General features: G+C 67.1%; 51 protein-coding genes (1 of these 51 cut by a window edge). 27 read left to right on the plus strand and 24 right to left on the minus strand.

What is annotated here, in order from left to right; all coding sequences use genetic code 11:
* Nucleotides 1-312: 312 nt before the first annotated feature.
* Nucleotides 313-897 carry an orotate phosphoribosyltransferase gene (gene pyrE / locus BLQ10_RS12625; RefSeq protein WP_091562503.1) on the minus strand — a complete coding sequence of 195 codons (585 nt, stop codon included), beginning with the start codon at nt 895-897 and terminating at the stop codon, nt 313-315.
* Between the two features lie 113 nt (nt 898-1,010).
* Nucleotides 1,011-2,258 (minus strand): FAD-dependent oxidoreductase, encoded by a 1,248-nt coding sequence (locus BLQ10_RS12630; RefSeq protein WP_091562506.1) that lies wholly within the window; start codon nt 2,256-2,258, stop codon nt 1,011-1,013.
* Between the two features lie 293 nt (nt 2,259-2,551).
* Between BLQ10_RS12630 and nadE the strand changes: the two genes are divergently transcribed.
* Nucleotides 2,552-3,406 (plus strand): ammonia-dependent NAD(+) synthetase, encoded by an 855-nt coding sequence (nadE, locus tag BLQ10_RS12635; RefSeq protein WP_091562509.1) that lies wholly within the window; start codon nt 2,552-2,554, stop codon nt 3,404-3,406.
* Between the two features lie 137 nt (nt 3,407-3,543).
* Here nadE and BLQ10_RS12640 read toward each other — a convergent pair whose 3' ends face one another.
* Together BLQ10_RS12640 and BLQ10_RS12645 are read right to left on the minus strand one after the other, a co-directional pair.
* Nucleotides 3,544-4,449, minus strand: a complete 906-nt coding sequence (locus BLQ10_RS12640; RefSeq protein WP_091562512.1) for an NADP-dependent oxidoreductase — start codon at nt 4,447-4,449, stop codon at nt 3,544-3,546.
* Nucleotides 4,450-4,744: 295 nt separating this feature from the next.
* The gene (locus tag BLQ10_RS12645; protein WP_091562516.1) at nt 4,745-5,521 is read right to left on the minus strand and encodes an IclR family transcriptional regulator; all 777 of its coding nucleotides are present in this window, start codon (nt 5,519-5,521) and stop codon (nt 4,745-4,747) included.
* A 221-nt stretch (nt 5,522-5,742) separates the two neighbouring features.
* Between BLQ10_RS12645 and BLQ10_RS12650 the strand changes: the two genes are divergently transcribed.
* The 8 genes from BLQ10_RS12650 (at nt 5,743) to BLQ10_RS12685 (ending at nt 14,324) form a co-directional block, all read left to right on the plus strand.
* Nucleotides 5,743-6,489 carry a CoA transferase subunit A gene (locus BLQ10_RS12650; protein WP_091562518.1) on the plus strand — a complete coding sequence of 249 codons (747 nt, stop codon included), beginning with the start codon at nt 5,743-5,745 and terminating at the stop codon, nt 6,487-6,489.
* A gap of 45 nt (nt 6,490-6,534) precedes the next feature.
* Nucleotides 6,535-7,230 carry a CoA transferase subunit B gene (locus BLQ10_RS12655; protein ID WP_091562519.1) on the plus strand — a complete coding sequence of 232 codons (696 nt, stop codon included), beginning with the start codon at nt 6,535-6,537 and terminating at the stop codon, nt 7,228-7,230.
* Nucleotides 7,227-8,429, plus strand: a complete 1,203-nt coding sequence (locus BLQ10_RS12660; RefSeq protein ID WP_091562520.1) for an acetyl-CoA acetyltransferase — start codon at nt 7,227-7,229, stop codon at nt 8,427-8,429. The genes BLQ10_RS12655 and BLQ10_RS12660 overlap by 4 nt, the downstream gene beginning before the upstream one ends.
* Nucleotides 8,430-8,580: 151 nt before the next feature.
* Nucleotides 8,581-9,636 carry a zinc-dependent alcohol dehydrogenase family protein gene (locus tag BLQ10_RS12665; RefSeq protein WP_091562521.1) on the plus strand — a complete coding sequence of 352 codons (1,056 nt, stop codon included), beginning with the start codon at nt 8,581-8,583 and terminating at the stop codon, nt 9,634-9,636.
* Nucleotides 9,637-9,718: 82 nt separating this feature from the next.
* Entirely contained in the window at nt 9,719-10,075 is a 357-nt protein-coding gene (locus tag BLQ10_RS12670; protein ID WP_254785542.1) for a hypothetical protein, read from the plus strand.
* A gap of 110 nt (nt 10,076-10,185) precedes the next feature.
* Nucleotides 10,186-12,993, plus strand: a complete 2,808-nt coding sequence (locus BLQ10_RS12675) for a PEP/pyruvate-binding domain-containing protein (protein WP_175558602.1) — start codon at nt 10,186-10,188, stop codon at nt 12,991-12,993.
* A 26-nt stretch (nt 12,994-13,019) separates the two neighbouring features.
* Nucleotides 13,020-13,973, plus strand: coding sequence for an alpha/beta fold hydrolase (locus BLQ10_RS12680; protein ID WP_091562526.1), 954 nt, complete (start codon nt 13,020-13,022; stop codon nt 13,971-13,973).
* A 147-nt stretch (nt 13,974-14,120) separates the two neighbouring features.
* Entirely contained in the window at nt 14,121-14,324 is a 204-nt protein-coding gene (locus tag BLQ10_RS12685) for a cold-shock protein (protein ID WP_013599688.1), read from the plus strand.
* A gap of 143 nt (nt 14,325-14,467) precedes the next feature.
* Here BLQ10_RS12685 and BLQ10_RS12690 read toward each other — a convergent pair whose 3' ends face one another.
* Nucleotides 14,468-16,444, minus strand: a complete 1,977-nt coding sequence (locus tag BLQ10_RS12690; protein WP_091562527.1) for an APC family permease — start codon at nt 16,442-16,444, stop codon at nt 14,468-14,470.
* Between the two features lie 363 nt (nt 16,445-16,807).
* On the opposite strand from BLQ10_RS12690, the gene BLQ10_RS12695 reads away from it, so the two are divergent.
* From BLQ10_RS12695 to BLQ10_RS12735, 9 genes are all read left to right on the plus strand, one after another.
* Complete coding sequence (locus tag BLQ10_RS12695; RefSeq protein WP_091562529.1) at nt 16,808-17,428, plus strand: hypothetical protein; 621 nt, start codon at nt 16,808-16,810, stop codon at nt 17,426-17,428.
* Between the two features lie 130 nt (nt 17,429-17,558).
* Nucleotides 17,559-19,535 (plus strand): APC family permease, encoded by a 1,977-nt coding sequence (locus tag BLQ10_RS12700; protein ID WP_091562531.1) that lies wholly within the window; start codon nt 17,559-17,561, stop codon nt 19,533-19,535.
* A gap of 326 nt (nt 19,536-19,861) precedes the next feature.
* The gene (locus BLQ10_RS12705) at nt 19,862-19,960 is read left to right on the plus strand and encodes a potassium-transporting ATPase subunit F (RefSeq protein ID WP_091562535.1); all 99 of its coding nucleotides are present in this window, start codon (nt 19,862-19,864) and stop codon (nt 19,958-19,960) included.
* A gap of 7 nt (nt 19,961-19,967) precedes the next feature.
* The gene (kdpA, locus tag BLQ10_RS12710; protein ID WP_091562537.1) at nt 19,968-21,635 is read left to right on the plus strand and encodes a potassium-transporting ATPase subunit KdpA; all 1,668 of its coding nucleotides are present in this window, start codon (nt 19,968-19,970) and stop codon (nt 21,633-21,635) included.
* Nucleotides 21,632-23,758: a potassium-transporting ATPase subunit KdpB gene (gene kdpB / locus BLQ10_RS12715; protein ID WP_091562539.1), complete on the plus strand. Its 2,127-nt coding sequence runs from the start codon at nt 21,632-21,634 to the stop codon at nt 23,756-23,758. Before kdpA ends, kdpB begins: the two co-directional genes overlap by 4 nt.
* 10 nt (nt 23,759-23,768) lie before the next feature.
* Nucleotides 23,769-24,398, plus strand: a complete 630-nt coding sequence (kdpC, locus tag BLQ10_RS12720) for a K(+)-transporting ATPase subunit C (RefSeq protein ID WP_091562541.1) — start codon at nt 23,769-23,771, stop codon at nt 24,396-24,398.
* A 12-nt stretch (nt 24,399-24,410) separates the two neighbouring features.
* Complete coding sequence (locus BLQ10_RS12725) at nt 24,411-27,098, plus strand: DUF4118 domain-containing protein (RefSeq protein ID WP_091562543.1); 2,688 nt, start codon at nt 24,411-24,413, stop codon at nt 27,096-27,098.
* Entirely contained in the window at nt 27,095-27,769 is a 675-nt protein-coding gene (locus BLQ10_RS12730) for a response regulator (RefSeq protein WP_091562545.1), read from the plus strand. Before BLQ10_RS12725 ends, BLQ10_RS12730 begins: the two co-directional genes overlap by 4 nt.
* A 73-nt stretch (nt 27,770-27,842) precedes the next feature.
* Nucleotides 27,843-29,660, plus strand: a complete 1,818-nt coding sequence (locus BLQ10_RS12735) for a sensor domain-containing diguanylate cyclase (RefSeq protein ID WP_175558603.1) — start codon at nt 27,843-27,845, stop codon at nt 29,658-29,660.
* Here BLQ10_RS12735 and BLQ10_RS12740 read toward each other — a convergent pair.
* Complete coding sequence (locus BLQ10_RS12740; protein ID WP_254785555.1) at nt 29,657-30,790, minus strand: acyl-CoA dehydrogenase family protein; 1,134 nt, start codon at nt 30,788-30,790, stop codon at nt 29,657-29,659. The genes BLQ10_RS12735 and BLQ10_RS12740 overlap by 4 nt on opposite strands.
* 335 nt (nt 30,791-31,125) lie before the next feature.
* On the opposite strand from BLQ10_RS12740, the gene BLQ10_RS12745 reads away from it, so the two are divergent.
* The 3 genes from BLQ10_RS12745 to BLQ10_RS12755 all read left to right on the plus strand — a co-directional run bounded on the left by BLQ10_RS12745 (nt 31,126) and on the right by BLQ10_RS12755 (nt 34,828).
* On the plus strand, nt 31,126-32,862 hold the full coding sequence (locus BLQ10_RS12745) for an AMP-binding protein (protein ID WP_091562553.1): 1,737 nt from the start codon (nt 31,126-31,128) through the stop codon (nt 32,860-32,862).
* Nucleotides 32,863-32,864: 2 nt separating this feature from the next.
* Nucleotides 32,865-33,371 carry a MarR family winged helix-turn-helix transcriptional regulator gene (locus BLQ10_RS12750; RefSeq protein ID WP_091562555.1) on the plus strand — a complete coding sequence of 169 codons (507 nt, stop codon included), beginning with the start codon at nt 32,865-32,867 and terminating at the stop codon, nt 33,369-33,371.
* Nucleotides 33,372-33,526: 155 nt separating this feature from the next.
* A complete protein-coding gene (locus BLQ10_RS12755; RefSeq protein ID WP_091562557.1) occupies nt 33,527-34,828 on the plus strand; it encodes an MFS transporter in 1,302 nt (433 codons plus the stop codon).
* Nucleotides 34,829-34,831: 3 nt separating this feature from the next.
* Here the strand turns inward: BLQ10_RS12755 and BLQ10_RS12760 are convergent, their stop codons facing one another.
* Both BLQ10_RS12760 and BLQ10_RS12765 read right to left on the minus strand, forming a co-directional pair.
* Complete coding sequence (locus BLQ10_RS12760) at nt 34,832-35,056, minus strand: hypothetical protein (protein WP_254785543.1); 225 nt, start codon at nt 35,054-35,056, stop codon at nt 34,832-34,834.
* Nucleotides 35,053-36,492 (minus strand): glycosyltransferase family 2 protein, encoded by a 1,440-nt coding sequence (locus BLQ10_RS12765; RefSeq protein WP_091562559.1) that lies wholly within the window; start codon nt 36,490-36,492, stop codon nt 35,053-35,055. The genes BLQ10_RS12760 and BLQ10_RS12765 overlap by 4 nt, the downstream gene beginning before the upstream one ends.
* 187 nt (nt 36,493-36,679) lie before the next feature.
* On the opposite strand from BLQ10_RS12765, the gene BLQ10_RS12770 reads away from it, so the two are divergent.
* A complete protein-coding gene (locus BLQ10_RS12770; protein ID WP_091562562.1) occupies nt 36,680-39,859 on the plus strand; it encodes a bifunctional cytochrome P450/NADPH--P450 reductase in 3,180 nt (1,059 codons plus the stop codon).
* A gap of 45 nt (nt 39,860-39,904) precedes the next feature.
* Here the strand turns inward: BLQ10_RS12770 and BLQ10_RS12775 are convergent, their stop codons facing one another.
* The 4 genes from BLQ10_RS12775 to BLQ10_RS12790 all read right to left on the minus strand — a co-directional run bounded on the left by BLQ10_RS12775 (nt 39,905) and on the right by BLQ10_RS12790 (nt 44,312).
* Nucleotides 39,905-40,684: an enoyl-CoA hydratase gene (locus BLQ10_RS12775; protein WP_091562565.1), complete on the minus strand. Its 780-nt coding sequence runs from the start codon at nt 40,682-40,684 to the stop codon at nt 39,905-39,907.
* 73 nt (nt 40,685-40,757) lie between these two features.
* Entirely contained in the window at nt 40,758-41,702 is a 945-nt protein-coding gene (gene mmsB, locus BLQ10_RS12780; RefSeq protein ID WP_091562567.1) for a 3-hydroxyisobutyrate dehydrogenase, read from the minus strand.
* Nucleotides 41,695-42,813, minus strand: coding sequence for an enoyl-CoA hydratase/isomerase family protein (locus BLQ10_RS12785; RefSeq protein ID WP_254785544.1), 1,119 nt, complete (start codon nt 42,811-42,813; stop codon nt 41,695-41,697). The genes mmsB and BLQ10_RS12785 overlap by 8 nt, the downstream gene beginning before the upstream one ends.
* Nucleotides 42,813-44,312 carry a CoA-acylating methylmalonate-semialdehyde dehydrogenase gene (locus tag BLQ10_RS12790; RefSeq protein WP_091562569.1) on the minus strand — a complete coding sequence of 500 codons (1,500 nt, stop codon included), beginning with the start codon at nt 44,310-44,312 and terminating at the stop codon, nt 42,813-42,815. Before BLQ10_RS12790 ends, BLQ10_RS12785 begins: the two co-directional genes overlap by 1 nt.
* Nucleotides 44,313-44,443: 131 nt before the next feature.
* Between BLQ10_RS12790 and BLQ10_RS12795 the strand changes: the two genes are divergently transcribed.
* Both BLQ10_RS12795 and BLQ10_RS12800 read left to right on the plus strand, forming a co-directional pair.
* The gene (locus tag BLQ10_RS12795; protein WP_091562571.1) at nt 44,444-45,250 is read left to right on the plus strand and encodes an exodeoxyribonuclease III; all 807 of its coding nucleotides are present in this window, start codon (nt 44,444-44,446) and stop codon (nt 45,248-45,250) included.
* 30 nt (nt 45,251-45,280) lie between these two features.
* Nucleotides 45,281-46,195: a DUF8083 family protein gene (locus tag BLQ10_RS12800; RefSeq protein WP_091562574.1), complete on the plus strand. Its 915-nt coding sequence runs from the start codon at nt 45,281-45,283 to the stop codon at nt 46,193-46,195.
* 58 nt (nt 46,196-46,253) lie between these two features.
* On the opposite strand, the gene BLQ10_RS12805 is transcribed toward BLQ10_RS12800, so the two are convergent.
* From BLQ10_RS12805 to BLQ10_RS12855, 11 genes are all read right to left on the minus strand, one after another.
* A complete protein-coding gene (locus tag BLQ10_RS12805) occupies nt 46,254-47,321 on the minus strand; it encodes a LacI family DNA-binding transcriptional regulator (RefSeq protein ID WP_091562576.1) in 1,068 nt (355 codons plus the stop codon).
* A 102-nt stretch (nt 47,322-47,423) separates the two neighbouring features.
* A complete protein-coding gene (locus BLQ10_RS12810; protein ID WP_091562578.1) occupies nt 47,424-47,678 on the minus strand; it encodes a hypothetical protein in 255 nt (84 codons plus the stop codon).
* Between the two features lie 10 nt (nt 47,679-47,688).
* Nucleotides 47,689-48,576, minus strand: coding sequence for a carbohydrate ABC transporter permease (locus BLQ10_RS12815; RefSeq protein WP_091562580.1), 888 nt, complete (start codon nt 48,574-48,576; stop codon nt 47,689-47,691).
* A complete protein-coding gene (locus BLQ10_RS12820) occupies nt 48,573-49,607 on the minus strand; it encodes a carbohydrate ABC transporter permease (RefSeq protein ID WP_091562582.1) in 1,035 nt (344 codons plus the stop codon). The genes BLQ10_RS12815 and BLQ10_RS12820 overlap by 4 nt, the downstream gene beginning before the upstream one ends.
* Before the next feature lie 7 nt (nt 49,608-49,614).
* A complete protein-coding gene (locus BLQ10_RS12825; protein ID WP_091562585.1) occupies nt 49,615-50,898 on the minus strand; it encodes an ABC transporter substrate-binding protein in 1,284 nt (427 codons plus the stop codon).
* Between the two features lie 148 nt (nt 50,899-51,046).
* Entirely contained in the window at nt 51,047-51,658 is a 612-nt protein-coding gene (locus BLQ10_RS12830) for a hypothetical protein (RefSeq protein ID WP_091562587.1), read from the minus strand.
* Nucleotides 51,655-52,218 carry a DUF6286 domain-containing protein gene (locus BLQ10_RS12835; protein ID WP_254785556.1) on the minus strand — a complete coding sequence of 188 codons (564 nt, stop codon included), beginning with the start codon at nt 52,216-52,218 and terminating at the stop codon, nt 51,655-51,657. The genes BLQ10_RS12830 and BLQ10_RS12835 overlap by 4 nt, the downstream gene beginning before the upstream one ends.
* 92 nt (nt 52,219-52,310) lie before the next feature.
* Nucleotides 52,311-52,688 carry a hypothetical protein gene (locus tag BLQ10_RS12840; RefSeq protein ID WP_091562598.1) on the minus strand — a complete coding sequence of 126 codons (378 nt, stop codon included), beginning with the start codon at nt 52,686-52,688 and terminating at the stop codon, nt 52,311-52,313.
* Between the two features lie 2 nt (nt 52,689-52,690).
* Nucleotides 52,691-52,882 carry a hypothetical protein gene (locus BLQ10_RS12845; protein WP_091562601.1) on the minus strand — a complete coding sequence of 64 codons (192 nt, stop codon included), beginning with the start codon at nt 52,880-52,882 and terminating at the stop codon, nt 52,691-52,693.
* Entirely contained in the window at nt 52,879-53,349 is a 471-nt protein-coding gene (locus BLQ10_RS12850; RefSeq protein ID WP_091562604.1) for an Asp23/Gls24 family envelope stress response protein, read from the minus strand. Before BLQ10_RS12850 ends, BLQ10_RS12845 begins: the two co-directional genes overlap by 4 nt.
* Nucleotides 53,350-53,552: 203 nt before the next feature.
* Complete coding sequence (locus BLQ10_RS12855) at nt 53,553-54,011, minus strand: hypothetical protein (protein WP_091562606.1); 459 nt, start codon at nt 54,009-54,011, stop codon at nt 53,553-53,555.
* A 442-nt stretch (nt 54,012-54,453) separates the two neighbouring features.
* Between BLQ10_RS12855 and BLQ10_RS12860 the strand changes: the two genes are divergently transcribed.
* The 3 genes from BLQ10_RS12860 to BLQ10_RS12870 all read left to right on the plus strand — a co-directional run bounded on the left by BLQ10_RS12860 (nt 54,454) and on the right by BLQ10_RS12870 (nt 55,675).
* On the plus strand, nt 54,454-54,870 hold the full coding sequence (locus tag BLQ10_RS12860; RefSeq protein ID WP_091562609.1) for an SRPBCC family protein: 417 nt from the start codon (nt 54,454-54,456) through the stop codon (nt 54,868-54,870).
* A complete protein-coding gene (locus BLQ10_RS12865) occupies nt 54,870-55,298 on the plus strand; it encodes a MarR family winged helix-turn-helix transcriptional regulator (protein WP_091562611.1) in 429 nt (142 codons plus the stop codon). Before BLQ10_RS12860 ends, BLQ10_RS12865 begins: the two co-directional genes overlap by 1 nt.
* A 98-nt stretch (nt 55,299-55,396) precedes the next feature.
* Nucleotides 55,397-55,675: a YciI family protein gene (locus tag BLQ10_RS12870; RefSeq protein WP_091562613.1), complete on the plus strand. Its 279-nt coding sequence runs from the start codon at nt 55,397-55,399 to the stop codon at nt 55,673-55,675.
* 375 nt (nt 55,676-56,050) lie between these two features.
* On the opposite strand, the gene BLQ10_RS12875 is transcribed toward BLQ10_RS12870, so the two are convergent.
* A protein-coding gene (locus BLQ10_RS12875; protein ID WP_175558604.1) for a site-specific integrase crosses the window boundary here: on the minus strand, nt 56,051-56,761 show its 3' portion. Its footprint extends 471 nt past the window's final position; 711 of the gene's 1,182 nt are visible here — the last part of the coding sequence; the start codon falls outside the window, past its right edge; it ends in the stop codon at nt 56,051-56,053.

Below are 56,761 nucleotides of genomic sequence, written 5' to 3' on the forward strand. Positions count from 1 at the left end.
GCCCCCGACCGGGCCACGGAAAACCGCCGGGACGCAACTGGTGAGTGGTTTCTTGCAGCGCGTGGAGTAAACCCGCGATTGATCTATGGGCAACCCGCAACGGCCACGCCCGACATTCCTAGACCAGCGGTAATCTCCAGCCGAACACCTCGTCCTGCGGTAACCAACCCGCGCATATCAGTCTGACCGCGCCGTCGCCAACGACACGCTGACCACGAACCGAACGCCTCCCGGCCACCCAAAAAGGAAGCGGTCCCGGACAACCCAGCCCGGGACCGCTTCCCCACGCCCTTGACAGACGCGAACTACATATCAGTTGAGGCCCAGTTCGTCCTTGCCGAAGGCGAAGAGGTACGGAACACCGGCTTCGGCCTCGATCTTTTCCTTAGCTCCCGTGTCGCGGTCCACGATCACGGCGACGGCCACCACGTTGCCGCCGGCTTTGCGGACGCCTTCGACGGCGGTAAGCGCGGAACCTCCGGTGGTTGAGGTGTCCTCCAGTACCAGGACCTTGCGTCCCTCGACTGAGGGACCTTCGACCTGGCGGCCCATGCCGTAGGACTTCTGAGCCTTGCGGACCACGAACGCGTCCACCGGGCGGCCGGCGTCGACGGCGGCATGCATGACGGCGGTGCCCACCGGGTCTGCCCCCATGGTGAGCCCGCCGGCGCACTCGAAATCGATCCCGGCGTCCGCCATCAGGGAGAGCATCACCTGTCCCACCAGCTTGGACGCCTCGTGGTGCAAGGTGATGCGGCGCAGGTCGATGTAGTAGTCGGCTTCCGCGCCGCTGGAGAGGATGACCTTGCCGCGGACGACGGCCAGTTCCTTGATCAGTTCCAGGAGTCGGGCACGGGCAGCGGCAGCGTCGGCTGCGAAGTCACGGGTGGCAGTCATGGGTCCCAGTTTAGTGGCTGGTCCGCCGCGGATTCCCAGCCGGCGTCCTGTATCTCGGCGCACCAGAGGGCGTACCGGACGGCGGGCGCTGAGGGCCGGACGCCAGGGCCGGGCTAGGGCTGCGGCTGGGATTCGGCGCGCCGCGCGAAGGCCGGCGCGTGCTCGGGGCGCGGACCAAAGGCGATGAAGCGGGGCATGATGGTGCGGAACGCCGGAACATGCCGGGCGAAGAAGAGTGCCGCGGCCGGAAATCTTGTCCGCCTCCCGGTCATGATCGGGACGAAGATCGCGCGTTGCATGATCCGCTGGACGGTCTGCACAATGACAGTGGGCAGCCGCCGTCGTCGTTCCACTTTCTCCAGGTCTGCCGTGGTCACCCGGCCCCGGAGCAGTGCGGGGGCCAGGTACTCGGCGGCAGCCGCAGCGTCCTGGATGGCGAGGTTGATTCCGACGCCGCCGGCCGGGGACATCGCATGCGCCGCGTCCCCGATGCACAGCAGCCCGTTGATGTGCCATGTGTGCAGCCGGTTCAGGCGCACGTCCAGCCAGTGGAGGTCATCGAGGGAAGCGATGGCATCAACGCGGTCAGCAAGGTCCGGGCGGAGCGCCGCGACTCGACGCCGGAAACCCTCGACGCCTTCCGCACGGATCCGGACGTCGGTGCCCTTGGCGGCGAGGTAGCCCATTTGGTAGTAGTCGTTGCGGAACAGTGCCAGCAGCGCCTCGCCGGGGCCGAACACCGGCACGAGGCCCGCCACCTCACCCGTTTCGGAGGGATAGCGGGGCAACCGGAACCACCATGTGTCGAAGGGTACCGGGAACTCTTTTGGCGCCAGCCCGGCCGCGGTGCGCAGCGCGGAATGGCGGCCGTCTGTGGCAACCACGAGGTCCGCCAGGAGTTCGTCCTGCGTGCCGTCGGGGGTCCGGAAGCGGACTCCGCGGACGCGGCCTCCGTTGCGGACCAGACCGGTGGCGGTGTGGCTCATGAGCAGCGTGAACCCCGGTTCCTGGGCTGCGGCGCCGGCGAGGAAGCTCAGGAAATCCCATTGCGGCATCATGGCGATGTAGTTGTACGGCGGCGGCAGGGCGTCAAAATCGCCCATCGTTACCGGCGGGCCGCCCGGGACGGGGAAAGCGACATTCTTCAGGCGGCTCTGCGGCAGCCGGCGGAATTCCTGGCCGAGTCCGAGTTCGTCAATGAGCCGGATGGTGGACGGGTGCACGGTGTCGCCGCGGAAGTCGCGCAGGAAATCCGCGTGCTTCTCCAACACCGTCACCTGCACCCCGGCCCGTGCCAGCAGCAAGCCGAGCATCATCCCCGCAGGTCCACCGCCCACCACCGCGCATCCGGTCTTCTCCATGGCCCCACGCTACGCCTGCGCGCGGTGGTGCGGGAGGGGGTATTCGCGCACGAACGCGGCATCCGTATCCCGAAAGACATGAGCCCGTGGGTTGCGACGACATCTTTGGCGCGGCGGTTCCCGCCCTGCGCGTCGGTTCCGGCCCTGCGCGGCGGGAATCCGCGTAGCGACGGCCCGAATGTGGAGCGCCAGTCTGGAACCGCCGCGCAATTCCGACGGCGGAGCTTCCCCTCACCGCCCGGGCCGGCCGCAACAGTTGAGCGTTGTTGACAGCGCTGGCTAGGCTGTGAGGCATGCGTGAACTCCAGGCGAAGATCATCGAAGAAATGGGCGTGCAGCCCCGGATCGACCCCGCCGGGGAGGTGCGCAAACGCGTGACGTTCCTCAAGGAATACCTGACGGCCACCCAGACCAAGGGGTTTGTCCTGGGCATCTCGGGCGGCCTGGACTCCTCCCTGGCGGGGCGGCTGGCCCAGCTGGCGGTCGAGGAGCTCGAGGCCGACGGCATCGAGGCGAATTTCGTGGCCGTGCGGCTCCCCTACGGAGTCCAGCACGACGAGGACGACGCGCAGGCTGCCCTGGACTTCGTGCGCGCCAAGACCGAATGGACGTTCAATATCTCGGCCGCAGTGGACGGCTTCGAGGACGAGTTCGAGAAGACCGTGGGCACGGAGATCTCCGATTTCCACAAGGGCAACACCAAGGCCCGGACCCGGATGATTGCCCAGTACGCCCTGGCCGGCGAGCACAACTACCTGGTGATCGGCACGGATCACGGTGCTGAATCCGTCACCGGATTCTTCACTAAGTTCGGCGACGGCGGCACGGACATCCTGCCGCTGTTCGGCCTCAACAAGCGCCAGAACCGCGCGCTGCTGGCCGAACTCGGGGCGCCGGCCCGGATCTGGGAAAAGATCCCGACGGCGGATCTCCTGGACGGCAAGCCCGGCCGCACCGACGAGGACGAACTCGGACTGGGCTACGACCTGATCGATGACTACCTCGAGGGCCGCGATGTGCCCGATGCCGCGGCGGAACGGATCGAGGCCATGTACCTGCGGACCCGCCACAAGCGCACGGTCCCGGTGACGATTTTTGATACGTGGTGGAAGGACCAGGGCACCGAGGGGTCTACGGCCGGTCTCTGATCGGAACCGGGCGCTCCGTCCGGGGGCACGTTGAACCCGGAAAGGACGGTTCCAGTGCCTGACGCCGACGTGTCCGTGTCAAAGTGCCCCGCGACGGTTCGCTGGGCATCAGGGCCAGGCCCTCGATGAGGTTCCACCTACGGGATCAGCACAACCTTGCCCCGGACATGGCCTGCACGGCTGATGCCCAGCGCCCGGGCAGCCCCGGTGAGCGGCAGGCGTTCGTAGATGCTGAAGCGGAGCTTTCCGTCGGCAGCCAACTGGGCCGCATCCCCCACCCGCCCGTCCAGCAGCCGGACCGGGGCGATTCCCGCGGCGGCGGACTCCTTGCCGGGCACAGTGGTCACTGCGGTTCCGTGGCCGCCGAGCAGCTGAACGGTTGCCGCCGTCGCCTCATCCCCGCCGAAGGTGTCCACCACTGCGGTGATGCTGCCCAGGGAGCGGACACGCTCGGCGAGCCCTTCGCCATAGGCCACGGGTTCAGCGCCAAGCCCGCGCAGATACTCGTGGTTCTGCCCTGACGCGGTGCCGATGACCCGGGCGCCGAGGTCCCGCGCGATCTGGACGGCGGCCGAGCCGACACCCCCCGCCGCGCCGTGGACCAGGACGGTGTCCCCAACACCCACCTGCAGCTGGACCAGGGCCGAATACGCTGTGCCGCCCGCGATCGCCATGCAGGTCGCCTGCTCAAAATCGATGCCTGCCGGTTTGGGCGTCAGCTGCCCGGCCGGAAAGTTGGAAACGGAGCGGTAGCCTCCGGCAATGCCGTTCCAGATGACTTCGTCGCCAACGTGGAACCCGGTAACGCCGGGGCCGACGGCGGTCACCGCACCGGCAGCTTCACACCCGGGGACGCCAGGGAGCTGTAGCGGGAAGAAGCGCTCCAAATAGCCTGCGACGAGCTTCCAGTCCATCGGGTTCACGGCGACGGCGCGGATGCCTACCTGGACCTCGCCCTCCGCAGGCGGCTGCGGGTCCTCCTCGACTACGGTGACGACGTCCGGGCTGCCATAGTGATCGAAGGAAATCCTGATGTTTTTAATGAGCCCGCGCTCCCTTCGGCTCGATGTGGTTGCGGCCTATGCTGCCAGCTTCCGGCACAACCGGCGCGTGCGCAAGCGCCTCATGTTGGTCGCCATTGTCGACTCTTCAGCGGGACGTAGCCTCGTCCCAAACGGGGCACTCCCAAACGGGGCACGTTGAAGCTCTGTGGGGCCGTTTCGCCGCCAACTGCCGGCGTATCCGTGTCAAAGCGCCCCCGGACGGCGCGTTATGGCACGCCCGTGCCATCACTGCTACTCCGGCGCCGGCGCCGGAGCCGCGGCGCCATCCGGAGCGCTATCCAGCGCCCTGCAGCAGCGTCGAGATGCGGTGGGCCTCATCCATGAGCAGCCGCCCCAGCTGCGGGCGCCGGTCTTCCCGGAAGCGTGGCTCGATGCCGGTCAGGGACAATGCCCAGGCGGGGCGGTCGCGCTGGTCGAAGACCGCCGCGCCCATCCCCCAGCTGCCTTCCAGGACCAGCCCGGGGTTGACCGAATAGCCTGCCCGCCGCGTCGCCCCCAGGTTCTCCCGCACGAGCGCTTCCGTATGGGCGGCCGCAAAGGCGCCGGCGTGCGCTGCCCAATTTGCGAGCAGCTCTTCCTGCTCTTCCGCCGGCAGGAAGGCCATGATGGCGGTGCCGGCGGAGGCCACGCCGAGCGGGAACCTGACGCCCTCATGCAGCACGAAGGAACGGACCGGGAAACTGCCTTCCTCCCGGAGTAGGCACACCGTTTCGTTGCCGCGGCGGATGGAGAAGAACGCGCTCTCGCCGGTTTCTTCGGCGAGGCGGCGGAGGCTCGGCCGCGCGATGTCCTCTAGGGGGAAACGCGCCGAGGCCACGGACCCCAGCAGCAGGATCTCCGGGCCCAGGACCCAGTTGCCGCTGCCCGGATCCTGATCCAGCAGCCCCTCGGCCGCCAGGGAGCTGAGCAGACGGTGCACCGTGGGGCGCGTCAGTCCCGATTCGCGTACCAGCTCCACCAGCGCAGAGCCCTCCGGCTTCTGGCCCACGATCCTGAGCAGGGCCGCGACCCGGCTCACCACCTGGGCGCCTTGCACAGGGACGGAGTTCATCATTTTCCTCGCGATTCTTCAGATATATCCACATTATGGACTCAAATCAGCGTACCGTCCACACTGTAAAAACGCGTTAGCCTCGGCGGAAATTCGGCGTTGACAGTGCTTCATGCCACACCATAGGCTCCTACTTCAGGCGAATAGTCCACAAAGTGGATCACGGCGGCGGACTTCGAGACCCGGCCGCCGGTGACTCAAAAGCTCAATGAGGAGATGCAATGTCAAAGGTGAAATCCGGGGCGGCGGCCGCCCTGCAGGACGTACTGCGGGACGGCATGACGCTCGCCGTCGGCGGTTTTGGCCTCAGCGGGATCCCCGCTGACCTGATCGAGGCAGTGCGGGACTCCGGGGTGAAGAACCTGACGGTCGTCTCCAACAACATGGGTGTGGACGGCAAGGGTCTCGGCATACTGATCGAGGGCGGCCAGGTCCGCAAAGTCATCGCCTCCTACGTCGGGGAAAACAAGCTCTTCGCCGAGCAGTACCTCGCCGGCCAGCTCGAGGTGGAGTTCACCCCGCAGGGCACCCTTGCCGAGCGGCTGCGCGCCGGCGGCGCCGGCATCCCGGCCTTCTACACCAAGACCGGTGTGGGCACCCTCGTCGCCGAAGGCAAGCCGCTGGCGGAGTTCGACGGCGAGACTTTCGTCCTGGAACGAGCCATCAAGGCCGACGTCGCGCTGGTCCACGCCCACACCGCCGACACCGACGGCAACCTGATCTACCGGTACACCGCCCAGAACTTCAATCCGGTGGTGGCTACGGCCGGCGCCGTGACGGTCGCCGAAGCCGAGGTGATCGTCGAGCCCGGCCAGCTGGACCCGAACCACATCATCACCCCCGGCGTGTTCGTCCAGCGCCTGGTCCTGGCCAGCGGCCGCGTCAAGGACATCGAACAGCGCACCGTCCGCCCCCGGCTCGAAGTGGAAGTTGAAGCGGCGCACGCCGCGTCCGCCGTCACCGTCTAATCCGGCCTGAGCGCCGCCCACCCACACGTTTTCAGGAGAATCACTATGGCTTGGACCCGAGATGAAATGGCCGCAATCGCGGCCGAAGAACTGAACGACGGCGACTACGTCAACCTTGGCATCGGCATCCCCACGCTGGTGGCCAACAACCTGCCCGACGGCGTCCGCGTTGTCCTGCAGAGCGAGAACGGCCTGCTCGGCATGGGCCCGTTCCCCTACGAGGGCGAGGAAGACGCCGACCTCATCAACGCCGGCAAGCAGACCGTCACGGTCCTGCCCGGCGGCAGCATTTTTGACTCCGCGACCTCCTTCGGCATGATCCGCGGCGGCCACGTCAAGGTCGCGATCCTCGGCGCCATGCAGGTCTCCGGCGCCGGCGACCTCGCCAACTGGACCATCCCCGGCAAGATGGTCAAGGGCATGGGAGGCGCCATGGACCTCGTGGCCGGCACCCCGCGCGTCGTGGTCCTGACGGAGCACAACGCCAAGGACGGCACCGCCAAGATCGTCAAGGGATGCACGCTGCCGCTCACCGGGCTCAGCTGCGTGGACCGCATCATCAGCGACCTCGCGGTCTTCGACCTCGTGAAGCAGGAACAAGAAACAGGCGCCGGCCGGCAGCTGACGCTGACCCGCCTGGCCCCCGGCGTCACCGTGGAGGAGATCCGCGAAAAGACCGAGGCAGAGTTCGACGTCGCCCTTGAGCTCGAAGGAACCAAAGTGGAGGTGGCGGGAGCATGAGCCTCAAAGACCAGTTCGGCAAGGATGTCCTGCTCACCGGCTGGGGCCACAGCCGCTTCGGCAAGCTGGCGGACGACACCCTGGAATCCCTGATCGTGCAGGTCGCCACCGAGGCGATCGGCAACGCGGGGATCGAGCCCGGCCAGATCGACGAGATCTACCTCGGCCAGTTCAACTCCGGCATGATGCCGCTGGCGTTCCCGTCCTCGCTCGCCCTGCAGGTCTCGGACCAGCTCGCCAACGTGCCGTCCACCCGGGTCGAGAACGCCTGTGCCTCCGGCTCGGCCGCGTTCCAGCAGGGCACCAAATCCCTGCTGGCCGGCACCGCGAAGACCGTCTTGGTGATCGGCGCCGAGAAGATGACGCAGGCCGGGGCTGACGTCGTGGGTGCGGCCCTGCTGGGCGCCGACTACTACATGGCCGGCAAGGCCTCCACCACGGGGTTCACCGGGCTCTTTGCCGAGGTCGCGAAGCACTACGGCAAGCGCTACGGCGCCGGCAGCCAGGACGGCCGCCTCGGCGACATCCTGGGCACCATCGCGGCGAAGAACCACCGCAACGGCGTCGACAACCCCTACGCCCAGCTCCGCAAGGACCTCGGCGAGGAGTTCTGCCGCACCGTCTCGGACAAGAATCCTATGGTCGCCGATCCGCTGCGCCGCACCGACTGCTCCCCCGTCTCCGACGGGGCCGCCGCCGTCGTGCTCAGCGTCTCCCCCACGGGCGGGGCGACGGCGCCGGTCCGGCTCGCCGGCTTCGGCCACGCGAACGACTTCTTCCCGGCCGAGCGCCGGGACCCCACCGAGTTCGCCGCGACCCGCGCGTCCTGGCAGCGCGCGCTGGGGATGGCCGGCGTCGGACTGGAGGACCTGGACTTCGCCGAAGTGCACGACTGCTTCACCATCGCTGAACTGCTCATGTACGAGGCCATGGGACTGACCGAACGCGGCCAGGGCGCCCGTGCGCTCGAGGAAGGCTGGGTCTTCAAGGACGGCAAGCTCCCGGTCAACGTCTCGGGCGGACTTAAGGCCAAGGGCCACCCCGTCGGCGCCACCGGCGTCTCGCAGCACGTCATCGCGGCCATGCAGCTTACCGGGACGGCCGGGGACATGCAGCTGGCCAACCCGCGCCGGGCGGCGGTGCAGAACATGGGCGGCGTGGGTATCGCGAACTACGTCAGCGTGCTCGAAGCCGTCTAGAAAGCAGTGCGGGCTCAGATACTGCCGCTGGTGGACATCTTGATGGACCGTATCTGAGCCCGCGTTGCTGGTCACGGCCCGAAACGGCCAACCGCGCCGGGGGGACTAAACTCGGTCCAAGCCCATCCACCACAAATGCGAGGAGCCCCCCATGCGCGCCACCATCATCCACGGTCCCGGCGACATCCGAGTCGAAGACCGCGACTACCCCACACTCCAGCTGCCCACCGACGTCGTCGTGAAGGTCACCGCCTCCTGCGTCTGCGGCTCGGATCTGTGGCCCTACCGCGGGGTCAAGCCCACCCACAAGCCCTCCGCAATCGGACACGAGTTCATCGGCACGGTCGAAAGCGTCGGCGAGGACATCAAGGACCTTGCCGTGGGCGACCTCGTGATCGCTCCCTTCGTGGTCAGCTGCGGCGAGTGCCCCCAGTGCCTCAACGGAGTCACGGTTGCCTGCGACCACCTCGCGGGCTGGGGCGGCAAGGATGACACCGGTCACGGGATCGATGGCGGCCAGGGCGAAGCTGTCCGCGTGCCGCTCGCCGAGTCCACGCTGGTCAAGGTTCCGGGCGTCACCGATCCCGACGACGCCCTCCGCGCCAGCCTGTTGACGCTCTCCGACGTCATGGCCACCGGCCACCACGCGGCCCTGGCCGCCAAGGCCGGGCCCGGCCGAACGGTCGTCGTGGTCGGCGACGGCGCCGTCGGCCTCTGCGGCGTGCTGGCCGCCAAGCGCCTCGGCGCGGAGCGGATCATCGCCATGTCACGGCACGCCGACCGGCAGGCGATCGCCCGCGAATTCGGGGCCACAGACATCGTGGCCGAGCGCGGGGACGACGGCGTCGCCAAGGTCCGCGAACTGCTCGGCGGCGTCCTGGCCGACTCCGTACTGGAGTGCGTGGGTACCAAGGAATCCATGGAGCAGGCGCTGCACAGCGTCCGCCCGGGCGGCGCCCTCGGCTTTGTGGGCGTCCCTACCGGCGGAGCCGAAGCGCCGCTGCGCTTCCTGTTCGACACCAACATCTCGATCGGCGGCGGCATGGCCCCGGCCCGGACGTACATCCCGGAACTGCTGGCGGACGTGCTGGACGGCACCATCAATCCGGGCCGGGTGTTCGACTCGGTCATGCCGCTTGAGAAGGCGCCCGAGGCCTACCGCGCCATGGACGAGCGGAGCGCCATCAAGGTCCTGCTGACCCCGTAGCCGGACTCCCCGACGGCGGGGGCGCCGGATGCCGCGCAACTGCTTGCCCCCGCCCTTGCACGGGCAAGGGCGAAGGTCTAGCGTGAAGCGCATCAGCATCCACCGCCGTCGAGGAGCCGTCATGGCCAGGTTTGTGCAGATCATCGAATTCCAGACGTCCCGCATCGAGGAGGTCGAGGAATTGGGCCGCCCGTCAAGAACCGACGGGTCCACGGCCCCGACCTTCCGCCGCATTATGGCCACCGGCGACCGCGACCGCCCCGGCACCTACCTCACGATCGTTGAATTCGACTCCTACGAGTCGGCCATGGAGAACTCCAACCGGCCCGAGACCTCCGAATTCGCCGCGAAGATGGCCGCCCTGTGCGACGGTCCGCCGGTTTTCCGCAACCTGGATCTCATGTGGGAGGACACCGGCGAGGCCGACGCCGGCCAGTAGGTCGGCAGCCGCACTCGTCAGAGGGATAACTGCGGGGGCCGCACCGCCAAGGCACAGAGCCCGCAAAGCGGCCGCAGTTGAATATGCGGACAGGACGTGGGAGCAGGGAAATGGGTTCTGCAGAGGGCAGGGCGCCGGAAAGCTTCGTCGTGGATCTCAGTGCACTGGGCCCCGCTCCCCTGCCACTCGTGGGCGGCAAGGCCGTGAACCTCGGCAAGCTCACCGCGGCCGGTTTTCCCGTGCCGCGCGGCTTCTGCCTCACCACGGCCGCCTACCGGAAGGCCGCCCCGGCGGGGCTGGAAGCCCTCGCCGCACACCTCGACGCGCTCGCGTCCAAAACGGCCTCCGACGACGTCTCGTTGCCCCACGCCACACCCGGCCAGCCCGAACCGGGGCTGGGCGAACTGGCCCGGCAGGCGCGGGAGATGATCGTCACCGCACCGATCCCCGCCGACGTCGATTCGGCCGTCCGCACCGCCTACGCGGTCATGGGCAGCGGGGCCACCGTCGCCGTCCGGTCCTCCGCGACCGCCGAGGACCTGCCCTTCGCCAGCTTCGCCGGACAGCAGGATTCCTTCCTGGACATTTCGGGAGCCGATGCCGTGGTCGAGTCGGTCCGGCGCTGCTGGGCCTCGCTCTGGACCGAACGGGCCGTGGCCTACCGTTCCGCCTACGGGATCGGCCATCGCGACGTGGGACTCGCCGTCGTCGTCCAGGACGTCGTCGCGGCCACCACCGCCGGCGTGCTGTTCACCGCGAATCCCGTCACGGGCACCCGGACTCAAACGGTCATCGACGCAAGCGCCGGCCCGGGCCAGGCGGTGGTCTCCGGGAGTGTGAACCCGGACCATTTCGTCACGGAGACGGCCACGGGACGCATCCTGCTCCACTCCCCGGATGGGACGGCGGCCGGCCGGCCGCGCAGCCTGGACGACGCCCAGGTCCGGGAACTCACGACGCTGGGCGACACGGTCCAGCGGCTGTTCGGCACACCCCAGGATGTGGAATGGGTGATCGACGCCGCGGGCAAGATCTGGCTGACCCAGTCGCGGCCCATCACCACCTTGTACCCGTTGCCGGACCCTGCCGCGGCCCAACCCCTTGGCGCGGAGTCGAGCGTCGCCGCTGAAGCCCGGGTGTATCTGTGCGGCACCCTGCTCCAGGGTCTGACCCGGCCACTCACCCCGATGGGGCTCTCCGTGCTGGGCTCAATGGGAAACCGCAGGGGGCCCTGGCAGTACGTCAACCCGGGGCTGCGCATGTTCATGGACATGACGCCCATGGTCCGCAACAAGTACGGCCGCCGCTACCTGCTGCGAATCCTCCCGCTGGCGGACGGGAGGTCGGCCGCGGTTTTCCCGGCGCTCCTGGACGATCCGCGGTTCGGCTTGCGCGAAAGGCCGTCCCGGCGGACCCGTCCCGGCGCGGCCGGGGCACCCGCTCCCCAGAGATCGGCCCCGCAGAAACCGGCCCTCCACAAACCGCGAACGGGTGGCCCGGCAGCACGGCGTGCGGACGGCACGGCAACCCTGGCTCTGATGCTCCGGGTCATTCCGTCCCTGTTGCGGGCCGTAGTGCGGCCGGCAGCAGAACTGCGCCGCGCCTTCGACTACGGAACCCGCCTCGAAGCAGAGCTTGTCCTGCCGGAGCCGGCCACGCCGTTCGGCCGGCTCGATCACGCCCAACGCATCCTGGACCGCGCCGTGACCGGGCTGATCCTGGCCACCCTGCCCGGACCGGCCGTTGGTTACCTCATGCTGGCCTTGGCCCGCAGGCTGTTGCGCGGGATCGCGGAACCGAGGGAACTCGAGGCAGTGTTGCGGGGGCTGCCCAACAACGTCACCACCGAGATGGACCTTGAGCTCTGGCATCTGGCCGTCACAATCGGCGCGAATGCAGCATCCCGTGAAGTGTTCCTGGCCCACGGCCCGAAGGAACTGGCCACCCTGTACGCGGCCGGATCGCTGCCGGCAGTAGCGCAGACCGGCCTGGGTGTGTTCCTGGACCGCTACGGCCACCGCGCCGTGGCGGAGATAGACCTTGGCATGCCGCGGTGGTCGGAGAAGCCGGACCATATCCTCGGCATGATCTCGAACTACCTTCATGTGGAGGACCCGGAGCAGGCCCCCGACCGGCAGTTCGCCCGCGCCGAGGAGCACGCCGAGGCCAGGATCCGCAGCCTGGTGGAACGGACCAGGGCCCGGAGCCGGCTCCGCGCCCGGCTGGTGGAGTTTTGCCTGCGCCGGACCCGGCAGTTGTCGGGACTGCGCGAACTGCCCAAGTTTTATGTCGTCCTCGCCCTCGCGGAAATGCACCGGCAACTCAACGCGATCAGCACCGAACTGGCACGGGCCGGTGCGATCACCGCCGCGGACGATGTGTATTTCCTGGAATTCGACGAGGTCCGCGTCGGTTTGCGAGGTGCCGGCCTCAAGGGCATCGTCGCGGCCCGGCGCCGGCTCTACGACGTCGAACTACGCCGACGCCGGATTCCCCGGGTGCTGCTCTCCGACGGCACGGACGTGGAGGCCGCCGTGATGGCCAAGTCCCCAGCCTCCGGCGCCCTCGCCGGGACACCGGCGTCGGCCGGTACCGCCACCGGAACGGTTAGGGTCATCCTGGATCCGGTGGGCGCCCACCTTGAACCCGGGGAAATCCTCGTGGCACCCTCCACCGACCCCGGCTGGACACCGCTGTTCATGACCGCCGGCGCCCTGGTCATGGAGATGGGCGGGGTGATCTCCCACGGCGCAGTGGTGGCCCGCGAATACGGCATCCCGGCCGTGGTGGGCGTGCCGGACGCGACCACCAGGCTGCGGACCGGACAGAGGGTGACCGTGGACGGATCCGCCGGAACGGTGCGGCAGGTGGATGCCCCGCTCTCCCCTGCGACGGCCGCCGGCAGCCTGGCCGGCTGAGCAGATGAAGGGGCTATGTGAGGTCTATGGTGTCTGTCGGCCGCAAGGCACAGGGCACGCCGTTTCCCGAGCCCGGGGGCTTCGGTTCGGGGCTGGTGGACGATGCCGCCCGCCGGGACGCCGCGTTGCCCGACTTCGACTGGGCCCTCCTTCCGGAAGGCGTGGTGCGCGGTGAGTTCGCGGCGCCCAGCGGCACCCTGGCGACCATCTCCACCGGAGATCCCGGGAAGCCGCGCGTCGTGCTCATCCCGGGCGCAACCGGCTCCAAGGAAGACTTCATCCTCATGCTGCCCGAGCTCGCGGCGGCCGGCTATTTCGTCCTCAGCTGCGACATCGCCGGGCAGTATGAATCCGCCCAGGCCGGGCCCGAAAACCTCGTTCCGCCCCGGTGCCGCTACGACTACGAACTCTTCCGCGATGACCTCCTCGCCATGCTGGACGCCGAAGAAGGCGCGGTGCACGTCGTGGGGTACTCCTTCGCGGCGATCGTCGCCCAACTGGCCTTCGCCCAACGGCCAGAGAAGTTCCGCAGCCTGACCTTGATCAGTTGCCCGCCCGAGCCGGGGCAGAGTTTCCGCGGTGTACGCCTGGCCGGCTGGTTCAGTCGCTGGGTCAACAACAGGGTCGGCACCGCGGTGATGATTTGGGGTATCCGCAGGAATGTTGCCCGTGTGGCGCCCAAACGACTGCGGTTCGTGAAGAGCCGGTTCGCGTTCACGCGCCGCGCCTCGGTCATCGACATCATCGGCCTCATGAAGCACACACCGGATCTGCGGCGGGCCCTGGCCACTGGGACGCTGCCGAAGCTTGTCGCCGTCGGCGAACACGACCTCTGGCCGCTGGCGCTGCACCGGCACTTCGCGCAGTCGATCGGGGCACGGATTGCGGTCTACCGCGGCGGCCACAGCCCCAGCGAGACCTCGCCGTACCAGATTACCCGGGACCTGATTGCGCTCTTCGATGCCTCCGTTTCGGCATGACTGAAGCGACCGGTCGAGACGAAGACCGTCAATAGACCCTTGCACCGCGGCCCGTGGCACCGTACGTTGGGGACAGCGGACGAATGTCTCCGCAGCCGTTGGCCCTAGGGCCGCCGGAGATCAGCAGCATTTCAGAAGGATAAAGGCATGGCTACAGGCACAGTTAAATGGTTCAACGCCGAAAAGGGTTTTGGCTTCATTGCCCCGGATGACGGGTCGGCCGACGTTTTCGCCCACTACTCGGCAATCGCCAGCAGCGGCTACCGCTCGCTGGACGAGAACCAGAAGGTTGAATTCGACGTCACGCAGGGCCCGAAGGGTCCGCAGGCTGAGAACATCCGCCCGCTCTAAGTACTCAGGAAAAGCCCCGGCCGCCCGGCCGGACACTTTCCCCGAAGACCACAACGCCCCTCCGGAGGATTCCTCCGGAGGGGCGTTTGTGTTTTTCCCCTGCCGCCGGGCGCCCTGTGTCAGCCGACGCCGGGCGTCCCGTGTCAGCCGACGTGGACCCACGGACGCCGCGTGACGTCCGGTTCGGCCTCGCGCAGCACCTCCCGCGTAACCGGGGCGATCTCGCCTTCGCCAAAGGCCAGGAACCGCAGGAGGTTGGTGAACGGATTTCCCTCCGTCCAGCGGAAGTAGATGTGCGGCATCAGCCCGGTGACATCGCGGATGTGCAGCAGCACGGAGGCGATCGTGTTCGGAACAACAGGCCCGTGGACCTCCAGGACCTGGTACCCGTGCCGGATTACCCCGCGGACCACGAGCGCGGTCTCGAAGTCCGACGAGTCGTCCACCACGACTTCAAGGAACAGCGCCTGGTAGTCCACCGGGAGGTGGCTGACCTCGATCGCGGATGTGAGCTTGTCCCGGTACGCCTCAGCGCTCAGCCGCAGCGGCTCGTGGGCAATGATCGCGATGGGGCCGGTTTCGTTGGCGGCGAGGAATTCCAGGGCCGGGGTGTCCATACGCACATGCGTGGCATGCAGCTCGAAGGAGCGCCGGAGGCGCGAGAGCAGGGAAATGACGATGATCCCGAGGATAAAGAACGAGGCGATCCGGATGCCTTCAGGCCGCTCGAAGATGTTGGCCACCGTGGTGTAGATGAACACGACGGCGATGATGCCGAAGCCGATGGTGCGTTTACGTTGATTCCCGCGCCGGGCGGAGAATGTCACGGCAACCGCGGCCGAGGTCATCAGGACGAGGACGCCGGTGGCGTAGGCGCCGCCCTGGGCGTCGACGTCGGCGTCGAAGAGCAAGGTGATCAGGAACCCCACGAGCGTGAAGACCAGAACCAGCGGGCGCACGGCCCGGGCCCATCCGGGGGCCATGCCGTAGCGGGGCAGATAACGGGGCACCAGGTTCAGCAGCCCCGCCATGGCGGAGGCGCCAGCAAACCACAGGATGGCAATCGTGCTCAGGTCGTAGACAGTACCGAAACCGTTTCCCAGATATTCGTGCGCGAGGTATGCCAAGGCACGCCCGTTCGCCTGGCCGCCCGGCTGGAACGCCTGCGCCGGGATCAGCACCACCGTGGTGAAGCTAGTGGTGACCAGGAACGCACTCATGATGAGGGCCGCCGTCGTCAGCAGCCTGCGGGCACCCTTGATCCGGCCCTCAGGGTTCTCCTCGGTATCCTTGGCGTGACCGCGGATCTGCGGCATGACGGCGACGCCCGTCTCGAAGCCCGACAGACCCAGGGCCAGCTTCGGGAAGACGAGCAGCGCGATGCCCACCACCATCAGCGGGTTCCCGTTCTGGGTGGTCAGGGCCAGCCGCCAGTTGTCGACCGCCACCGGTTGGCGCACGACCTCGATGATCGTTGTGATGACCACGATGACGTTCAGTCCGAGGTAAATACCCACAAGGACGACGGCGACGCCGATCGCCTCCTTGAAGCCGCGCAGGAACACCGCGGAGAGCATGGCCAGCAGGAACAGTGTGACGGCGACGTTCTGGCCCTGCATCCAGGCCGGCGCAAGGGGGTTTTCGATGGCGTGGGCTGTTGCGTCTGCGGCGGAGAGCGTCATGGTGATCATGAAGTCGGTGGCAGCGAACCCCAGCAGCACCAGGACCAGGAGTTTCCCGCCCCAGCGTGGGAGCAACCGCTCCAGCATGGCAATGGATCCCTCGCCGCTGTGGCTTTCCCCGGCCACCCGGCGATACACCGGCAGTGCGCCCAATAGGGTCACGGCAACCAGGACCAGGGTGGCCAGCGGCGAAATCACGCCGGCTGCGAGGGCGGCAATGGCGGGCTGGTAGCCCAGCGTGGAGAAGTAGTCCACGCCGGTCAGGCACATCACCTGCCACCACGTGTGTTTTTTCAGGTGGCTGTCGCTCACGGCCCCGGGCCCCTGATGGATTCCCTTGGCGTCTTGGAGGCCGAACAGCAGCCAGTTCTTGAAATGCTCCCCGGCGCCGGGCAGCTGTGCCGAGGGATCTGCCGGTGGCCGGCTGAGCGTGGTCATGTATCCCTTTCCAGGCGACGCATCGCGCCGCTTCCGTCCGCGAGAGTACCAGCGCACCAAGCCGTCGCGATCCTCCGGCGAACAATCCTGACGGATCCTTAACGCCCACGGCACCGAACGCCACGCCGGAGCTGAGGCTGATTCAGCTTGGACCCAACTGCGCTTTCTGAAGATCCGATACAGGATGGTGCCGACGGCGGCCATCAAAGGGCCGCCGCATTAAGAGAACGCAAATTTGTGGCCTGCCGGCATATGGAAAGCGTTAAGGCCCATTCCGCTGCGGCCCTACCGGTGCTGTCCTGAAGCAAGAGGACACCGCGGCCGCCGTGGCTGCGGTCCGATCCTCGGCAGGAGCCAAGCGAAATGAACACCATGCCCCGGCGGACGCAGGACACATCCGGTCTTCCGGCCAGTGCCGGTGCCTCGCGGGATTTCGTCGCCGTCGATGACAGCGGGGAGTTTTCGTATCACCGGTCGGAACAGGATCTGCTGACGGCGTTTGAGTACGCCGGGGAAGCCGCGTGCATCATCGACCGCAGCGGCAGCGCCTATCGTCTGGCGCTGGATTCGAACCGGCACCTGATCCTTGGACCGGCGCTCGGGCCGGTGGAATTCCATTGGCTCCGCCACGCGTGGCTGGACGCGCAGAACGCGCACCCGGAAGCCCACCGGCTCCGGCGCTTCTACCCCGTTACCAGGGACGAAGTGGTGTCGGGCCTGTTCGAAACCCTCGCCCTGGAACGCGGGACGGAACCGGCCGCGGGAGCATGGTCTCTGGACATCGACGGCCTTGCATCCCGCGCGTCCAACATTCAGGAGATCGACCGCCGGCTCGCACGCCAGGACCGGCTGCAGCAGGCCCGTGTGAAGGACCCCTTCGGACACATCTACCGACCCGCGCGGCACCCCAAACACCGGTACCTGCCGGCAGCCGGCGGATCCATCCTCTACATAGAAATCCCCGCCCAAGCCGCGGCTCACTGAAACCGATCCTCCGCGAGCAACGGCCGGTGTTAAGGATCCGTCAAGATCGCCCCGGCTCGGGAGCGGCTCCCGGCTCCGGTGTTATCGTCGTCAGTAAACACGATGGTGGGCATCGCGCGGAGAGGCATAGATGACCACGATGAGCAGGCCGCCTTCGGATCCCTCAGCAGCACGGCCGGGAGCCGGGGAAAACTTCAGAAGATGGCTGCTGTTCGGCCTGCAGGATGCCAAGGGCGTTCACCAGGGCCCCGGCGCGGTGAGCGATTCGCACCTGAAGAAACATCAGTGGTGGCAGGTCATGTGCCTGACCGGCGTCGATTACTTCTCCACCCTGGGCTATCAGCCGGCCATTGCGGCCTTGGCCGCGGGCGTGATCTCCCCGCTGGCGACCATGGTGCTGGTTGCCGTCACCCTGCTGGGCGCCCTACCGGTCTACCGCCGGGTGGCCGGGGAAAGCCACCGGGGTGAAGGCTCCATCGCCATGCTCGAGCGGCTGATGCCGCGCTGGAGCGGCAAACTCCTCGTGCTGGTCCTGCTGGGGTTCGCCGCCACGGACTTCATGATCACCATGACGCTCTCCGCCGCCGACGCCACCGCGCACGCCATCGAAAACCCCCTTTCGCCGGCCTGGATGCAGGGCCAGAACGTCGCCGTCACACTGTTCTTGCTCGCCCTGCTGGGCGCCGTGTTCCTGCGCGGCTTCAAGGAGGCCATCGGTGTTGCGGTCGTCCTGGTCGCCATCTACCTGGGCCTGAATGTCGTGGTGGTGATTACGACCCTTGTTGAAGTGTTCACCCACCCGGTTGCCGTCGACGACTGGTGGCTGGCGCTGACCACCCAGCATGGGAGCCCGCTCATGGTGGTCGGGATCGCGCTGCTGGTCTTCCCGAAGCTGGCCCTGGGCCTCTCCGGCTTCGAAACGGGGGTGGCCGTGATGCCGCAGATCAAGGGGCGCCCCGGTGACACCGAAGACAAGCCGGTAGGCCGGATCGAGGAGGCCCGCCGGCTGCTGACAACTGCCGCCGTCATCATGAGTGCCTTCCTGATCACGACCAGCTTCACCACGGTGGTCCTGATCCCGGCGCAGGACTTCGAACCCGGCGGCCCGGCGAACGGCCGCGCCCTGGCGTTCCTGGCCCATGAATATCTCGGGAACGGCTTCGGCACCGTCTATGACCTGAGCACCATCGCGATTCTGTGGTTCGCCGGTGCCTCCGCGATGGCGGGGCTGCTCAACCTAGTGCCCCGCTACCTGCCCCGCTACGGAATGGCGCCCGGCTGGGCCCGGGCCGTGCGCCCGCTGGTGCTGGTGTTCACGCTAGTCGGGTTTCTGATCACCTGGCTGTTCGACGCCAACGTCGACGCCCAGGGCGGCGCCTACGCCACCGGCGTCCTGGTCCTGATGACCTCGGCAGCCGTCGCGGTGACGCTCTCGGCGCGCCGCCGGCAGCAGCGCAAGCGCACCATCGGCTTCGGCATCATCGCCGTCGTGTTCATCTACACCACGGTCGCCAACATCTTCGAACGCCCGGAAGGCATCCGGATTGCCTCGTTCTTCATCCTCGGGATCATCGTCATTTCCCTGCTCTCCCGGCTCCGGCGTTCCTTTGAGCTGCACGCCACCCATGTCCATCTGGACCGTCGGGCGCTCGAATTCATGTCCTCCAACGTGGAGGGTCCCATCTCGCTGATCGCCCACGAGCCGCTGCGGCTCAGTGCCGAGGCCTACCGGGAGAAACTGACCTCCGCGATTGAGGTCAGCCACCTGCCGGTGGACTACCAGGCGTTGTTCCTGGAAGTGATCGTGGACGATTCCTCCGACTTCGAAACCGAGCTGGAGGTCCGGGGCGTCATGCGGCACGGGTACCAGGTCCTCGAGGTCCACGGGCCCGTGGTGCCGAACACCATTGCCTCGGTGCTGTTCCACATCCGGGACGTGACCGGGCTGATGCCGCACATCTACTTCCGCTGGACGGAGGGAAACCCGGTGGTGAACCTGCTGCGGTTCCTGTTCCTGGGCGAGGGCGAGATTGCCCCCGTCACCCGCGAGGTGCTGCGCGAAGCCGAACCCGACGTCACCCGGCGCCCCTGGGTGCACGTCGGCTGAGCGCCGCCGGAATCCATGCCCTAAACCCGCTGCCGACGGCGCCCGCCCCTTTCACCCACAGCCCCTGTTGCCGTTTCCCGTGCCTGCTAAGACGGCGTCAAGATCCGGCGTCGGGGCGTTAAGAAACCATCAGGACCCGGCTTTTTCCCTCTGCCGAGGGGTTGACTTTCAGTAGCCCCGCAAACGGGGCGCGGATGAAAGGAACCTGCAATGGCCGACCTGGCTGTTATCGGAATCCTCATGGCTGCCATGGGGTTCGTCATGTGGATCGGTCACGTTCTGGCCGGGATGGTCGGCGGCGCCGATGACCGGCCGGAGGGCGGACAATGAGCGCCGACGCCATCATGTGGCTCGTCCTGCTGATTGCCGGACTGTGCCTCTTCGGTTACCTGCTGGCCGTCCTGATCCACCCGGAAAGGTGGTGAGTGGATCATGACCTTCAACCCTGCATCCTTTGCTGCCCAGGTGGCGGCACTGCTCATTGTTCTGGGAGCCCTGCACAAGCCCCTGGGCATCTACATGGCCCGCGTATTCGAGGGCAAAACGTCATCCCGGCCCGAGCGTCTCTTCTACCGGCTCGCCGGGATTGACGCCGGCACAGACCAGACGTGGTCCGTGTACCTGCGCAGCGTCCTGGCGTTCTCGGCTGTCTCCATCCTGGCCGTGTTCGGCCTCCAACGGCTGCAGGGCGTCCTGCCGGGCAGCGGATCCCTGCCCGGCGTGGATCCGTGGATTGCCATGAACACCGCCATTTCCTTTGTGACCAACACGAACTGGCAAACCTACGTCCCGGAGGCCACGGTGGGGATTTTCGTGCAGATGTGTCTGCTGGCGGTGCAGAACTTCCTTTCGGCCGCCGTCGGCGTCGTCGTCGCCGTCGCCCTCATCCGCGGCATCGCCCGCACCAGGACGCAGCGGCTGGGCAACTTCTGGGTGGACCTGGCCCGGACCTCGTTCCGGCTCCTGCTGCCGCTCGCATTCGTTGCTGCAGTGGTCATGGTCCTCGGCGGCGTGGTGCAGAACTTCTGGCCCACCGACGTCACCAACCAGGCGTCCGGGGTCAGCCAGATCATTCCCGGCGGCCCGGTGGCGTCCCAGGAAGCTATCAAGATTCTCGGGACCAACGGCGGCGGCTACTTCAACGCCAACTCCGCCCACCCGTTCGAGAACCCCAACGCCCTCATCAGCATCTTCGAGGTGTTCCTGATCCTGCTCATCCCCTCGGCGCTGCCCTACGCCTTCGGCCGGATGGTCGGTGACCAGCGGCAGGGCTACACGGTCGCCGCCGTCATGGGCACGCTGTGGCTGGCTTCGGTTTCGCTGATGGGCTGGGCCGTGGCGGCCGGGCAGGGAACCGCGACGGCGGCGGCCGGTGGTCTCGGCGAGGGTTTTGAACAGCGCTTCGGTCCGGTGCCAAGCGCGATCTTCGCCACGTCCACCACGCTGACCTCCACCGGCGCCGTCAACGTCGCCCACGATTCCCTGCCGCCCCTGGCCGGAGGCGTGGCCATGGTGAACATGATGCTCGGCGAGGTCGCCCCCGGCGGGACCGGCTCCGGACTGTACGGGCTGCTGATCCTGTCCATCATCTCCGTCTTCATCGCCGGGCTGATGGTCGGCCGCACCCCGGAGTACCTGGGCAAGAAGATCGGCCCCACGGAGATGAAACTCGCGGCCATGTACATCCTGGTCACCCCGACCCTGGTCCTGGCCCTGGCCGGCATCACCGTCCTGCTGCCGGAAGCCATGGTCAACGCCCCGGCCACCGGTCCGCACCAGTTCAGCGAGGTGCTCTACGCCTTCACCTCCGGGGCCAACAACAACGGCTCCGCGTTCGGCGGCATCACCACCTCCGGCCCCTACCTCTCGGTCATGATGGGCCTGGCGATGCTGCTGGGCCGCTTCCTCCCGATTGTCCTGGTGCTCGCCCTGGCCGGCTCCCTGGCCCGTCAGGGCAAGGTTCCCGCCTCTGCAGGCACCGTCCCCACCCACGGCCCGCTGTTCGGCGGCCTGCTGCTCGGCGTGACAGTGATCATGACCGCCCTGAGCTACTTCCCGGCCCTTGCCTTGGGCCCCCTCGCAGAAGGACTCCTGAAATGACCCCGTCCCAGACGGACCTCGCCGCCCAAACCTACGCCGATGGCAATCCCCTCGGCACTCCCGGCGAGCACAAGCACCACACCAAGGCCCCGGCAAAGCTGACGCTCACGTCCGTCGCCGCCGCCCTGCCCCTGGCGGTCCGGAAACTTTCCCCGCGGCAGATGATCCACTCCCCTGTCATGTTCACCGTGCTGGCGGGGGCCGCCCTCTGCACGGCGATCTCCCTGTACCGGCCCTCGGTCTTCGGCATCGCCGTCACGGCCTGGCTGTGGCTCACCGTCCTCTTCGGCACCCTGTCTGAATCCATCGCCGAGGGCCGGGGCAAGGCCCAGGCCGACAGTCTCCGCGCCAGCCGCAAAGGCGTTCAGGCCAGACTCCGGCAGCCCGACGGCACCACCCGGGACATCCCCGGCACGGACCTGCGGCGGGGTGATGTGGTCATCTGCGAGGCCGGGGACGTCATCGCCTCGGACGGCGAAATCATCGAAGGCCTGGCGAGCGTCGACGAATCGACCATCACCGGCGAATCGGCCCCGGTGATCCGCGAATCCGGCGGTGACCGATCCTCAGTCACCGGCGGCACCAAGGTCCTTTCTGACCGGATCGTCGTCCGCATCACCGCCGAGCCGGGACAGACGTTCATCGACCGGATGATCAAGCTGGTCGAGGGCGCCGTGCGGCAGAAGACCCCGAATGAGATCGCCCTGCACGTGCTGCTGGTCTCCCTCACCATCGTGTTCCTGGCCGTCACCATGTCCCTGGCCCCGTTCGCCGCCCTCGCCGGCGCCACCCCGTCCCCGATCGTGCTGGTCGCCCTGCTGGTCTGCCTGATCCCCACCACCATCGGGGCCCTGGTCCCGGCGATCGGCATCGCCGGGATGGACCGCCTGGTCCAGCACAACGTGCTGGCCACTTCCGGCCGTGCCGTGGAAACCGCCGGGGACATCACCACGCTGCTGCTGGACAAGACCGGAACCATCACGTACGGCAACCGTCGTGCCGTCAATTTCTTCCCCGCCAGCCAGGTGGAAAGGACCCAATTCATCGAGGCCGCACGGGTCTGCAGCCTGGCCGACGAAACCCCCGAGGGACGCTCCATCGTGGACCTCGCCGTGGACAAGGGCGTGACCGGGTCCGATCTGGTCACCCTCGAACGCAGCTCTGGCGTCTTTGCCCTGGTCCCCTTCAGCGCCAGCACCCGCATGAGCGGCCTGGACCTTGACGGGCGTCAGATCCGGAAAGGCGCCGCCTCCGCGGTTTCCGCCTTCGTCGCCGGGTACGGCGGCCATACCCCGGCCGAGGTCGAGCACCGGGTGCAGGAAATCTCGGCCCAGGGCGGCACACCCCTGCTGGTGGCCCAGGTGGGCCAGGACGGCCGTGCGGACGTCCTGGGGACTATCCACCTGGCCGACGTCGTCAAACCCGGCATGCACGCCCGCTTCGCCGAACTGCGGCAAATGGGCATCCGGACGGTCATGATCACCGGCGACAACCCCATCACCGCCAAGGCGATCGCCGCCGAGGCCGGGGTCGATGATTTCCTGGCCGAAGCTACCCCGGAGGACAAGCTCGGGGTCATCAAAAAGGAGCAGGCCGCAGGCCGTCTGGTGGCCATGACCGGTGACGGCACCAATGACGCTCCGGCCCTGGCCGCGGCAGATGTCGGCGTCGCCATGAACTCCGGCACCCCGGCAGCCAAGGACGCCGCCAACATGGTCGACCTTGACTCCGACCCCACCAAACTCATCAACATCGTCGGCATCGGCAAACAGTTGCTCATCACCCGCGGCGCCCTGACCACCTTCTCGGTGGCCAATGACGTCGCCAAGTACTTCGCGATCGTCCCGGCCCTTTTCACCGCCACCTTCCCCGGGCTCGGACTGCTGAACATCATGGGCCTGGCCACCCCGTCCTCGGCCATCCTCTCCGCGGTGATCTTCAACGCCCTGATCATCATCGCCTTGGTCCCGCTGGCGCTCCGCGGAGTCAAATACCGCGCCGTGTCCGCCAACCAGGCACTGGCCCGGAACCTGCTGATCTACGGCCTCGGCGGCCTCATCGCACCCTTCATCGGCATCAAGATCATCGACCTGATGATCGCCCTCATCCCCGGAATCGGCTAGGAACATCCCCATGAACACCCTCACCGGCTACCTCCGCCAGGCCGGCACCGCCCTGCGCTTCCTGCTCTTTGCCACCCTGGTCCTCGGCGTCGCCTACCCCCTGGCCGTCTTCGGCATCGGACAGCTCATCGCCCCCTACCAGGCCAACGGCTCCATCCTCAAAGACAGCAGCGGCGCGCCGGCTGCGTCCGCCCTGATTGTCCAGGCCGCTGCCAACGATTCCGGCGTCCAGGACCCGCGCTGGTTCCACGCCCGGCCCTCGGCCGTGAAATGGGACCCGGCGTCATCCTCGGCGTCCAACTTGGGGCCTAACGATCAGAAACTGCTCGACGCCGTCACCACCAACCGGTCCGAAGTCGCCGCCGCTGAAGGCGTGGGTGCGGCAGCGGTGCCGCCCGACGCCGTGACCGCCAGCGGTTCCGGGCTGGATCCGGACATCTCCCCCGCGTACGCCCAACTGCAGATTGCGCGGGTGGCAGCAGCGAACGGCCTCAGCACCGACGCCGTTGCCTCCCTGGTGCAACAGCACACCAGCAGTGGACTAGCCGCGTTTCTCGGCCAGCCGTCGGTGAACGTGACTGCCCTCAACCTCGCCGTGGCGGCGGCCGCCCGGCCGTCGCAGCCGGCACAATCCAAGTGAGAGAATGACGGCATGGCACGTGGAATGCTGCGGATCTTCCTGGGGGCGGCGCCGGGTGTGGGCAAGACCTACGAGATGCTCGAAGAAGCCCACCGTCTCGGCAAGCGCGGCGAGGACGTCGTGGTGGCGTTCGCCATGGACCACGGACGCAGCGAGACGCGGGCGCTCCTGGAGGGACTCGAAGTCATTCCGCCCAAGAGGCTGCCCTACCGGGGCACGGAGTTTGAGGAGATGGACCTCGACGCCGTCCTGGCCCGGGCGCCGGGGACCGCGATTGTGGACGAATACGCCCACTCCAACATTCCCGGAAGCCGCAATTCCAAGCGCTGGCAGGACGTCGCTGTGCTCCTTGATGCCGGCATTAATGTCCTCTCCACCGTCAACGTCCAGCATTTGGCGTCCCTGGGGGACGTTGTCAGCGCCATCACCGACGTCCACCAGGCGGAGACAGTGCCAGACGACGTTGTCCGCCGGGCAGATCAGATCCACCTCGTGGACATCTCCCCCGAGCTGCTCCGCCAGCGCCTGGGCGACGGCAAGATCTACGCGGCCGACAAGATCGACGCCGCCCTCTCGAACTATTTCCGCTTGGGCAACCTCACGGCACTGCGCGAACTTGCCTTGCTATGGCTGGCCGACCGGGTGGACGAGGGCCTGGCCAAGTACCGGGCCGAACAGGGCATTGACGAAAGCTGGCCGGCCCGGGAGCGAATCGTCGTTGGGCTGACCGGCGGCCCGGAAGGGGAAGTCCTGATCCGCCGGGGGGCCCGCATCCTCAACCGTGTCAACGGCGGAGACCTGCTGGCGGTCCACGTCCGCGCCGCGGACGGTGTGGCCAGCGAATCCCCCCAGGCACTGGAAGCCCAGCGCCGCCTGATCCAGGATCTGGGCGGCAGCTACCACATCGTGACCGGGGAGGATCCGGCGGCAGCGCTCCTGGACTTCGCCCGCAGCGTCAACGCGACCCAGATCGTCGTCGGCATCTCCCGCCACAAAAAGCTCGCCGGTCTGCTGGGAAACCTGCTCGGTGGCGGGGTAGGCACCCGAGTGGTCCGCGATTCCGGGGACATCGATGTCCATATGGTCTCCCATCCCCTCGGCGGCCGGGGAACCCGCCTGTCACGGCAGCGCGACCTTGGCCGTGTGCGGGTCGCCGTCGGGTTCGGCCTCGCTGTGCTGCTCCCCATGGTCCTGCAACTCCTGCTTTCGCTCCTGAACCCAGACCGGAATGTGGCCGCCGCCATGTTGGTCCAGCTCACCGGTTCGGTGGCGGTGGCGCTGATCGGAGGATTGTGGCCGGCCATCCTGGCCGCGCTGTGGAGCAGCCTCCTAGTGAACTACTTTTCGACTCCGCCGCTAGGCAACCTGACGATCAGCGATCCGCAGAACTTCCTGGCCCTGCTGGTGTTTGTGGGCGTCTCTGCCGCCGTTGCCGTTGTGGTCGATCTATCGGCGCGCCGCTCCAAGGAGGCGGCACGGGCCCGCGCCGAAGCCACGACGCTCGGTGATCTGACGCGCAGCGCCGCCGGATTGGAGGACACGGTTCAGGCATTGCTGGAACAGGCCTTGAGCGTCTTCCAGGTGCGTGGTGCTGCTCTTTTCAGCCTTGGCTACGGCCTGGCGGACGGCAACGACGACGGCGGCGGCGCAATACCAGGCCGGCTGTGGCATCTTCAGGCCGCCGCCGGTGAAATTCCAGACCTGTCCCCCAGCGAGACAGAAACCGATGCCGCCCCGGACAACGTGGAAGACATCGACGCCACCACCCGCCTTGTGCTGTTCGGACGGATTCTGCCGGCAAGCGACCGGCGCCTCCTGGGGGCGTTCGGACTTCATCTGGGGGCACAGCTGGAACGCCAGCAGCTGGTGGCCAGCCGGCGGGAAATGCTTCGCTTGGCCGAGAGCAACACGATGCGTACCTCCATCCTCCGCGCCGTTTCGCACGACCTGCGCACCCCCTTGGCCGGGATCAAACTTGCAGTCGGCGGACTACGGCACGGCGACGTCCATTTCACCAAGGAAGAGGAGCAGGAGCTGCTGGCGACGATAGAGGAGTGTTCGGACAGGTTGGACGCGCTGGTGGGCAATCTTCTGGACATGTCCCGGATCACCGCGGATGCCGTAAATCCCCTGCTCAGGCCCGTGCGCTGGTACGAAGTAATCCCGGGTTCCCTGAGCGCCGTCCCTGCCGGGAGGGTGCGGGTGGACCTGCCTCCCAACATGCCGGAGATCGAAGCCGACCCCGGAATGCTGGAGCGGGTGATTGCGAACATCGTCGAGAATGCCGTGAAATATGCCCCCGATTCGGACATCGTCCTGGTCGGGGCGGCCGGCGGGCTGAGCCCGGCGACGCTCGAAGGGCACCCTGCCGGCGAGCTCCGGGTCATCGATCACGGCCGGGGAATCCCGGCGGAGAGTGTCGTGGAAATGTTCCGGCCTTTCCAGCGGCTCGACGACGCCCCGCAGACCACCGGGATCGGGCTCGGGCTGGCGGTGTCGAAAGGGTTCACCGATGCCATGGGCGGCAGCCTCACCGCCGAAGCGACGCCCGGCGGAGGCCTGACGATGATCATCCGGCTTCCCTTGTCCACGGGCACCCCGTATGACGGGCACCGCGCCCAGGCCCCGATGGAGCCGCAGTCACTGATGGCGCGCCGCGGCCATGTGCTGCCCCTTGCGTCCGGACCGGACACGCCGTGACGGCTGTCCTGGTGGTCGACGACGACCCGCATCTGTTGAGGGCCCTCCGGATCACGCTCCAGGCCCACGGCTACGCCGTCACCACCGCCGCGGACGGGACCTCTGCGCTGCTGGCAGCCACCCAGAAGCCGCTCTCACTCATCATCCTGGACCTCGGCCTGCCCGACATTGACGGGACCAGCGTCCTGAAGGAGCTGCGCGGCTTCAGCAGCGTTCCGGTGCTGGTACTGTCCGCCAGGCACGGCTCCGAAGACAAAGTTGAGGCTCTCGATGCCGGCGCGGATGACTACATCACCAAGCCGTTCGGTCTGGACGAGCTCCTTGCCCGGCTCCGGGCCCTGCTGCGCCGCAGCGTCGAACCGGAACACGAAGCGGTGGTTACGACCGAAGCCTTCACTGTGGACCTTGCCAAGCACCGGGTGACCAGGGACGGCGGGGACGTCCGGCTGACCCCCACAGAATGGAAAATTCTGGAGGTTCTGATCCGGAATCCGGAAAAACTCATCACACAACAGCAGTTGCTCTCCAGGGTCTGGGGCCCGGCGTACGCCAAGGAGACCAACTACCTCCGGGTATACATGGCCCAACTACGCCGCAAGCTGGAGCCTGATACCGCCAGCCCGCGCCACCTGCTCACGGAGGCCGGCATCGGCTACCGCTTCATGCCCTGAGTCCCGCCGGCGCGCAGACAGCCCGTGATACTGCCGTTTCCCTCCAGGCAACCCGGCCATGGATACTTGGGCCATGACTAATCGCAGCCCGCTCAACAGGGACGATGCCGGCCCGTCCCCGCTGCCGGAGATCCCGGCGCAGCTGCGCGCCGTCCTCAACGGGATCCCGGCCCTCGTCGGCTACTGGGACACGGGACTGCGCAACCGCCTGGCCAACGATGCCTACTGCGAATGGTTCGGGCTTGGGACCCAGCAGCTTCACGGCATGCATGTCCGGGATGTGCTCGGCGAGGCCGTCTTCGAGGCCAACAGGCCGCAGATCGAGGGGGCGCTAGCCGGAGAGCTGCAACAGTTTGACCGCACCCTGGTGGATGCCGCGGGCCAGTCTCGCTTCACCGAGGTCACCTACACTCCCGATAAACGGGACGGTGCGGTGCAGGGCTTCTTCGTCCTGGTCACGGACATCACCGAGCGGGTGCTGGCCGACCGGCGCCGGCAACGGGACATGGACCGGTACCGTGCCCTGGCGCGGAGTGTCCCCGGAGTCTTTGTGCTCCTCTTCGACGCCGAGCTGCGCTACCTGATCGCCGAAGGCCAGGAGCTGGAAACCTTCGGCTACCGCAGGGAAGAGCTCGAAGGCCAACGCATCCAGGACGTGCTCAAGGGAAATCTCGCCAGCGAGCTCGAGCCGCGCTACCGTGCGGCCCTCGCGGGCCGCGAGGTCTCCTGGAGCCGGCAGATCGGGCACCGCACCTACCGGCTGAATGCCGGACCGGTCTATTCCGACGATGAGGCCGCGGCCGGCATGGTGGTGGCGGTTGACATCACCGAGCGCCTGCAGCAACAAAAGGTTTGGCAGGCCCTGCACGAAATAGCGACCGAAGTCGCGCGCAACGCGGCCCCCGCAGACATCTCAGAGCGGGTCGCCGCGATTGTCCGCGATCTGTTCAACGTAGATTCCGCCGCCGTCGTCCGTTTCACGGGCGCGTCCTCGGCGGAAATCGTCGCCATGGCCCCGACGCTCCCGCCGACGCTGAGCCGGCGGCAGATCTTCGCCCCGACGGACGAGTCCGCCACCATCCGGGTGGCAGTGACCGGCAGGCCGGCCCTCGTTCTCTACCGGCCGGAGGGGGGACAGGCAGCACAGGAGATGCGCGCCGGCGGCTTCCAGTCCGCGGCGGCGGCGCCGATCCGGGTCCGCGGCAGCCTGTGGGGTGCTGTCAGCCTGAGCTCGAAGTCGCGGACAGGGGTCACGGAAGCGATGATGGAGCGGCTGGCCCAGTTCGCGGAGCTCGTCGAAATCGCCATCGGCAACACGGAGGCACGGACGGACCTGGAGCAGCAAGCCACCACCGATGCCCTGAGCGGCTTGCCCAACCGGCGGGCCCTGGAACGGCACCTCGCCGAACACGTTGCGCAGGCCGGGAGCCGCGGGACGAGCCTGAGTGCCGTAGTCCTGGATATCGACCACTTCAAGAGGGTCAACGACACCCATGGTCACTTGATGGGCGACGTCGTACTGGCGGAGGTCGCGGCGAGGCTCCGGACGGTCGCCCGCGCCAAGGAGATCGTGGCCCGATTCGGCGGCGAGGAGTTCGTGTGGCTGCTCCCGGAGACCGACGGCGCCGAGGCCCTGCGCGCGGCCGAACGTGCCCGCGAAGCCATCGCGTCCGAACCGTTCGGGGAAGTCGGTTTCCTGACGATCTCCGCCGGAGTCTGCGAGCAGGGCGACGCCGCGGCCGGTTCCCTCCTGGACTGCGCGGACCGGGCCCTGTACGAGGCCAAGAACGGCGGCCGCAACCGCACGTCCCGGTACGGCCACGCAAGCCCGGCGGTTCACTCTGCCCAGGCAGACCGGGCGCGGGACGGCACGGACATGCGCGGAGCCTAGACGAAGGCGGACTTCCCCGTCACGGCCCGGGCCACGATCAGCGAATTGATTTCGTAGCTGCCCTCGTAGGTATAGAGGATTTCGGCGTCGCCGAAGAGCTTGCCCATCTCATAGTCGCTGCTGATGCCGTTGCCGCCCATGAGGGACCGGCCCATCGCCACCGAGGCACGCGCCAGCCTTGTGGTGGTCGCTTTGGCCATGGCGGCCTGGACCATTTCGAGCTTGCCGTCTTCCTGGATTCGCGCCAGCTGGGCCATCAGGGCCAAGGAGGCGGTCGCGTTACCCAGGATCTCGGCGAGCTGCTGCTGGATGAGCTGAAAGCGGGCCAGTTCCTTGCCGAACTGGCGGCGCTGCAGCGAATAGGCGCGCGCTACGTCGAACGCGGCGAGCTGGATACCGGCGCCCTGCCAGCCCACCCAGGCCCGTGAATCGCGCAGGAGCTCATTGGCCTTGGAGAAGTCGGTGGCGCCGGGCAGCAGGTTGGCCGCCGGGATGCGGACCTCGTCGAGGACAATGTCGGCGTTCTGCATGATGCGCAGGCCGATCTTGTTGGCGATCTTCGTGGCGGTGTAGCCGGTACGGTCCGTCTCCACGATGAAGCCCTTGATGTGCTGGTCAGCGACGTCCCGGGCCCAAACGAGGGCGAAGTCCGCGATGGTGCCGGCGCCGATCCACCGCTTGGCGCCGTTAAGGACCCACTCGCCGCCGTCCAGCCGCGCGGTGGTTTCCAGGCCACCGGCGATGTCCGAGCCGTGGTCCGGCTCCGTCAGGGCGAACGCTCCGAGCTGCGTGAACGCGGTGAGGCCGGGGAGCCAGCGTGCCTTCTGTTCCTCCGAGCCCAGCTCATCGATCATGCCGACGATCAGCTCGTTGTGAATGCCTACGAGCGCCGAAAGGGAGACGTCGGCGCGCGCCACCTCGACGTACATGAGCCCCTTGAAGAGCTTGGACGTACCGTCCGTCTGCAGCCCACCCAGGCCGTATTTGCCAAGTTCCGCGAGCAGGTCGAAGGGAAACTCCTCGCGATTCCAGTAGTCGATCGATGCGGCCCGGATCCGGGACTGCAGGAATTCCCGGACCTCCTGGTAGCGGAGCTGTTCGTCCGGCGGCAGCAGGTCCACGATGTGCATCAGGTCGGCGTCGGGAAAGGGCGGCTGCACCGCGGTAACGGCTGTGTCTGATCCGGCTGTGTCTGATGCCGCTGTGTTTGATTCCGCTGTGTTTGATTCCGCTGTTTTCGTGGCTGGCGCCAACTGTCCGCTGGCACGTCCTTGTGGCTGCACGGGCACGTATCCCTTCGTCATGCGCCGCCTGCAGAGCAGCGCCGCTCTTCCAAACCCTTGGATGTCCTAGTATATTGCACAGTGACGGGGATCACTAGGCAGGCACCGTGCCGGGCCGGCGGGATCCCAGGCAACGGCGCCAGGTCCGGAACGGCAGCGCCAGAGGACTTGAAAGGTGCACCATGACCGTGACTGAGGAATTCCGGGCCGCACGGGACCGGCTGCTGGCCCTGCGCGGGGACTACGACGGCGCCCGCAGCGAGTTCCAGTGGCCGCGCTTCGAGGAATTCAACTTCGCCCTGGACTGGTTCGACCAGCTCGCGGCAGACCCGGCCAAGGCGGACAAGCCGGCACTGGTGATCGTCGAACAGGACGGGTCCGCGACCCGGCGCAGTTTTGCGGACCTCTCCCGGCGCTCGTCCCAGGTGGCCAACTGGCTGCGCGGGCAGGGCGTGCGGCGCGGGGACCGGATGATCATCATGCTCGGAAACCAGGTGGAGCTCTGGGAGCTCATGCTGGCCGGCATCAAGCTGGGCATCGTCATGATCCCCACCACCACCCTGATGGGGCCCGCCGACCTGCAGGACCGGGTGGAGCGCGGCGGCGCGTCCTGGGCCGCCGTTGGCAGTGCCAACATCGCCAAGTTCGCCGGCGTCACCGGTGACTACACGCTGATCGAAATCGGTGCGGGCCCCGCGGAGCCCGCCGCCGCGGACAATGCCCGGCAGTACGCTGCCGCTTCAGCGGCCGGCGTGGAGTTCACCCCGGACGCCCCCACCCTGGCCGACGAGACCCTCCTGCTCTATTTCACCTCCGGCACCACGTCCAAGGCCAAACTCGTGGAACACACGCACACGTCCTATCCGGTGGGACACCTGTCCACGATGTTCTGGATCGGGATGGAACCAGACGACGTGCACCTCAACGTGGCCTCGCCGGGCTGGGCCAAGCACGCCTGGTCCAATGTGTTCACTCCCTGGATTGCCGAGGCGTGCGTGTTCATCTACAACTACGAACGCTTCGACGCCAAGGCCCTCATGGACCAGATGGACCGCGAATCCGTGACCAGCTTCTGCGCCCCGCCCACGGTCTGGCGGATGCTGATCCAGGCCGATCTCACCCTGCTCAAGAACCCGCCCACCAAGGTGGTGTCCGCCGGCGAACCGCTCAACGCCGAGGTGATCGACCAGGTCCACCGCGCCTGGGGCCAGACCGTCCGGGACGGCTTCGGCCAGACCGAATCGACCGTGCAGATCGCGAACACCCCGGGCCAGCCAATCAAGATCGGCGCCATGGGCAAACCGCTGCCTGGCTACGACGTCGTGCTCGTGGACCCCGCCACTGGCAAGGAGGCCGACGACGGCGAGCTCTGCCTGCGCCTCGACCCCCGCCCCGTGGGGCTCATGAAGGCGTACTACGGCGACCCGGACAAGACGGCGGAGGCTTTCCGCGACGGTTATTACCACACGGGGGACATGGCGAGCCGGGACGAGCGCGGCATCATCACCTATGTGGGCCGCGGCGACGACGTCTTCAAGTCCTCCGACTACCGGCTGTCCCCCTTCGAACTGGAGAGCGTGCTGATTGAGCACCCGGCGGTGGCGGAGGCCGCCGTCGTCCCCTCCCCCGACCCGCTCAAGCTGTCGGTGCCGAAGGCCTTTGTGGTCCTGGCGGCCGGGCACCAGCCGGGCCCGGAGCTGGCCGAGGACATCCTGCGGTACTGCCGGGAGCACCTGGCCCCGTTCAAGCGGATCCGCCGGCTGGAGTTTGCCGAGCTCCCCAAAACGATCTCCGGCAAGATCCGGCGCGTGGAACTGCGGCACAGCGAGGAGCTGCGCCACGGCGGCGGGCCCCTTCCCGAAGGCTTCGGCGTCGAGTACTCCGACTCCGATTTCCCCGGGCTCAAGGGTCAGGGCTGAGCGTGGGAACACCGCTGCCGCGAGATCCGATCGCCGACGCCCGGCTGAACTGGGAACGCCACGGCTGGTCCGACGTCGCCGCCCCGATGGCCGCGATCACCGCCATCATGCGGACCCAGCAGATTCTGCTGGGCCGGATCGAGGCCGTCCTCAAGCCGTTCGGACTCACGTTTGCCCGGTACGAGCTGCTGGCGCTGCTCAGCTTCGCCCGCAGCGGGGCGCTGCCCATGAACAAGGCGAGCGCGCTGCTGCAGGTCCACCCCACCTCGGTCACCAACGCCGTGGACCGGCTCCAGGACGCCGGGCTGGTGATCCGCTCGCCGCACCCCACGGACGGCCGCACCACCTTGATCGAGCTCACCTCCGACGGCCGTGCCCTGGCCAAACGGGCGACAGCGGTGCTGAACTCAGAGGTGTTCGGCCAGTCGGGCTTCGGGGACCAGGACGTGGACCAGCTGATCCGTATCCTCGGCACGTTCCGCCGCAACGCCGGGGATTTCAGCGGCTGACGCCGGACAATCAGCTCGGCCCAATCAATTCACACCGAAATTTATGGCTGCGGGGCGCTGTTTCGGTCCCCGCCGGATCACCGTATCCGAATCCGAAGCAAATGCTTCAGTGTGTGGTTGACTGATCCCAATTATTTTCGGCGGAGAAGGACGTCGTGGACGGCGAAGACCAAGCAACACTGCCCCGGCAGCGATCTCTCTGGCGGCACCGCGGCTTCCTGTTGCTGTGGGGTGCGGAGAGCATCAGTGAGCTCGGCGCACAATTCAGCATCCTCGCGCTGCCGCTGCTTGCCGTGTCCGTGCTGGGGGCGGACGAGTGGCAGCTCGGGGTCCTGAACGCCGCGGGCACGGCCGCGTTCTTCGTGGTCGGGCTCCCGGCCGGGGCATGGGTCGATCGATGGCTCAAGCGGCGCGTGATGATATTCGCCGACGTCGTCCGGGCACTGGCAATCGCCGTCGTCCCGGTGCTGTGGTGGCTGGGATCCTTGCAGCTGTGGCATCTCGCGGCCGTTGCGGCGGTTGTCGGCATCGGCACCGTCTTTTTTGATGTGTCCTACCAAAGCTATGTGCCGGTCCTTGTGGCCGGACAGCAGGTCGCCGACGCCAACTCAAAACTCGAAGCGAGCTTCCAGACGGCCAGAATCGCAGGGCCTGCCCTCGCCGGCGCCCTGCTCGCCATAGCCGCTGCCCCGCTGTTGCTGGTCTGGGATTCTTTGTCCTACCTCTTCTCGGCGGCCCTGCTGTGGCGGGTGAAGGACGGCGAAGTGCGCGCGGACCGGTCCGCACGCAGGCGGCTCGCCAGTGAAATCGCCGAGGGCGTCAGGTACGTCGCGCGGGAGCCGGTGATCCGACGGGTGGTCGGGACCACGGCAACGTCCAACCTGTTTTCCACCCTGACGTTCACGCTGCTGCCGCTGCTGGTGCTCCGGGAGCTTCATCTGGGCGCGGCGGGACTTGGCCTCATCCTTTCGGTTGGGGCTGTCGGCGGGCTTCTCGGCGCCGTCGCCACGCCCTACCTTTCGCGCCAGGTGGGTGAGGGACGCATCATTTCGGTCTCCGCCGTTGCCGTCGCGCTCATGCTGGCGTTGATCCCCTGGGCTGCGACGGCACCGGCTTACAGCCTGCCGGTCCTGCTGGCCGCGGAATTCGGCCTGTCCTTCGCCGGGATGACGTACAACATCACCCAGGTGAGCCTCCGGCAGCGCCTCTGCCCGCCGCACCTGCTCGGACGGATGAACGCTTCGATCCGCTTCGTGGTGTGGGGGGTGATGCCGTTTTCCAGCCTTGGCGCGGGCCTGCTCGGAGACCGGCTGGGGATGCTTGCGACCATGTGGATCGCGGCCGCCGGAGCGCTCCTGGGCTGCGCCTTCGTGGTGTTCTCGCCATTGACCGGGATGCGGTCGCTGCCTGTCGGGTCCCCCGCGGCGCAGGTTCCCCAGCGGGCAGATTCCGCCTAGGGCTCAGCGGGGCGCGTCGGGGTGGATGCTGCGGGTCTCACCGCGTTCATGCCGGGGCCGGAGCCAGCCGGGCCGGTGAACCTTTGGCAGCACCTTCGCGACCGCCAGAGCCGCGTACATGACGGTATTGATCGCCACAAACGTCGCCAGGATGGCGAACCACTCCGAGTTCAGGAGCGACTGCGGGAAGAGAATGCCCGTGGGGACGGGCACGCCGGTGAGGCTCATGCGGGCTCCTTGACGGCCTCAGCGGCGGTGGCGTGGGTGACGTGTTTCCAGTTCGCGGTCCGGCCCAGCGAAATGTCGATGATGCCCTTGATGTAGACGATATTCAGGAACATGTCGAAGAAGAGTTCGGGGAAGAGCGTGAGGGCCAGGATCCTGGCCCGCCAGCCGCCCTGCCAGACGGTGGCGACGCGTTCGATCATGAACACCCCGCCAAGTCCCAGCCAGAACGGGAACCAGATCCATACGTCCAGGGAGAACATCATGAGGAAGATCAGCAGCAGGTAAGCGCTGAGGGCAATCACGCCATAGCCGATTCCGAGCTGCTGCACCCAGTAGCGCGTCGTCTGGGACGTGACCCCGTAGGCGCCAATGTTCTCCAGCGCTCCCCGCTGCCAGCGGAGCCGCTGTGACCAGAGCGTGGACCAGGTGGGCATGAGTTCGGTAACCACAGTGCACGCCATCGGCGAAATCATGAGGGCGCCAAGCGACTTGAGCGCAATGGTCAGTTCGTTGTCCTCGGTCAGCGCCGCGGTGTCATAGACGTCGCCCCGCGTCCCGGGAATCGAGTCGCCGCGCTGCTCCGCGATGGTGCGGAGGGCGACCGGGCGGAAGAGCGACGCGGTGCCGGTCAGCACGAAAACCCTCCCCCGCCGGCGCTTGATCTCCCGACCGTAGCGGAGGTACTCGTTGCGCTGGAACTGGCCGAGGACACCGTGGCCTTCCTCCCCGTAGAACAGGCCGCCCACCGCCATCAGGGCGCGGTCCTCCTCGAAGCGGTTCACGGCTGCGCCGAGGAAGCCGTCATCGAGCTGGGTGTCGGCGTCCATGACCATCACTACATCGTTGGCACCGAGCATGGGGAGGATTTGCTTGAGCACCTGGTTGAGGGCGCCGGCCTTCTTTTTCGTGTTGTCGACCGACTCATAGAACTCGACGCCGGCGTCGCGGGCGATATCCACGGTGCTGTCGGTGCAATTGTCCGCCACCACGATGATGCGTTCGGGGCTGTGGGACTGCGCCCGCAGCGAGGCGATCGTAGAGGGCAGCGAGACTTCCTCGTTGTGGGCCGGGATGAGCACGGTGACGGTGACAGGCCCGGCATAGACTCCGCGCGTGGCCGCCATCACGATCTTCGGTGCCAGCGGAGCGATCCGGACGTTCGCCGACCTCCGCGACCGGGTGGTGATCCGGCGCTCCAGCAGGGCGACGCCGGCGGCCAGCAGCACTGCGAGCGCGACCGCCGCGCCCAGAATCCGGGCCCCGGGAGCGTTGGTGCTGTAGAGCACGTTCCACACCCCCAGGATAAAACCGTGCGGCGCCCCCTCAGCTTGCCCGCGGCCGCCCGCGGCGACGGCGGCCCACAGGACCGCCGCCGCAGTGCCCGCGATCACCGCGATGACCAGACCTACAGTCCGGTGAAGTTGTCCTCTGCCCATCGCCCAGATGCTACCAGCGAACCAGCGGCACCACTTGTCACATGAGAATCACCCGTCCCGCACTGGTGGACACCTATTTTGCCCTGAATCTGACGGGAGTATCGTGGTTCGGAGCCGGGCAGTGCCGTCCGGCCAGGCAGCAATCAGTCCTCACAGAGCGTCGATTGGCGATCGCCTAGGAGGGGCCATGACTTCGCCCACCATCCCCATACCGCAGCCTCCCCCGAAGCCGGTGGTCGGCAATTTGCCCGACATCGACTCGAGCAAGGGAATCCTGGGAATAGTCGAGGTGGCCGAGCGGTACGGCCCCATTGTCCGCATCCAGTTCTTCAACCGCAGCATCATCGCCATCTCTTCCCAGCAGCTCGTCAACGAAGTCTGCGACGAGTCCCGTTTCGGCAAGGTGCTGGGCGTTTCCCTGCGGCAAGTGCGGGAATTCATCGGCGACGGACTGTTCACCGCAAGAACAGAAGAACTGAACTGGCAAAAGGCGCACCGGATCCTGATGCCGGCGTTCGGGCCTGCGGCACTGAAGCGGATGTTCAGCGGCATGGACGACATCGCCGAGCAGCTGCTCCTGAAGTGGGAAAGGCTCGGCCCCACGGCCCGGATCGACGTACCGGACAACACCACCCGGCTGACCCTGGACACGATTGCCCTGTGCTCGTTCAGCTACCGCTTCAACAGCCTCTACCGGGAAGACATGCATCCCTTCGTCGGGGCCATGGTCCGCGGCCTGGTCGAATCCGGGGATCGGGCGCGCAGGCTCCCGGTCCAGAACAAGATCATGCTGCGCAAACGCCACCAGCTCGAGGAAGACCATGCCCTGATGTTCGAGGTCGCGGACCAGATGATCAGCGACCGTCGGCGCAACCCCAGCCCGCCTGGCAGCGAGGACATCCTGGACACGATGCTCAACGCGGCGGACCCGGTGACCGGCGAGCGGTTGTCCGAGGAAAACGTCCGCTACCAGATGGTCACCTTCCTGGTGGCCGGGCATGAGACCACCAGCGGCCTGCTGTCCTTTGCGCTCTACGAGCTGCTGCGCCATCCGGCTGTCCTGGCCCAGGCTCGCGCCCAGGTGGACGAGGTCCTCGGCACCGAAAGCGCCCGGTTCGAGCACCTGCCCCGGCTGGGGTACCTGGACCAGATCCTCAAGGAGACGCTCCGGCTGTGGCCCACCGCCCCGGCGTTCAACGTCGCCCCGTTCGAGGACACGACGCTTGGCGGCCGCTACGAGGTCCCGGCAGGCCAGCCCATCATGGTCCTGATCCCGCAGCTGCACCGGGACAAGGCGGCCTGGGGCGAGGACGCCGGGATCTTTGATCCGGACCGGTTCTCACCTGTTCGGGCCGCGGAAATCCCGGCCAATGCCTGGAAGCCCTTCGGCAACGGGCAGCGCTCCTGCATCGGCCGGGGATTTGCCCTGCAGGAGGCCATGCTCTTCCTGGCCAAGCTCCTGCAGCGCTTCGAGATCACGGCGGCGGACCCGGGCTATGAACTGCAGATCAAGCACACGCTGACGATGAAGCCAGAGGGGTTGTTCATCCACGTGCGCAGGCGCGACGTCAGAATCGCAGCCGGACCCCAGGCCGCCGTCGAACACGCCCAGCAAGCCGAAGCGGCAGCGGCGGCCGCCGCGCCCAACGGTGTCCCGATCCGCGTGCTCTACGGTTCCAATGCAGGCACGTCCCAGGACTTCGCCCAGCGCATCGCCAACGACGCCGGACGGCGCGGCTACAGCCCCACCATCGGTCCGCTCGACGAGGCGGCCGGCGGGCTGCCCACGGAGGGGCTCGTCACAATTGTGACGTCCTCCTACGAGGGGCAGCCGCCGGACAACGCCCGAAAATTCGTGGCCTGGACCGAAGGTCTGCAGCCGGGCAGCCTCGCCGGGGTGCGGTACACGGTCTTCGGCAACGGCAACAAGGACTGGGCGCGAACGTACCAGGAGGTGCCCAAGGCCATCGACACCCGGCTCGAGGCTGCCAGCGCCACGCGGATCTATGCCCGGGGCGAAGCCAACGCCCGCGGCGACTTCTTCGGCGATTTTGAAGAGTGGTACGCGGGATTCTGGCCCGCGGTGGACGCCGCCCTCGGGCAGAGGACCAGCCCGCCTACCGCGCAGCCCCAGCTTGAAGTCCAGTTCGTCGGCAACGTCCGGGACCCGCTGCTGCGCCAGAACGGGCTGGCACTGGGTACCGTCGTCGCGAACCGGGAGCTGGTCGATCTGGCCCAGCCCGGCGCCCGGTCCAAGCGGCATGTCGAGATCGCCCTACCCGAGGGAATGAGCTACCGGACCGGGGACTATCTGGCCGTGCTGCCGCTGAATCCGAGTGCACTCGTGCAGCGCGCCCTGGCCCATTTCAGCCTTGACTACGACTCGCACGTCCAGTTGAGCATGGAGAGCGGGGACACTTTCCTGCCCACGGGTGCTCCCGTGGCCGTGGGCGAACTGCTGAGCAGCTACGTGGAACTCGCGGTCCCTGCCACCCGCATCCAGCTCGAGGACCTGGCTGATGTCGCGGCGGATCCTGCCCATCGCGCCCAACTTGAGGCGCTTGCGCAGGACCGCGGGCGGTACGCGGTCGAGATCCTCGACAAGCGGGTCTCCCTCCTGGACCTGCTGGAGACGTATCCGTCATGCCAGTTGTCGTTCACCTCGTTCCTGCAACTGCTGACACAGCTCACCCCCCGGCGGTACTCCATCTCCTCGTCCCCGCTCTGGAGCCCCGACCACGCGACCCTGACCTTCGCCGTCATCCAGGCTCCGGCGTGGTCGGGCCGCGGCGTCTTCGAAGGGGCCTCTTCCACCTACCTCGCCCAGGCCAGGCTCGGGTCACGGGTCGCGGTTACTGTCCGTCCCTCGAACGCGGCTTTCCACCCGCCGCCGTCCCTGGAGGTCCCGCTCATCATGGTCTGTGCAGGGACCGGGCTGGCACCCTTCCGCGGATTCGTCCAGGACCGGGCGTTGCGGGCCGAGGCCGAGGATACGACGCCGGCGCCTGCCCTGCTGTTCTTCGGCTGCCGGGCACCGGACACGGACTTCCTCTACCGTGCGGAACTTGCGTCGTGGGCGGAGCAGGCCAACCTCGATCTGCGGCCGGTCTTTTCCACCGCCCCCGAAGACGGCATGAAGTATGTCCAGGATCGGCTTTGGGTAGACCGGGCCGACGTCGTCGAGCTGGTCCGGCAGGGGGCCACGGTCTACGTCTGCGGCGACGGCAAGCACATGGCGCCGCAAGTCCGGGACACGTGCGCCCTCATCTACCAGGAAGCGACCGGTGCCTCCAAAGAGGAGGCCGAGGCGTGGATGGCTGAAGTAGAACGCACGCACGGCAGGTACGTGGCCGACATCTTCACGTGATGCCGACGTACCTACCCTTCAACCGGCCTCCGTCGCCGGTTCCGCCTAGCGGTGGTTGAACTCCGGCTGCCGTTTCTCGGTGAAGGCGGCCATGCCTTCCTTTTGGTCCTCGGTGGCGAACAGGGAGTGGAACACGCGCCGTTCAAACAGCACGCCCTGGGCAAGCCCGGTCTCAAACGCCGCGTTCACCGCTTCCTTGGCCACCATCGCCACTGGCTTGGATTTGGAGGCGATCACCTCGGCAGCTTTCAGCGCCTCCTCGACGACGTCCGCGGCCGGTACCACACGGGACACCAGGCCCGCGCGTTCGGCCTCCTCCGCGTCCATGAAGCGGCCGGTGAGGATCATGTCCATCGCCTTGGACTTGCCCACGGCGCGGGTCAGGCGCTGCGAGCCGCCCATGCCGGGGAGCACACCGAGGTTGATCTCCGGCTGGCCGAACTTGGCGTTGTCCCCGGCGATGATGAAATCGCACATCATCGCCAGCTCGCAGCCGCCGCCCAGCGCGAAGCCGGACACGGCAGCCACGACGGGGATGCGAAGCCGGGTGAAGTCCTCCCAACCGCGGAACCAGTCCGCCGCGTACATGTCCATATAGCCCTTGGACTGCATTTCCTTAATGTCCGCGCCGGCGGCGAAGGCCTTCGCCGATCCGGTCACCACCACGGCACCCATCTCCGGGTCCGCGTCCATTCCGGTGACGGCCCTCACCAGCTCGTCCATCGTGGCCTTGTTCAGGGCATTGAGGGCTTCGGGCCGATTGAGCGTCACGAGGCCCACGCGGCCGCGGCGCTCCACCAGGATGTTCGCGTACTGTTCCGTCATGAGTGGTCCCCTTAGGTGGTGCTCGTCTGGTTCTGTTTCTGATTCTGGTTTTGGGTTTAGCTTCGGTCCGGAACTAGTGCCCGGCCGCACCGGCCTCTGATTTGTCCCGGATGTCGGTGATAATGCCGGAGAAGTCCCGGCCGGCACCGCCTTCCGCGGCAAAGGTATCGTAAATTTCGGCAGCAAGCGGGCCGAGGCGGGCCGCGACGCCGGTGCTCTGAAGCGCGTTGAGGGCCAGGTTCAGGTCCTTGGCCATGAGCGCCCCGGCGAAGCCGGGCTGGTAGTCCCGGTTGGCGGGGCTCGTCGGGACCGGCCCGGGCACGGGGCAATTGGTGGTCAGCGCCCAGCACTGTCCCGAGGCGGCAGAGGCGACGTCGAACAGTGCCTGGTGGGTCAGTCCGAGCTTCTCGCCCAGCACAAAGGCCTCACTGACGGCGATCATCGAGACGCCCAGGATCATGTTGTTGCAGATTTTGGCAGCCTGGCCGGCGCCGTGCGCGCCGCAGTGGACCACCCGCTTGCCCATGACTTCCAGCAGTGGTTTGACGGCCTCGAAGTCTTCGGGGAGGGCACCGACCATGAAGGTGAGCGTGCCGGCCTCGGCACCCACCACGCCTCCGGACACGGGGGCGTCGACGGCACGGTGACCGGCCGCCACCGCGAGTTCTGCGGCCTCGCGGGCCTCGTCCACGTTGATCGTGGAACAGTCCAGGAACATGGTGCCCGGGGCGGCAAGTTCAAGCAGGCCGGGCTGGCCGCCGGCGCCGCGGTAGGCGTCGAGGAGGTGCTTGCCGCTGGGCAGCATGGTCAGCACGACGGCGGCGCCGGCCGCCGCTTCGGATGCCGTCCCGGCGGTTGGAATGCCGTGTTCCCGGGCGGCGTCCAGGGCCGCCGGCACGACGTCGAAGCCGGTCACCCGGTAGCCGGCCTTGACCAGGTTGACAGCCATCGGGCCGCCCATGTGCCCCAGGCCCAGGAAGGCAATGGTGCCGGTAACAGAGGCTCCTGTTTCAGACATTGTTCTTCTCCTTCGGAGAGAGCTTCAGTTCGCGCCCGCCCAGCGGGGCGAAGTAGGCCGCGACATCCGCTTGGGTGACCTCCGCGAGGGTGGCGGGCTTCCAGCGGGGACTGCGGTCCTTGTCCACCACCTGGGCGCGGATCCCTTCGCGGAAGTCCGGTCCGTCGAGGAAGCGCAAACCCACGCGGTACTCCTGCTCGAGCGCGTGCTCCAGGCTCAGTCCGCGGACGCGGCGCAGGGACTCCAGGGCCACCTTCACCGCCGTCGGCGACTTGGCCTCGATGGTGTCCGCGGCGCCGGTGGCCTCCCCGCCCATCGTGCGCAGCCTCCGCAGGATCTCCTCGGCGTCGTCGCTGGAGTAGCAGGCGTCAATCCAATCCTGCTGCGCGGCCAGGACTGACTGGGGAGCCGGTTCGGCGAAACGGGCGACGGCGGCTTCCACCGCCTCGGTCTCGAGCGCCACCGCCAGTTCAGCCAGGCAAGCGGAGGGCACGAAGCAGTCGGCGAGACCCAGGAACAGCGCGTCCGCGCCGTTCAGGTGCGCGCCGGTCAGGGCCGCATGCGTGCCGGTCTCCCCCGGCGAGCCGGAGAGCAGCAGGGTGCCGCCGACGTCGGGCACGAACCCGATGGTCGTTTCGGGCATGCCCGTGCGGGTGCGTTCGGTGACGATCCGCACGGAGCCGTGCGCCGAGATCCCCACACCGCCGCCCAGGACCAGCCCGTCCATGAACGCCACGTACGGCTTGGGGTATTCAGAGATGAGCAGGTTCAGCCGGTACTCGTCCGCCCAGAAGTCCGCGGTGGCGTCCCCGCCGTCGAGCATGTCCCGGTAGATGGCGACGATGTCGCCGCCGGCGCAGAGGCCCCGGTCGCCGGCGCCGCGGACCAGCACGGCGGCGATCGCGTCGTCATCGGCCCAGAGCGTGAGCTGTTCGAGCATGGCGGCGGCCATCCCGGCCGTCAGGGCGTTGACGGCGGCGGGCCGGTTGAGGGTCACGACGCCGAGACGGCCGCGCCGTTCAAACAGGACGTCACCGCCCAGGACTTCATCACTCAGGGCTCCGCCGGCCGCTGCTCCGCTGTCCGCTTCCCGCGAAACTTCCGCCCCCATCAGCTGCCTTCCGGCATGACGAAGCTGGCGCCCTGGCGGACGCCGGAGGGCCAGCGCGTGGTCACCGTCTTGGTCTTCGTGTAGAAGCGGAAGGCGTCGGCGCCGTGCTGGTTCAGGTCACCGAACCCGGAGGCCTTCCAGCCGCCGAACGTGTAGTAAGCGATCGGCACGGGAATGGGGACGTTGATGCCCACCATGCCTACCTGGACCCTGCTGGCGAAGTCGCGGGCGGCATCGCCGTCGCGGGTGAAGATGGCCACGCCGTTGCCGAATTCGTTTTCGCTGCAGAGCCGGAGGGCCTCGTCGTAGTCCTCTGCGCGGAGCACGCTGAGCACCGGGCCGAAGATCTCTTCCTTGTAGATCTTCATGTCCTTCGTGACGTTATCGAACAGCGTGGGACCCACCCAGAAGCCGCCGTCGTAGCCTTCGACCTTCAGGCCGCGGCCATCGGTGAGCAGGCTGGCGCCTTCGTCGACGCCCGAGGCGATGTAGCCTTCGATCCGTTCCTTGGCCGCTGCCGCCACAACCGGGCCGAAGTCGGAATCCTTGGCAAGGCTGTGGCCGACCTTGAGTCCGGCGATCCGCTCCTGCAGCTTCTCCACGAGTACATCCGCGGTCTTCCGGCCGACCGGAACCGCCACCGAGATTGCCATGCAACGCTCGCCTGCGGAGCCGAAGCCGGCGCCGATGAGGGCATCGGCGGCCATGTCCAGGTCCGCGTCCGGCATGATGACCATGTGGTTCTTGGCGCCGCCGAAGCACTGGGCGCGCTTGCCGTTCGCTGCGGCGGTGGCGTAGATGTACTGCGCAATGGGCGTGGACCCGACAAAGCCGATGGCCTGGACCCGGGGATCCTCCAGCAGCGCATCCACTGCGGCTTTGTCCCCGTTGACGACGTTGAAGACGCCGTCAGGGAGGCCCGCCTCGGTGAAGAGCTCGGCCAGGCGGAGCGGCACGGAGGGGTCCCGCTCGGAGGGCTTGAGGATGAAGGCGTTGCCGGCGGCGAGTGCCGGCCCGGACTTCCAGAGCGGGATCATGGCGGGGAAGTTGAACGGCGTGATGCCTGCGACGACGCCGAGGGGCTGGCGCATCGAGTGCACGTCGATGCCGGTCCCGGCGCTGTCCGAGAACTCGCCCTTGAGCAGGTGCGGGGCACCCGCGGCAAATTCGACGACTTCGATGCCGCGCTGGATGTCACCCTTGGCATCCGGGAAGGTCTTGCCGTGCTCGGAGGAGAGCAGGGTGGCGAGCTCGTCCATGTGCTCGTTGACCAGATCCACGAACTTGAGCAGGATCCGGCCGCGGCGCTGCGGATTCATTGCGGCCCATTCCACCTGCCCCTTTTCCGCGCTGGCAATTACATTGCGCACTTCCTCTGCGCTGGCCAGCGGCAGCCGGGACTGGACCTCGCCGGTGCAGGGATCGTACACGTCGCTGAACCGGCCGGAGGTGCCGTCCACCCGCTGCCCGTCAATGTAATGGGATAGTTCTCGAACCATGACCGAATGCTCCTTTGCATGTGACCTAGATCATCTCTGAAGCCGAATATACTCGGACTTCCTACTAATTTCCAGAGGACGGAAGCCGCTGGCTGCTTCGTCCGGGGGCCAAGTTCGGTAAGTTAGGGACTGTGAAGATAGCTACCTGGAATGTGAACTCGCTCCGCGCCCGCGCCGACCGTGTGGAGGCCTGGCTTCAGCGCACGGACTGTGATGTCCTGGCCATCCAGGAAACCAAATGCAAGGACGAGAACTTCCCCTGGGAGCTTTTCGAGCGCATGGGCTACGAGGTGGCACACTTCGGCCTGAGCCAGTGGAACGGCGTCGCGATCGCCTCCCGCGTGGGAATCGACAACGTCGAACGCACCTTCCTGGACCAGCCCGTGTTCGGCAAGAGCGGCAAGGACGCCGTGCAGGAGGCCCGCGCCATCGGCGCCACGTGCGGCGGCGTCCGGGTCTGGAGCCTCTACGTCCCCAACGGCCGAGCCCTCGACGACGAACACATGCCCTACAAGCTCAACTGGCTGGACATCCTGAAATCCCATGCCGGCACCTGGGTCAAGGAGGACCCCCAGGCGCAGATCGCGCTGATGGGTGATTTCAATATCGCACCCCAGGATGACGACGTCTGGGACATTGACTACTTCCGCTCCGAGGGCCTCACCCACGTCAGCGGGCCCGAGCGGGCCGCCTTCCACGCCTTTGAGGAGGCCGGGTTCCAGGATGTGGTCCGTCCGCACACCCCGGGACCTGGCGTCTACACCTATTGGGATTACACGCAGCTCCGCTTCCCGAAAAAAGAGGGAATGCGGATCGACTTCATTCTTGCCTCCCCGGCCCTGGCGGCACGGGTCACCGGTGCGATGATTGACCGCGAGGAGCGCAAGGGCAAGGGCGCCTCAGACCACGCCCCGGTGCTTGCGGAACTGGCGGACTAATGACTGCCGCCCAGGAAGCGTCGTGATCCAATGACGGGGAACATTTACCACGGACAGGCCGGGCTGCCGTTCTCTTCCGCGCTCCGGATCTACGAGCCCCTCGAGGCGTTCCCGGAGAAGCAGCAGGAAACACTGCGGGCCGCCGACGCCGGCCAGGCGTCCCGCGCCGCGGTGGAGAACGCCGAGCTCCTGGCGTCCCTGGGCCGCATCACCCGGCCTGACGGGGACCCGTTTCCCACCGGCCGGACGGACCTCGTGCGCGTTGTCCCGGCTCCTGGACGGCGGCCGTCCGGCCCAGCGCACGACGACGCCGGGCCCGGCCCCGGGACGGCACCCGCCCCGGGGGCGGACCGGCTGCTGTACTGTCCCAGCCAACTGGTCCTCCGCGCCGGGCTGGCCGCCAACGCCCTGATGGAAGGCATCCACGGGCCCCTGGCCCAGCTCCTGATCCCTGAAGAACAGCGGGACAAGCACCAGGAACGCATCGATGAGGTGCGGGCCCACGATGGCCTGAGCCGGGTCAACACCCGGGCGTCCACGTGGGGCATTCCCTTCAGCTGGTTCTGCCTCTTCCAGGAATCGGATCCCACCGACGTCGTCGAATCCGAGGGACACATTGTGACGGTCCGCATCCGTGCGGGCATAGGCAAGGCACTGGAGCGCGTGAGCTACGCGGTGGCGCACCTGGCCCTCGCCGCGCCGGATCTCGACATGCTCGAGGACCTGACCCAGCTCACGGAATGGCTTGAGCTCTTCCACCCGGATTCGGCAGTGGAACTCGATTACGGCGGAGTGGCAGACAAGGTCTATCCGGACGATTCGCCGCTGGACGTGCGCCTCGGCATCGAGTGCCTGGCGGAGGGCGACATGACCGGTGCCGCCGCGGCCTACCGCCGGCTGGCCTCGCGTTGGGTGCCGATCCGCCAACTGGCCCGCGCTTCCTAGGCCAGCCCGGCCCGTAACGCTGCGGCGGGTGCGGGACGGCCGATGCGGCCGAACGCCGCTAGCGGAGCCGCGCGGACTTCCGTCGTGGCGGCGCCGTCGTCGTCCGCACAATCAGCCGGTGCGGCGCCACGGCGGACTGCACGGCCCCGGCCATTCCGTCGAGCTCGTCCAGCAGCATCTTGGTTCCGAGTTCGGCTTGCAGGTCCGGCCGCTGCCCGACCGTGGTGAGCCCCATGGCTTCGGCGAAGTCGTGGTCGTCGATGCCGATAACCGACAAATCCTCCGGGACGCGCACACCGGCCTTGTGGGCCTCGAAGATGACGCCCATGGCCATCTCATCCGAGGCGCAGAAGATTGCTGTGGGCTTGGGCGTCCCCGCGGCCCAGAGGCGCCGGAACGCCTCCTGGCCGCTGCGAACGGTGAAGTCCCCCCACACGTCCCATTCGGCCCGTGCAGGCAGCTGCGCCTCGCGCATGATGTCGTGGAAGGCCTGGATCCGGACCCTGGGGACGTCGAAGTTGAGGTCGGTTTCGTCATCGCCGTGCAGGAGCGCGATGTCGGTGTGGCCCAGCCCGATCAGGTGGCGGACCGCGGTCGCGGCCGCGGCGTAGTCGTCAATGCCAATGTAGGGGCACTCCTCGACATGGCCGCCCACCACCACCAGCGGGATATCGATCTTCTGGAGATGCTCGATTTCCTCGTGGGTGAGCGCCATACAGAGGACCAGCAGGGCGTCAATCTGCTTGTAGACCATGGTCTTGCTGAAAAGCCGCTCACGGTTGCTGCCGTGGCCGCCGAGGTTGAAGAGGGAAAGGTTGTACTGGCGGGAGTGCAGTTCCCGGTCTGCGCCCTCGATGGCCTTGGAGAAGAACCAGCGGCTGACGAACGGGGCCAGCACGCCGATGGTTTTGGTCCGGCCCGTCGCCAGGCCCGAAGCCGAGGACGAGGCGACGTAGCCCAAGGATTCGGCAATACCGAGGATCTTCTCCCGCGTCGCCGGGGAAACCCGGGGCAGTCCGCGGACGGCCCGGGATACGGTGGCCGTGGATACGCCGGCAGCGGCGGCAACATCCTCAATGCTGACGCCGGAGTGGCCGCCGCGCTGCGCCCTTTCTGTCCGTGCCACCTTTGTCCCCTTGTTGACGGTCCGCGGAAGCCTGTCGGCTGCCCGCAGTCGTGCTGTGCCCGCCTCCCCCGCGGCAGATGAATAGTCCTGGCCCGTGGCTGCCTAGCCGCGCCGGCTGGCCGTCCGGCCCGGTAAACGCCGGCGCAGCCGGATCATCCCGTAGAGGGCCAGCAACATGGCCAGCAGTCCCAGGGCCCAGAAGAGGGCCGGCTGGGCGGTCACCTCCATCCAGACGGTGACCACCAGCAGCACCGCGGTCCAGAAGCCGAGGAACCCGATGATGATGTCGAAGTCCTCGCCGGAGCGCACCTTTCGACGCGTCGCCGGCACGTGGCCCAGATTCTGCTCGTCAGTCATGACGCAGCAGTCACTTGACCGCGCCGGCGGTGAGGCCCGCGACGATCTTGCGCTGGAACACCAGCACCAGGATGACCAAGGGAATGGTCACGATGGTGCCCGCAGCCATGATCGCGGTGTACGGGATCTGGTTGGGCTGCGCACCGGCGAAGCTGGCAATGGCCACAGTGACCGGCTGCGTTGCGTCGGACGAGAGCTGGCTGGCGATCAGGAATTCATTCCACGAGGAGATGAACGCCAGGATGGCGGTCGTGAAGATGGCCGGGGCGGCCAGCGGCATGATGACCTTCCGGAAGGCCTGTCCCTGCGTACAGCCGTCCACCCGCGCCGATTCCTCCAGCTCCCACGGCATCTCCCGGAAGAAGGAGGTCATGGTGTAGACGGTCAGCGGCAGCACGAACGAGATGTTCGGGATGATCAGGGCCTGGTAGGTACCCATCCAGCCGATGTTCGTGAAGAGCTGGAACAGCGGCGTGATGAGGGCGACGCCGGGGAACATGGAGGCCCCCAGGATGAAGCCCAGGACGAGGTACTTGAACTTGAAGTTCAAGCGGGCCAGGGCGTAGGCGGCAAACACGCCGATCACCAGCGAGACCAGGGTAACGACGGTACCGATGAACAAGCTGTTGAGCAGTGCCTGGCCGAAGTGGTTGCCGAAGGATGTGTCGAAGGCCGTCTTGAAGTTGTCCAGCGTCACGTGGGTCGGCAGGATCGAGGTGTCGTAGGTGTAGCCGACATCGCGGAACGCCGTCACCACCATCCAGTAGGCCGGCGCCAGGCACCAGAAGAGGATTACGATCGCACTGATGTAGGTGCGGCTCTGGGCCCACTTCTCGCGGTTCTGCGCGACCTTCCGCCCCCGGTCCTGCTCTGCGCGTAGTTCGGTCGCGGCGGTCATTTCTTCCCCTTACCTGCGCCGGTCTGCTGCTCCACCACGTTCGCTCCGAGGAAGCGTACGAAGATGAAAGCCACCAGAAAGATGATGATGAACGTGATGGTGGACAAAGCCGCCGCCGCGTTGAAGCCCTGCCTGATCTGGTTGATCACCAGGATGGACAGTGTTGTGGTGTTGTTCGCTCCGCCCGTCAGGATGTACGGGAGGTCGAACATGCGCAGTGCATCCAGGGTGCGGAACAAGATGGCCACCATGAGCGCCGGCTTCACCAGCGGCAGGGTGATCATCCGGAACCGTTGCCAGGCTGAGGCACCGTCAACCTTGGCCGCCTCGTACACTTCCGCGGGAATCATCTGCAGGCCGGCAAGAATCAACAGCGCCATGAACGGCGTGGTCTTCCAGACGTCCGCGATGATCACGGCCCACCGGGCCGGCCATTCGCTGCCGGTCCATAGGACGGAGGTGTTGAAGAGCTTGTTGCCGATGCCTTCGAAAGCGAAGATGAACAGCCACAGCTTGGCCGTGACGGCCGTGGGGATGGCCCACGGCACCAGGACAGCTGCGCGGACCAGGCTGCGGCCCCTGAAGGCACGTGCCATGATGACGGCCATCCAGAAGCCGAGCACGGTTTCAAGTGTCACCGTGACGATGGTGAAGAAGAAGGTGGTGCCGGTGGCGGACCAGAACTGCGCACCGAGTGTGCCGGGCGGGCAGTCCACGGTTCCTCCGCCCGGAGCCGGGCATTGCTGGAAGATCCAGTTCACATAGTTCGAGAAGCCGGCCGGGCCACCCTCGACGAAGAATCCCGAGGCGTCCACACCGGCATCCTTTTGGAATGACATCACAATGGCGGTAATGATCGGGTACACGATCACGACTGACAATGCGACGATGGTCGGCGCCAGGAGCCAGGCTGCCCAGCGCCCCTGCGTCGCGATGCGGTTGTCCTCTCCAACACCCTTGGGTGCGTGGTGGATCGGTGCCCCGCCCGACGCCGGTGCCTTGACCGACGTCGGGCCTACTTCAGTTGCCATGATGGACCTACTGTCCCGCGCTAGCGGACTCGATGGACTTCTGCATGTCAGACAGGGCCGCGTCTACGGTCTTCTCGCCCTTGATGGCCGAGTACGCGTTTTCCTGGATGGCCTTGGTGACGGCCGGGTAGTACGGGGTGACAGGGCGCGGCACGGCGTTCTCGATCGAGGTCTTCAGGACCGGCAGGTACGGCAGCTTTGCGACGAGATCCTTGTCGTCGTAGAGCTTGCCGATCACCGGGGCGAGTGAACCCTGCGTGGCGAAGAACTTCTGGGTCTCTTCCGTGGTGAGGAACTTCAGGAAGTCCACTGCCGTGGCCTTGTTCTTCGAGTAGACGCTGATGCCGGCGCTGTGGCCGCCCAGGGAAGAGGCACCCGGGCCGGCCTTGCCCGGAAGGGCGGTCATGCCCAGGACGTTCTTGACCTTTGAGGAACCTTCCGTGGTGGCCAGGTTGTAGACGTAAGGCCAGTTACGCAGGAACAGCAGCTTGCCGTCCTGGAACGCCTGGCGGCTCTCCTCCTCCTGGAAGGTGATGGCTTCCTTCGGGATCGAGCCGTCCGCGTAAGCCTTGGCCAGGTTTTCAAGTCCTGCCTTTGCCTCCGGGGTGTTCAGGCTGGGCTTGCCATCCTTGTCCAAGACGGCTCCGCCGGCGGAGTTGATGGCCTCCGAGGCGTTGACAGTCAGTCCCTCGTATTTCTTGAACTGGCCCGAGTAGCAGCCGATGTTGTGGGCCTTGGCGACGGAACACATGCTCATCATCTCGTCCCAGGTCTTCGGGGGCGTGGGGACCAGGTCCTTGCGGTAGTACAGGATGCCGCCGTCGGATGATTCCGGTGCGGCGAACAGCGTGCCCTTGTAGGAGGCGGCCTCGACCGTCGGCTTCAGCAAGGCAGAGGTATCCAGCGCCATCTTGTCCTTGAGCGGCTGCAGCCAGCCCTTGGCAGCGAATTCCGCGGTCCAGACGACGTCGACGCTCGCGACGTCGTAGCCGGGGTCCTTGGCCTGGAAGTGCTGGACAAGGTCGTCGTGCTGCTGGTCGGCCTGGTCGGTCTGCTCCTTGAAGGTGACCTTCTCGTTCGGGTGGGCTGCGTTCCACTTTTCGATCAGCGGGCGGACCACGTTGCTGTTGTCCTTGCCCTGAACGTAGGTGATGGGGCCGCGCCCGTCCAAGCCCTGCGAGGCGGCGTCGTTGCCGCCGGTAGTGCCGCCACCTCCGCCGCCACACGCCGAAAGGGTGATAGCCAAAATGCCTGCCGTGGCGACGGGAAGTAGGAAATTGCGGGTTTTCATACTGGAGTGCTCCTCGCTGAGTACCGGTGAAAAACGGCCGTACTGTTGGTGTGCCGACCATCACAGTAATCAACAGACCCTGCTGATGCAAGCGTTTACATCAAACCTTTATGCAAAGGAGATTCCATGGCTCCGCCGGGGAGCCGCCTCAGCGGACCCGTTCGGCACGGCCAAACCGCGACCGCGCCCCGGATCCGATGTGGATCAGGACCGGGGTGCGCTTGCCGATCACCGCGTCGAGCGCCTCTATCAGGGAAGAGACTTCGGCGGCGAGCGCGTGCGGGGCGACGCCTTGGCGGGGCTCCACCCGGACCTTGAGGGCCGGCTCCCCCCTGATTTCGTAGGCGGCTACCGTGACGCCGGCGAGGTCCGGCCGATCCGCGAGGGCCGCGCGGAGCGTCTGCTCCGCCACGCCGCCGCCGATTCCGACGTTCCCCGGCACATCGCCCGGGTCCTCCTCGGCCACGAGCAGGCTGGTCCGGCCCTTGCCCTGCTGGGCAATCCAGGCCACCATCAGGGCCAGCACCACCACCAGCACAAAGCAGATGATCAGCCACAGCCAGCTTCCCTGGCGGTTGGGGAACTGCGTCCGTTCGAACAAATCGAGCCAGAAGCTCAGGACGCCGCCCGCCCAGACATGCCACCACACGCCGACGGCCGGGACGCTCGCCAGCAGCACCAAAAGGACGCCAATGGCGAGAAGCTTGATGCCAAGGATGCCGATCAGGATGCGGTTCAGGACCCGGGGAGTGTTGTTCATGCCCCCACCACCCCTGCCGTGGCCACCTGAATCCGCACTTCCGGCATCGGCCACGGGCCCATTTCCTGCAGCTCACGCCGCACGGCTTCAAGGACGGCGTCCGGGCGCAGCGGCACGCCGGAGGTCGGCCGGACATTGACCATGACCCGGTTCCGCGACACGACCACCATCACCTGCTGCTGAGTCACGTTGGCGGCCAGCCGGGCCCGGCGCGCCAGGGCCGCGGCGATCACCTCATCGTCCACCACGACGGCGGCCCGGCGGTCCGGGAGCAGGTGGCGCGCCCGCCGCCCGGGCAGCACGGCGTTGAGGAAGAAAAACAATCCGGCCATGGCGATCACGGCGCCGGTGGCGACGAGTAGAAGCGGCCCGATTCCGGCCGGGAGCGCGACCACCCGCTCGGCGGCCGTCTGCGGATCCACGAGCCACGGCGGCTGCCCGATCGCGCGGACTGCAGTCTCAAGCAGCGCATAACCGCACACCGCCATCACCAGGGCGGCCGCGATCACGGAAACGACGGCCCGCGATGTGTGCGTCTCGCGCTTCAAAATACGGTCCATGCCCGCGGCACCGAAACCTAGCGGCGCGCTCCCCGGCACCGCGCCGGCGTCGTGCGGGCCGGAGCCAATACCGGCGTTCTGGGTGTCCTGGCTCAACGCACCCGACCTCCCCCGCGCACGGTGGCCCCGCTGATGCGGATGTCCACCCGGCTCAGCTGCGCTCCGGTCAGCTCAGTCACGCGGCGCAGGATCTGGCCTTTGGCGGCGACGGCACGGTCCCAGATGGAACCGCCGAAGCCAGCGACGCGGCCGGGTTCCCGGAGTACAACCGTGAGGTTCGGGACCGCGACGGGCATGACGAGCGAGAGCGCGAGCAGCCCGTCATCGTCCGACCACTCGGCGCGTACGTCGTGCGCCGGAACGCCGAGGGCCTCACCCGCGGCCGCCCGGGCCACGCTCGTCAGGGCCTGGGTACTGATGCGGTTGTGCCCGGCCATCGCGACGCCGCGGATCGGCGTTTCAGCCGTCATGTTCATGAGGAGGAACGCCGGCCTGTGAGGGCGTCAAACACGCTGCGCAGGTCCAGCTTCCCCTCTGCGGCCCGGCCCAGGAGAGCACCGATGCCCATGAATAACAGGGCACCGAGGAAGCCCCAGACACCGAACTGGAAGGACATAAAAGCCACGAAGGCCCCCATAGCGATTCCCACTACCGTCAGACTCATTGGATTGCCTCCCTGACCGGCCGGGCCTCGACGGACGCGGCCACTTTGGCGGGCCCGGGCACATAAACGTCATTGATCTCGATATTTACCTCGATCACCTCGAGCCCCACCAGCTCCTCGACGGCGGAGTAGACGGCGGCGCGGATCTGGTCTGCGAGGGCATGCAGGGGGGTGCCATACACCGCGACGAGGTCAATGTCCACGGCGACCTGAGTTTCGCCGACCTCCACACGGACGCCCGCTGCGTGATCGGCGCTGCCGACGGCGTCGCGGAAGGCCCCCAGGGCGCGTGACGGGCCTGATCCCAACGAGTAGACGCCCGGCACCGACCGGGCGGCGATGCCCGCGACCTTGGCGACGGCGGCTTCCGATATGACCGTGCGGCCGGTGGCCGCCGGCACGGGCAGACCGGCAACGGGCAGACCGGATCCATGACCGGCAACGGGCTGAGAATTCTGGTATTCCATAACGCACTCCCCCTTCTCTTTGACACAACCCTAGTCCCTGCCTTGGGCCGCGCGGGGGAATCTTGCAGCGCCCGTTCCCACGGCCGGCGCAGGTGGGGGCCGTGGGAACCTGCGAAGTGCAACGGGGAGCAGGGCTGGCGCCCGCTTGTCAGCCGCGGGGCATCAGCCGGGGGCCGTTGCGGGCGATGGGCCGGTCAAACTCCCTACTTGCAGTTGGTGGCGATCCAGGTTGTTACGGGCGCCATGGCGGCCTGGAGCTTGCCGCTGGAGAAGACAGTCTGGTCGGTGACGCCCGCGACGGCCACCTCCTTGAGGTTGGCGAAATCGGCCTTGAGACTGTCCGGGACGCGCTCGGCCGTCTCGGCCAGTTCCGTCTTGAACTGTTCCAGTTCCGCCGTCTTGCCCTGGGCGGCCGACAGCGGAAGAAGCGTGGCGCCCGTGGCCTGCTCCGAGATCTTGGTGCACGCTTCGGCGGCGCTGGAGAAGCCACCAAAGGGTCCTGACGTTGCGCTGGGGCTCGGCGTGGCGGAGGCCGAAGCAGTGGACGTGCCCGCGGCGGACGATGGCGCACTGCTGGCCTGAGGGGCCGAGCAACCGGTGAGGGCGAGGGCAGCGAGGAGTGCGGCGGCGGTCAGGGTACGGGCAATATTCTTCGAAATCACGTTGCAGAATCACTTTTCGGTTGAGATTGCGCCGCCTGCCCGGACCGGGCTGCCGGCGGCCTTGGTGTACTTTCCCCAGCGTGCGAGTCTAGCCCGGCCAGCGGTCCGGCCCCCAACGGCCGGCGCCGTCGGCCGCACGTCGATGCGCCGTCCGCCTCCCCGTCGATGCGCCGCCCGCCTCCCCGTCGATGCGCCGCCCGCTCCCCCCGTCGATTGCTCCGCAAGCGCCCTTTTGACCCGTCAGAAGGGCGCTTACGGAGCAATCGACGGTGTTAACATATCGGTCGTCTTGACTGCCCCGTGACCCCTCGCATACCTAGTGCACGTTCGGTGCGGGCGCGTAGCCTTTGAGGAGTCTGTGCAGGTGGGACACGCAGCCGTGGACATATTAGTCTTTGTGTAGATAATCTATGTATAGATTATCTACAGGAGGGGACCACTCATGTGGGAATACGAGAACAGCCTTGAGACCAGCGCCACGCCCGAGGCGATCTGGCGACTCTGGGCCGATGTTGAGAATTGGGGCGCCTGGAACGCCGAGATCGAGGAGATCGAGATCAGCGGCCCGTTCGCGGCAGGCACGCAGATCTCGATGACGCCCCCGGGGGAGGATCCGATACTCCTGCTCATCGCCGAGGCGGTCGAGGACGAACTGTTCGTCGACGAGGCCCGCTTCAACGACCTCCTGCTGCGCACCACCCACCGCATCGACAGGGCCGATCAGGGCCGGATCCGGGTGGTGTACCGGCTGGAGATCACCGGTAGCGGCGCCGACGAAGCCGGGCCGAAGATTGGTCCGGGCATCACGGCCGACTGGCCCGACACGATGACTGCGCTGGTAAGGCTGGCTCGCGGCTGATGCCCCTCAGCCCCGGCGACAGCCCCGGATTCCTGCTCTGGCACGCCACGCTGCGCTGGCAGCGCGACATCGCCGCGGCCCTGGCCCCGCTCGGTCTCACCCATGTGCAGTTCGTGTTGCTCGCCTGCGCCTGGTGGTTCAACACCGAGGGTGAGCATCCAAATCAGATGGCCCTGGCCCGCCAAGCCGGCACCGACGTCAAGATGACCTCCCAGGTCCTACGCGCGCTGGAAAACAAAGGACTCATCGAACGTGAAGTCGACCCGGTCGACACTCGCGCCAAACGGCTGCACGTCACCGACGCCGGAGCCGACTTGGCGCCGCGCGCAATTGCCGCCGTTGAGCTCGCCGATGCGCAGTTCTTCCGGCCGGTGCCCCTCAACGGCGCGGTGACAATGCTGAGTCGCCTGGCCTATCCCGAAACCTGAAATGCCGTCACCGCCAACCGCGGGCGACGACCTGGACGATTTGTTGGCCCGACTCTACCCCTCCTGCGCTTCCAACCGCGGCCGATAGGATCAGGCACATGGAATTCGTCGTGATGTACAGCTTGCGCGAAGGCGTCGATCGTTCGCACGTTCTCGAAACGTACCCGCGCCACAAGGCCTACTACGAGGCGTTCCGCGCCGACGGTGGCGGCCTCGTCGCTCTTGGCCCGTTCCAGACCCCCGATCCAGCTGGCGGGTCGATGGGGATCTTCACTTCGCGAGAGGATGCCGAGCGCTTCATCGCCGATGATCCGTTCGTTACCAAGGGGCTCGCAGACCCGCGAATCCTCGAGTGGAACGTCGTGCGTTTCGAGTAGGCACATCCGCCTTCGTGCGCGTCGGTGGCGGACAGGGCGCAGTGGAAGCCAGGGCTCCAAAATCGGTTGTGCCCACTAGGAGCCAGGTGGGGCACTTCGCACAGCTCAAGCTGTCCCCGGACCAGAGCCCTGCCACAGAACCTCGCTGATTTCGGTTGATTGAGAGTGAATCGGCCGTGGGCGTCAAAAACAAAAAACCCCGCCGTTCCCGTGTAAACACTGGGAACTGCGGGGTCCTAGCTGGTGGCTCCGACCGGCGTCGATCCGGTGACCTTTCGATTTTCAGTCGAACGCTGAATGGGCCCCCATCCCAACGGCAGCAAGGAACGCCCTCGGCCTACCAGAGGTTTACCAGAGGAGGTCTCCCGGCTTTCGTCATTTGATCAGCGAATCCAGCCCGGCCGCGGCCCTGAAGAAGTCGTCATCGAACAGTGCGCCGTAGGTGTTGATCGTCGTCGTACCGTCCTTGTGACCGGCTATACGCTGCACATGCTTGACGTTCTTGGTCACGGACAGATACAGGCTGACGGCCGTGTGCCTCAGATCATGGAACACCGGCGGCCGGAAATCCATGTCCCCATATTCAAGCACGATACCGGCCGACCGAAGCAGCCAGTCACGCTGCTCATCTGTAACGCTGGCTTCGGAGGCAAGCGCCCGCCACGTTTCCTGACCGATGGCACCCGCGTCAGGCAGTTCCAGATCGTATTGGAAGCCCGTCAGCGCCGCCAGCGTGACGTCGCCGAAGACCGACAGCCCACGCCGCGTCTCCGTGATGCCCAGACTGGCCTGCACGCGGCTGACACTGGTCGATGCCAACTGTCTGGCTGGCTCGTAGTACCGCCTCGTGAAGTTGGAGTTGCGCATGGGCAGCCCTTGAGAGGATGGGAAGAGCAAGGACTGCGCTGGCCTCCCCTGCACCACCAGGAGAAGGTCCTCCACAAGGGAAGCTGGCAGCGGAACGTCGCGCGCTGCGTGACCCTTGGTTTCGCCAAGAACCAGCCGACCGTTGACCTCGGAATAGGCCTTCGATACGGACACGTACGGCTGGGAACCGAGGTCGAGATCTCCGATGACCAGAGCCGT

This window comes from Arthrobacter sp. ok362, assembly GCF_900102785.1.
Lineage (GTDB): Bacteria > Actinomycetota > Actinomycetes > Actinomycetales > Micrococcaceae > Arthrobacter.

Bases quoted from the DNA above. Each gene is read 5' to 3' on its own strand.
- BLQ10_RS12745 (WP_091562553.1), top strand. From the start codon at position 31,126: ATGACCGTGACTGAGGAATTCCGGGCCGCACGGGACCGGCTGCTGGCC.
- BLQ10_RS12785 (WP_254785544.1), bottom strand. From the start codon at position 42,813: ATGGGGGCGGAAGTTTCGCGGGAAGCGGACAGCGGAGCAGCGGCCGGC.
- BLQ10_RS12870 (WP_091562613.1), top strand. From the start codon at position 55,397: ATGGAATTCGTCGTGATGTACAGCTTGCGCGAAGGCGTCGATCGTTCG.
- pyrE (WP_091562503.1), bottom strand. From the start codon at position 897: ATGACTGCCACCCGTGACTTCGCAGCCGACGCTGCCGCTGCCCGTGCC.
- BLQ10_RS12655 (WP_091562519.1), top strand. From the start codon at position 6,535: ATGGCTTGGACCCGAGATGAAATGGCCGCAATCGCGGCCGAAGAACTG.
- nadE (WP_091562509.1), top strand. From the start codon at position 2,552: ATGCGTGAACTCCAGGCGAAGATCATCGAAGAAATGGGCGTGCAGCCC.
- kdpC (WP_091562541.1), top strand. From the start codon at position 23,769: ATGAACACCCTCACCGGCTACCTCCGCCAGGCCGGCACCGCCCTGCGC.
- BLQ10_RS12680 (WP_091562526.1), top strand. From the start codon at position 13,020: ATGGTGTCTGTCGGCCGCAAGGCACAGGGCACGCCGTTTCCCGAGCCC.
- BLQ10_RS12735 (WP_175558603.1), top strand. From the start codon at position 27,843: ATGACTAATCGCAGCCCGCTCAACAGGGACGATGCCGGCCCGTCCCCG.
- BLQ10_RS12705 (WP_091562535.1), top strand. From the start codon at position 19,862: ATGAGCGCCGACGCCATCATGTGGCTCGTCCTGCTGATTGCCGGACTG.
- BLQ10_RS12765 (WP_091562559.1), bottom strand. From the start codon at position 36,492: ATGGGCAGAGGACAACTTCACCGGACTGTAGGTCTGGTCATCGCGGTG.
- BLQ10_RS12820 (WP_091562582.1), bottom strand. From the start codon at position 49,607: ATGGCAACTGAAGTAGGCCCGACGTCGGTCAAGGCACCGGCGTCGGGC.
- BLQ10_RS12815 (WP_091562580.1), bottom strand. From the start codon at position 48,576: ATGACCGCCGCGACCGAACTACGCGCAGAGCAGGACCGGGGGCGGAAG.
- BLQ10_RS12695 (WP_091562529.1), top strand. From the start codon at position 16,808: ATGAACACCATGCCCCGGCGGACGCAGGACACATCCGGTCTTCCGGCC.
- BLQ10_RS12770 (WP_091562562.1), top strand. From the start codon at position 36,680: ATGACTTCGCCCACCATCCCCATACCGCAGCCTCCCCCGAAGCCGGTG.
- mmsB (WP_091562567.1), bottom strand. From the start codon at position 41,702: ATGTCTGAAACAGGAGCCTCTGTTACCGGCACCATTGCCTTCCTGGGC.
- BLQ10_RS12850 (WP_091562604.1), bottom strand. From the start codon at position 53,349: ATGGAATACCAGAATTCTCAGCCCGTTGCCGGTCATGGATCCGGTCTG.
- BLQ10_RS12700 (WP_091562531.1), top strand. From the start codon at position 17,559: ATGACCACGATGAGCAGGCCGCCTTCGGATCCCTCAGCAGCACGGCCG.
- BLQ10_RS12865 (WP_091562611.1), top strand. From the start codon at position 54,870: ATGCCCCTCAGCCCCGGCGACAGCCCCGGATTCCTGCTCTGGCACGCC.
- BLQ10_RS12800 (WP_091562574.1), top strand. From the start codon at position 45,281: ATGACGGGGAACATTTACCACGGACAGGCCGGGCTGCCGTTCTCTTCC.
- BLQ10_RS12650 (WP_091562518.1), top strand. From the start codon at position 5,743: ATGTCAAAGGTGAAATCCGGGGCGGCGGCCGCCCTGCAGGACGTACTG.
- BLQ10_RS12835 (WP_254785556.1), bottom strand. From the start codon at position 52,218: ATGGACCGTATTTTGAAGCGCGAGACGCACACATCGCGGGCCGTCGTT.
- BLQ10_RS12665 (WP_091562521.1), top strand. From the start codon at position 8,581: ATGCGCGCCACCATCATCCACGGTCCCGGCGACATCCGAGTCGAAGAC.
- BLQ10_RS12860 (WP_091562609.1), top strand. From the start codon at position 54,454: ATGTGGGAATACGAGAACAGCCTTGAGACCAGCGCCACGCCCGAGGCG.
- BLQ10_RS12830 (WP_091562587.1), bottom strand. From the start codon at position 51,658: ATGAACAACACTCCCCGGGTCCTGAACCGCATCCTGATCGGCATCCTT.
- BLQ10_RS12685 (WP_013599688.1), top strand. From the start codon at position 14,121: ATGGCTACAGGCACAGTTAAATGGTTCAACGCCGAAAAGGGTTTTGGC.
- BLQ10_RS12760 (WP_254785543.1), bottom strand. From the start codon at position 35,056: ATGAGCCTCACCGGCGTGCCCGTCCCCACGGGCATTCTCTTCCCGCAG.
- BLQ10_RS12630 (WP_091562506.1), bottom strand. From the start codon at position 2,258: ATGGAGAAGACCGGATGCGCGGTGGTGGGCGGTGGACCTGCGGGGATG.
- BLQ10_RS12810 (WP_091562578.1), bottom strand. From the start codon at position 47,678: ATGACTGACGAGCAGAATCTGGGCCACGTGCCGGCGACGCGTCGAAAG.
- BLQ10_RS12845 (WP_091562601.1), bottom strand. From the start codon at position 52,882: ATGAGTCTGACGGTAGTGGGAATCGCTATGGGGGCCTTCGTGGCTTTT.
- BLQ10_RS12660 (WP_091562520.1), top strand. From the start codon at position 7,227: ATGAGCCTCAAAGACCAGTTCGGCAAGGATGTCCTGCTCACCGGCTGG.
- BLQ10_RS12825 (WP_091562585.1), bottom strand. From the start codon at position 50,898: ATGAAAACCCGCAATTTCCTACTTCCCGTCGCCACGGCAGGCATTTTG.
- kdpB (WP_091562539.1), top strand. From the start codon at position 21,632: ATGACCCCGTCCCAGACGGACCTCGCCGCCCAAACCTACGCCGATGGC.
- BLQ10_RS12775 (WP_091562565.1), bottom strand. From the start codon at position 40,684: ATGACGGAACAGTACGCGAACATCCTGGTGGAGCGCCGCGGCCGCGTG.
- BLQ10_RS12690 (WP_091562527.1), bottom strand. From the start codon at position 16,444: ATGACCACGCTCAGCCGGCCACCGGCAGATCCCTCGGCACAGCTGCCC.
- kdpA (WP_091562537.1), top strand. From the start codon at position 19,968: ATGACCTTCAACCCTGCATCCTTTGCTGCCCAGGTGGCGGCACTGCTC.
- BLQ10_RS12645 (WP_091562516.1), bottom strand. From the start codon at position 5,521: ATGAACTCCGTCCCTGTGCAAGGCGCCCAGGTGGTGAGCCGGGTCGCG.
- BLQ10_RS12790 (WP_091562569.1), bottom strand. From the start codon at position 44,312: ATGGTTCGAGAACTATCCCATTACATTGACGGGCAGCGGGTGGACGGC.
- BLQ10_RS12740 (WP_254785555.1), bottom strand. From the start codon at position 30,790: ATGCACATCGTGGACCTGCTGCCGCCGGACGAACAGCTCCGCTACCAG.
- BLQ10_RS12840 (WP_091562598.1), bottom strand. From the start codon at position 52,688: ATGACGGCTGAAACGCCGATCCGCGGCGTCGCGATGGCCGGGCACAAC.
- BLQ10_RS12675 (WP_175558602.1), top strand. From the start codon at position 10,186: ATGGGTTCTGCAGAGGGCAGGGCGCCGGAAAGCTTCGTCGTGGATCTC.
- BLQ10_RS12725 (WP_091562543.1), top strand. From the start codon at position 24,411: ATGGCACGTGGAATGCTGCGGATCTTCCTGGGGGCGGCGCCGGGTGTG.